Source organism: Psychroflexus salinarum (assembly GCF_042677225.1).
In the GTDB taxonomy this organism is placed as follows: Bacteria; Bacteroidota; Bacteroidia; order Flavobacteriales; family Flavobacteriaceae; genus Psychroflexus; species Psychroflexus salinarum.
This window is the reverse complement of sequence record NZ_JBHTIV010000013.1, coordinates 1-57,671: the sequence shown is the minus strand read 5'-3', so window position 1 is coordinate 57,671 and position 57,671 is coordinate 1. Positions and strand designations below refer to the sequence as shown.

Here is a 57,671-nt window from a genome sequence, read left to right as displayed (position 1 = left end):
CTTTGATAGAAAATGGCCATAGTGTGATTGTGATTGAACATAATATTGACCTCATCAAATGTGCAGATCATGTGATTGATTTAGGACCTGGAGGTGGAATAAATGGCGGAAAAATAGTTGCTGAAGGTACTCCTGAAAAAGTGTCTAAAGTGCAAGCTTCATTTACAGGACAATTTTTAAATTCTAAAGTTTGATGCTGTAATTAATTGGAAATTATAGCGACTAAATCATTTAATGTTTGTTTTAATTATTTGTTGTAACAGTATTTTGATTCAACAATTGGAGAACTTCTTGGCTGTAAAAGCTAAGGAGTTCTCTTATGAATGACTTTTAAATATAAATTCGTAAGGTCTTTAGATAAACTTCCTTTCAAACTTACAATGAAATAGATAGCACTAATAATTACTGATTTAAATACTATATTAAGCAGAGCAAAATCAGTAGAGAAATCCCAGAAATAGAAACTAAAGGTCAAGACTGAAATCATCAAAAAGATAAAGAAACTCTTTTTATTCAATGGATGAATTCCAAAAGTGATTCTTACAAAGACGAGTTTAAAGATGTTGTAAGCCAAAAATGAAATGAATGTGGCGTAAGCTGCTCCATAAATCCCATGCATAGGTATCAACCAAAGGTTCAATAAAAAAGCAAAGCCAACCAAAATAACACCAGCGACAAGAACTGTCTTATAATATTTTGAATTAAAGATTATACTGTTGTTGTTACCCAAAATATTATCACTCAGTTTCACCAAACTGATCAAAAAAACAATACTCACTCCTATTCTATATTCTTCTGGAATAATTTCATATAACTGATTGACATTGGTAACTATAAGTGTAAACACAAATCCACTTATCACAAAAAGTGTATTGGAACTTCTTATATAAAGATCCTTAAGCAAGTTTTTTTCTCCGTGATTAAGGTATTTGGCCGTAATAGGATTTGTTATTTGATGCATTGCTTTGGAAGGCACAGCAATGACTGTAGCAATATAAATAGCTATCCCGTAAATCGATACGTTTTCTATGGGCATAAAGTATTCTATCATGACTTTATCCAGGTCAAACAGAGCAACAGCGACAGTTCCTGCTATAAAGATGAGTAGAGAGTAATTGAGTAAATCCTTCAATCTAGATGGCAGTTGAAAGCTAAATCGCGGAGTATAAAGCTTTATCGCATAACCCAACATCACCAATGTTCTTAAGATAAATACTCCAATAAGAAGATAAATAAACAGGTGAACACTAATAAATTCAGCATAAAGAAAAATAAGCAAAACTGTAATGGCTAATCTGTGAAAAAGCTCACGCATAATTGTGCCAAAAACGCTCTTGTATTGCACTTTTGCCCAAGCGAAAAAAACTTCGAAATAAGCTGTAGTCATAGCTATAACAAAGATCCCCCAAATATAAGGCTGCACCAGATCATTTTCTCCTTCGAAATAATGCAGCAATGCATCGTAGAATATATAGCCTACGATTCCTATGAAGAGTCCTAGCAATAGAGGTAAAACTAAAGCAAAGTTGAGCATCTTATCAGTCTCTAGTTTGGATGTGTAGCTGGTGTAAAATTTAACAATCGTATTATGAACGCCAAGCGCCATAAATGGCCAGAATAAATTTCCTGCAGAAAGCAGAAATGTCACCAGACCGTAATACTCTGGGGTGAGAAATTTTGGATATAAAAACAAAACATTGAGCGCGCCAATTCCAAATCCTAAGTAGGTAGAAATAAGGTTTTTTAAGGATTGCTTGGCAACGATTCCCATGGAAATTACTTAATAAGTTGAATTAATTTTTTGGTCAAATTCTTGCGACTATAAGCTTCTATATTTCTGGTATTGGCTTTTAATTTTCCGCTTAAGAAAGCATTGAAAGACTTATCTATATATGACTTTAAGCGAGTTTTTTCATCGTAGGTAAAGCAGTCTCCAGAACTGGTTTCAGATATAATTTTTCCAACATCCCAACCCTCAGGTCCTATGGCTAAAATGGGGCGTTTGGAAGACAAATACTCAAAAAGCTTACCCGGTATAATTCCACGAGTTTCAGGCTTATCAATTTCAATAAGCAGGAGCATTTGTGAACTTCTCTGGCTTTCTACAGCATCTTTATGATTGAGATAACCAACCACGCTAACAAATTTTTTAAGGCCAGCTTCATAAGCAGATTCCAAAACACTTTCACTGATTTTACCAATAAATTTTAGTTCAAAAAAATCTTTAAAAACTAGATTTTCTTCAATCAATTCTGACAAGACTTCCCATAAGACTTTTGGGTTTCTGTCATTGAGTAAAGAACCAATGTGAGAAATCGTAAAATTTTCACTTAATTCAGCATCCACCGAAATTTCCTCATATCCATTTGTAATGACATCGATAGGCGTTTTAGTTTTTTGTTCAAATTCAGCTTTGGTTTGAAAACTAGTAACGACAAGTTGATCTGCTGAATTTAATACGTCATTCTCTAAAGCAAGATGCTTTTGCTTAGACTTTTCGGTAAGCTTTAAAGCTGAGTGGTAACCTATTGTCGTCCAGGGATCTCTAAAATCTGCAATCCAATGAAGTTCAGGGTGAATTTCCTTCAGGCCCATACCTATAAGATGTAAGCTATGTGGAGGGCCTGTAGTGATGATGGTTTCAATTTCATTGTTTTGTATGTAATCTTTCAAAAATGAAACTGAAGGCTTCACCCATAATACTCTAGCATCAGGTATAAAAACATTTCCTCTTATATAAAGCATCAATCGCTCTTTCCAGGATTGCTTTTTCTTAGATTTGATGATACCGCTGCTGATGGTTTTGGAATCTGATTTTGAAAATAATTCTGCAAATGCATAAGGTTCAAAAATAGACTTTTCAATCACTTTCACCTCAGGGCTTGCATCCAGAGAATTATCGGAAATAGGGTAACTTGGATTTTCTGGCTTATATACAATTGGCTGAAAACCAAATTCAGGCAGATGCTTAGAAAATTGGAGCCAGCGTTGTACTCCGGGACCTCCGGCTGGTGGCCAGTAATAAGTAATTATTAAAACTTTTTTCATCTTCTAAATTTGCTTTCGCTTTATGGTGTACCCTAATCCTCCAAGTATAATAAGTGATAAAAGAATAAAACTTGCCAAGGTTATCTTTCCTCCGAAACTAACCACTTCAGGTTGAAATGAAAAAGTGATTTTATGGCTACCAGCAGGTAATTCCATCGCTCGCAATACGTAATTAGCTCTAAAATGGGTGGCCTCTTCACCGTTTATAGTAACTTTCCAACCTTTTGGATAATAAAGTTCTGAAAATAAAGCAAGGCTTTCATTTTCAGCTTCATATTTATAAACTAGCTCATTTTCTTTATAAGAAGTCAATTCAATTTGATCTGAGAAACTGACATCATAGTTTTTATTAGAATAGTCAAATTGATTGCTTTCTACAATAGCCGTAGTACTAGGGTTGATTGTGTCCAAAGCTAAAATAGCCTCGTTGGCATTCTCGACACTTATCAATTCATTTACTAACCATGCATTACCTAAATGATCTGGATTCTCCTGTGCAACAGGTTGACCATCATTATCAAAAATAAAATATTTGACATTGAGCATATTCAGAATACTTCGCTTGCCTTCGTAAATATAGAAGTCAAACAACTCCTGTACTCTTCCAGGCTTCGCTGCATGATAACCTCCAATCGAATTATGAAAATAAGAAGCTCTCGCAGAATTTAGTGGATTTGAAGTCAAATCATAAACCCTAAAGTGAGATTCATCTTTTTGAATTTCAAGATCAGCTTGATTGGCCTGGAAAGGTCTTTCCATAACTGAAGCCGCTACAAAATCATCTTCGTTGACGTATCTAGTATTAACACCGATCAAATCTATTAATATGAAGATCCCAATAAGACCAAGAAATAGGGGTTTCTTTATCTTTTCTTTTAAATATAGGTAAACAGCTCCTGCTACAAGTAAAACAAAAACCAGCGAACGTATGGTATCCGCCGTGAACATCGATTTTCTATCTTCTTTGAGTGCTCTTACGAATTTAGCTCCGTAATTTTCTAAAAATACAGCATCACTTGAACCACTGAAATTAAAAAGAGCTGATTTAAGAAGAAGAAATAAAACACTAAGCCCACCTAAAATGATTGTCGTTTTTTTGAGGGCTTCCCATTTTTGCTGATTTGAAATTTCACTGTTAACCAGTTTCGAAATTCCTAAAACACCTAATATTGGTAAGCAAAATTCTATTAAAACTTGAATGGAAGAAACAGCTCTAAACTTGTCATAAAATGGAATGTAATCCACAAAAAACTTAGTCAGCAGAGAAAAGTTATCGCCCCAGGAAAGTAAAAGAGCTAAAATTGAACCTGCAACCACCCACCATTTGGTCCTGCCTTTAGTTAAAAATAAACCTAATACGAAAAGAAAAATGACGCATGCTCCTATGTAAGCTGGAGCGCCAATAAAAGTCTGGTCACCCCAGTATGTAGGTAGGTTTTTACTGAAGTCTAAAGCTTGAGCAGGTGAAGCTCCCATCTGAATGAGTTCTCCATAAACTTCAGAATCCTTGCCTAGTGATTCACTACTTGAACCTCCCATAAATCTAGGGATAAAGAGATTAAAAGTTTCTAAAACTCCATAAGAATATTCAGTGATGTAATCATAATCTAAACCTGATTTCACTTTCTCTGTTCCGCCAGGTTCTATAGTAAGTCCGGTGTCTCCTCTTGTACTGAAATCTGCATATTCTTGTGTAGCAAGTAAGTTGGTGATATTCAGTAAAACCGCTAGTATAATCGCTGGAATAAAACTGAAAGACGCTTTCAGGAAAGGCATTAAAGTTTCATTTTTATAAGCATGAACAGCATTCACAATAACTATTACCAAACATAGTATCATCAGATAATAAGTCATTTGAAAATGGTTTGCCATTAATTCAAATGCAAGTCCAACACAAAAAAGGACATTCCCCCAGAAAAGCTTTTGCCTATAAACCAGTACCATTCCAGAGATAACTATAGGAAAATAAGCTATAGCATGTGCTTTTGCATTATGCCCAACGCCTAAAATAATAATGAGATAAGTAGAAAATCCAAAGGCTAAAGCGCCAAGAAAAGCTAATTTATAATTTACTTTCAAGGATAAAAACAGAATGTACATTCCGACAAAATAGAGAAACAAATAATCTGCTGGTCTAGGTAAAAAACGGAATTGTCGGTCTATTTCTTTAATATAATTATAGGGGTAGTTCGCTCCAAGTTGATAAGTTGGCATCCCACCAAAAGCAGAATTTGTCCAATACGGTTCTTCACCCTGGCTATCTCTAAAATCATTTTGAGCTTTTGCCATTCCTGTATATTGAACAATATCACTTTGGAAAATTGTTTTTCCTTTTAGAACTGGATGAAAAAAAGCTAATGAGGCAACTATGAATAGAAGCAATACTAGAATATGCTTCCAGGAATTAATTAATATGGACTTCATCTGTAAATTTTGGTTTGAAAAATGTGAAAGTTACTCAATTTCTTCATAATCTATATACTCCCCCACTTTACTATCCTTGGATTTACTTTTGAAGGTTTTACTAGATTTTTTTGTGTCTCTTTTAGGCTGATTTTGCTCTGGATTGAATTGATTATTCATATTCTTTTGAACCTTTTTGAAGATATATTTCAGTAATAAAGGACCAAAATATTTAGCTAGTAATTTAATAGCAAAGTAAACTAGAAGTATAATTAATAATGTCTTGAGAAATACCATAAAGTTGATTTGGTTTACAAAAATACCAATACTTTATAGCAAAGAAGTATACAGGCTGAAAAAATCGGATTTTAATTTATATTTGAATCTCAAACCTTATTTATGAAACCTAAACTCATTGGCTTATTTTTATTAGCAAGTTTTAGCATACAAGCTCAATATACAGATATGATAAATTCCAATAGACCCGGCGAGTCATTTGGAGCTTACAGTGTAGGGTCAAATGTTTTACAGTTTGAAACTGGACTAGCTTACGGAAAAGATAATCACGTATTTCCACTTATTCCAGATCTTTCTCAAGTAGATTATCAATACCAAGTCAGGTACGGTTTATTCATGGAGCAACTGGAAATAATTCTTAATGGAACATTCGTAAATGCTGAAGAAACTTTACTAAGAGGAGGAACTGAAACTACAAGTAACTACAGTAATTTTCGCTCAAATACATTTGGAGCTAAATATCTTATTTATGACCCCTACCTAAAAAGAGCATTGGAAGGACCAAACCTTTACAGTTGGAAGAAGAATAATCTCCCCCAATGGAGAGATTTGATTCCTGCGGTTTCGATTTATGCAGGTGTAAATCTTTTATTTGGAGAAAATCCTTTCAAATTTCCTGGTGAGCCTAATATATCGCCAAAGGCTGCGCTGATTACTCAAAATAACTTCGGAAGAAATTGGGTTTTGGTTTCCAATTTTATTGTTGACAAGCCGACAACAGATTTTCCAACTTACGCAGGAATTTTTACACTTACACATTCGATATATGCTAGAACTGGAGTTTTTGCTGAATTTCAAACTTATATAAGTGACATCTACAGTGATGAAATTTTACGTGGAGGTGTTGCTTTCCTTGTAAATAAAAACTTGCAAGTAGATGTTTCTGGACTTATCAATTTTAAAGATTCACCAGAACGATGGAGAGTTGGATTTGGGGTTTCCTACAGAGTAGATATGCACGATACTGATGAATATCTTTTTAAAGATAATAAAGAGAAAGCATTGTTTCTGGAAGAAAAAGAAAAACGTGAAAAAGAGAGACAGCGTATGAGAAGAAGAGACCAAATGAGAAATTGATAATAAAAATCCCCAATCGAAAGATTGGGGATTTTTAAATCAGTCTAACTTGTAAGATTTATTTTTCAAAATGCTTTAAAGTTGAAGTTATAATATCCACACATTCCATCAACTGCTCTTCCGTGATAACTAAAGGCGGAGCAAAACGAATGATATTTCCGTGTGTTGGTTTTGCTAGAAGACCATTTTCCTTTAATGCAACACAAATATCCCATGCAGTAGAGCTGTCTTCAGAATCGTTAATGACAATTGCATTAAGCAACCCTCTGCCTCTTACGAGTTTAACGATATTGTGATTTTCAATGAATTTATTCAATTCACTTCTGAAAATATCACCAAGTCTTCTCGCATTTTGTGCTAATTTCTCATCTTTTACAACTTTTAGAGCTTCCATAGCTACCGCAGCGGCAACCGGATTACCTCCAAATGTTGAACCGTGCTGTCCCGGCTGAATCACCTTCATAACTTCATCATCTGCTAGAACCGCAGATACAGGATACGCACCTCCAGAAAGGGCTTTACCCAAAATGAGAACATCTGGGCGAGAATATGTTTCTTGGCGCTCACAGTGTCCTTGACAATCACATTTTCCACAAACAGCAAGCAATGCTCCCGTTCTAGCTATTCCAGTTTGAATTTCATCTGCCATGAAAAGCACATTGTGCTCGTTACATAGAGATTTTACTTTAGGAATAAAATCGTCTGATGGAGTGAATACTCCTGCTTCACCTTGTATTGGTTCAATAAGAGCCCCAGCTATATTTTTGTTTTCTTTTAGTACTTTTTCTAAAGCTTCAGCATCATTATAAGGCACTTTAATAAAACCTGGTGTATAAGGACCAAAATTCTTTCTAGCTCCTTCGTCGTTACTGAAAGATATAATTGTAGTTGTTCTTCCGTGGAAATTATTTTCAAAAACAATTATTTGAGCTTCAGTTTCTGGGATACCTTTTTGTTCGTAAGCCCACTTTCTACAAATTTTAATGGCTGTTTCTACTGCTTCTGCGCCACTATTCATTGGTAAAAGCTTGTCGAACTTGAAGTATTCTGTAGCGTATTTTTCATATACACCTAAAACATTGTTATGAAATGCTCTAGAAGTCAATGATATAGTTTTTGATTGCTCATACATTGCCTCAACTATCCTTGGGTGGCAATGACCCTGATTTACAGCGGAATAAGCGGACAGAAAATCAAAATATTGTTTTCCTTCTACATCCCAGACATAAACGCCTTCCCCTTTTTTGAGAACGGCTGGTAAAGGATGATAATTGTGAGCTCCGTATTTATCTTCTAAATCTATGGCTTGTTGTGATGTTTTTACATCTTGAACTTTCATATGCTTCTGTTTTTAATTATCTACTTATTTGCGAATTTAAACATCTCATTTTCAATTTATCGTAAAGAAAATCCAAAACTAAAGATTAAAGCTTATTTATTTTTGATTTAAATAATAAATAAAAAAACAGTTTTGTCCTCAAATTAATGACTTAAAACTTATAGATTGGTAATCAATTCTCATTATAATGCAACAGGACTCCAGACAATATTCCAAAAAAATAATTGGTGAAATTAACCATAAAATATCTGAGAAGCTCAGGTGGCAAAGTCGTTCTATCCAATTTGTACTTAGCTTTTTAGTAGCGCTTGGCTTGAGTTATTTAATTAAAAATCCAGAATTTTCTGAAGGACAAACTTCAGTATTATTTATTTTAATCTTCGCCATTGGTTTATGGGTAACTGAAGCCATACCTCCTTTTGCTGTAGGTATTTTAATCATTGGCTACCTAGTATTTACAATGAGTAATCTGGAAAATGAAAATGTGACTCAATATTTAAATACCTGGTCAGATTCTGTTATTTGGTTGTTTTTAGGTGGTTTTTTTATAGCTGAAGCGATGAAGAAAACTGCTTTAGATCAAAGCTTACTTAAAATAATAGTTGCTAATATTGGAGAACAGTCAAAATACATTTTACTTAGTTTGATGTTAATCACAGCCTTTTTATCTATGTTGATGAGTAATACTGCAACTACTGCAATGATGATTGCTAGTATTACGCCAATTACATTCAGTCTAGGCAAAGAAGCTCCTCTTACCAAGTCTCTTTTGATTGGGATACCTACCGCAGCTGCTATTGGTGGAATGGGGACAATTATTGGTTCTGCTCCAAATGCAATTGCAGTTGGTGCTTTAGAAGGTATTGGTATTCGCATTAGCTTTTTGGAATGGATGCTTATTGGTGTTCCAGTTGCATTTATTCTGATATTCATTTTTTGGATTGCCCTTCTAAAAAAATACCAAATTAAACGCAAATCTTTGGATTTAAGCTTTTTACAAAAAACAAAACAGCAAGTAGATGTTAGCATTTCAACTACTCAGATACGAGTAACCTTAATTATAATTCTTACAAGTTTATTTTTTTGGTTAACATCCCAATGGACCGGTATTCCTGTATCTGCAGTTTCTGGAATACCCATAGTAGGATTTACTATGTTTGGCATTTTAGATGCGAATGATATGCGAAAACTACCCTGGGATACATTAATGCTTGTTGCTGGTGGACTTGCGCTGGGACTTGCAGTACAACAACAAGGTTTAACTGATTATTTTATTAGTTTTATTGATGTTCAAGACTTAAACTTTTACTTGCTTGCATTCATATTTGCATTACTAAGTGTTATTTTTTCAAATATAATGAGTAATACAGCAACCACTACGATTATGGTGCCTCTAGCAATTTCATTCACATTACTTCTTCCAGAAGAATCACCGAAAATAATTCCGCTCATCATCGCTTTAAGCGCTTCTTGTGCATTATTATTACCTGTTTCCACGCCTCCTAATGCTATTGCTTATAGCACTGGTAAATTAGATCAAGCTGATTTTAGATACGGTGGAATTTTGATTGGGTTGTTAGGACCTGTTTTAGTAAGCCTATGGGTAAGTTTAGTTTACTTTTTTTAAGACTTTTTAGTTATCAAAAGAAATCGATCTATATAAAGCAGTATTTGAAACATTACTTTATTTTTGTCGCATGGCAAGACGGAAAAATACAAATAAAACCTTTGAAAATATAGAAGTCCTCGATGCAGGCAGCAAAGGTAAGGGAATAGGAAAAGCAACTGATGGTAGAGTTTTAATAATTGACCAAGTAGTCCCTGGAGACGTTGTAGATGTTACTACGTACAAAAAAAGAAAATCCTATTATCAAGCAAAACCTCTACACTTTGTCAAGCTTTCTCCAAAACGTACAGATCCAGTTTGTCAACATTTCGGTGTCTGTGGTGGCTGTAAGTGGCAAAACATGGCTTATGAACACCAACTCTTTTACAAAGAGAAAGAGGTTTTAGAAAACCTCAAACGAATTGGTAAAGTTGAGATTTCTGAAACAAAACCTATATTAGGTAGTAAAAAAACCTACTTCTATAGAAATAAAATGGAATTTTCTTTCAGTAATAGCCGTTGGCTTACAGAGTCTGAAATTTCTAGCGGTGAAGATATTCAAGATAAAAATGCTTTAGGTTTTCACATTCCTGGTATGTGGGATAAAATTTTAAATCTTGAAAAATGTCATCTCCAAGAAGATCCTAGTAACGCTATCAGAAATAAAATAAGAGATTTTGCTACTGAAAATAATATTGAATTTTTTAATCCTAGAGAAAAAATTGGAATCCTTAGAACCTTAATGATAAGAACTAGTTCTACTGGTGAGTATATGATTTTAATACAGTTTTTTCAAGAGCATAAAACCAAACGACAATTATTACTAGACTTTATTATTGAAGAGTTTCCTGAAGTCACTTCATTGCAATATGTGATCAATGAAAAAGGGAATGACTCTATTTACGATCAAGAAGTTATTAAGTACTTTGGCCAAGATTTCATTTATGAAGAAATGGAAGGCTTAAAATTCAAGATTAACGCAAAATCTTTTTATCAAACCAATTCTCAACAAGCGTATGAACTTTATAAAATAACAAGAGACTTTGCCAACTTAAGTGGCAATGAGCTTGTTTATGATTTATATACAGGAACAGGAACTATTGCGCAGTTTGTAGCTAAAGAAGCAAAACATGTGGTAGGTATTGAAGCTGTACCAGAAGCTATTGAAGACGCAAAAGCCAATGCAAAGTTGAACGGTATTGAAAACACCTCTTTTTACGCAGGTGACATGAAAAAAATATTCACATCTGAGTTTATTGAAGAACATGGACAACCAGAAGTCATCATTACAGATCCACCTCGAGAAGGAATGCATAAAGAAGTTGTTGAGCAAATTTTAAACGTAAAACCAAAGCGTATTGTGTATGTAAGTTGTAACTCGGCAACCCAAGCAAGAGATTTACAACTAATGGATACATTCTATAAAGTTGAAAAAAGTCAAGCAGTAGATATGTTTCCACAAACACATCACGTAGAAAATGTGGTTTGTTTAAGCTTAAGAGAATGAGAGAAAAACTTGCAAAACTTTCTTTTTTAACAGCGACAATACTTCTCTTTTTTTCTTGCGAGAGAGATGATATCTGCCCTGAAGCTACAATCACAACACCAAAACTGGTTATTGAGTTTTTTGATATTAATAATCCTGAAAATCCGAAAAACGTAAGGAACTTAGCTATTAGGGAAATCGAAAAAGATACAGCTATTCTCTTTAACTCAACGTCTACTATATCTGTTCCTTTAAAAACAGATGCCATTGAGAGCCGCTATGTTTTCAATTTGAATGCTTTAGCCGATTCTGGAGGACTTACTGATACACTTACTTTTTCTTACGCTACTGAAGAACTTTATGTAAGCAGAGCTTGTGGGTTTAAAGCTAACTTTATTGATTTTAGAACAAGATTGGAAAACTCAGAAACGACTACTGATAACTGGATAAGAGATATCCTGGTAAGAGAAAACACTATAGAAAATGAACTTGAAACTCACCTTTATATTTATTACTAGCTCATTGTTTTTTCTTTTTTCTAAAACTGCTTTAGCTCAAGAAAATCCAGATGTAGAATATGAACAAGTGAGCGATTCTATTTTTTATAAAGATAAATATGGTCTTACCGTAAGCTTGGACTTAAGTAGAATTGGCCAAAGTTTTTGGGATGAAGATTACCAGGGATTAGAGATTGGAGCAGACTATAGGTTTTCAGAAAATCTATACATAGCAGGTGAATTGGGAAATGAAAATGCAAGTTTCAACAACGAAAATATTCTTAATGAAACGGATGGTAGTTATATAAAACTTGGAGTAAATTATAATATTTATGACAACTGGATTGGAATGCAAAATCTTATATACGTTGGTATTCGTTACGGTTTTGCAACCTATTCTCAAGATCTAAAAAATTATAGAATCTACACAACGGACGATTATTTCCCTCCTGATATAAGAGATGCGGATAGAAAATTCAGCAACCTCACTGCCAACTGGATAGAATTACAAGCTGGAATAAGAGTAAATATTTTTGATAATTTTTATTTAGGCGCTCATGTTCAACTCAAAAATATGATTACAACCACTGATATTCCGAATTATGACAATTTATATGTTCCAGGATTTCGAAGGACATTTGACAACTCAAGTATCGGAGCTGGCTGGGGCTATTCAATAAGCTACATGATTCCAATATATTCCAAAATAAAAACGCAAGCAGTAGATAATTAAGTTACTTCTTGGCTGCTTTTTTAGACCCTTCATAAATCTGATAGTTCAGTAATCTAGATTCTAACTTAGCGTTATACAATTTAATTTTTCTTGAAGGCCTCAATCCTACATGTTTTATAGCTTCCAGATCTGCAACAATAAACCAAGCTGAAGTGCCAGGATAATTTTGCTTTAGCGTGTCTCCTATTTTAGAATAAAATTTAGGAATATCAACATCCAATCTTACACCATATGGAGGATTAAACACCATATGCAGATGACGTCCTGAAGTTTTAAAGGTTTCGAAAAAATCTTGACGCTCTACCTTAATAAAGTCAGAAAGATTTGCATTTTCGATGTTTTGTGTAGCTTTTTCTACGGCTGAAGGAGCTTTATCATAACCTTTGATTTCGAATTCAAAAGACTTTACTTTTTTCAAAGTTGAATCTTTGATAATCTCAAACAAATCTTCATCAAAATCTTCCCATTTCTGAAAAGCAAAATGCTCACGGTTAATGTTTGGAGGAATATTACAAGCAATCATCGCCGCTTCAATAAGTATAGTTCCACTACCACACATAGGGTCTAAGAAATCACATTGCCCGGACCAACCCGATTTTAAAAGCAAACCTGCTGCCAGAACTTCATTGATAGGCGCTATATTGGTTGCTGTTTTGTAGCCTCTTTTGAAAAGTGGATCACCAGAAGTATTTAAGCTGATTTCGCAGTTCTCTCTGTCAATGTGAACACTCACCTGACAATCTGGTCTATCGGTATCGATATTGGGTCTAGATTCAAATTTATCGCGAAATCTATCTACAATTGCGTCTTTGGTTCTGAAGACAACATATCTGGAATGAGTAAAAATTTCTGAATTTACAGTAGATTCTACCGCAAAGGTTCCATTTTTATCGATCAGATTTTCCCACGCAAAAGCATTTAATTTTTTATAAAAATCATCTTCATTATAAATTTTAAAGCTAAAAATAGGTTTCAAAATGCTTATTGCAGTTCTTAAGCTAAGATTGGCTTTATACATAAAACCAAGATCACCAACAAAGGAAACGTGTCTAACCCCTTTTTGGATGTCCATAGCTCCAAGTTCTCTCAATTCTTTAGCAAGTTCGTCTTCAAACTCATAAAGACATTTTGCAATCATTTTAAAATTATTTTCCATAAAGAAGATATTTTGGAGTGCAAAAATACACTAATTTCGCAGCCTAAATTTTTGAATAGAGATTTTAAAATTATTTAAAGTCTATTTAGCAAGCTAAATGAATATAATTTTACCAATTGTTGCCGTACTTATAGGATTTGGAGTCTCTTATTTTGTCTATCAAAAATCTGTCACCATTAATCTGCTACTTGCGTTTAGTGGCTCGTTTCTGTTGTCGGTTACAGTTTTAGAATTTCTACCAGTCATTTATAATTCTGGAGTAAATTCAATTGGGATCTTTATTTTAGGTGGGATTTTACTTCAAATTATTTTAGAATATTTGTCCGGTGGTGCAGAACACGGTCATTTTCACCTTTCAAAAGAAAAGAAAACTTTTCCATTTGTATTGTTTATCAGTTTGTGCATTCATGCTTTTCTGGAAGGAATCCCAATTCATGGCAATGATCATTTACTTTACGCAGTGATCATCCATAAAGTTCCTATTGCGATTATCATCGCTTCTTTTCTATTCAATACGAGTTTATCGAAATTCAAAATTATTTTTTTCTTACTTGTTTTTGCATTGATGACTCCTCTTGGAAGTTTTGTTCAATCTAACACTACTCTTTTGGATGGTATCACTATCTATCTCGATGCTGTTGTCATTGGTATTTTCTTACATGTGTCCACCACAATTTTATTTGAATCTTCAAAAGATCACAAATTCAACATTTACAAGTTTGGAATCATCGTTCTGGGAATAGTTTTGGCTTTAGTGCTTTAAATAAGACCTATGTTTTAAGTGCGAAATTTGTGGATTATTCTTAATTTAGCGCTTTTTAGAAATCTTAGCAAACAAAATGTTATGAGTAAATACGATGTTATAGTTTTAGGAAGTGGTCCTGGCGGATATGTGGCAGCAATTAGAGCCTCACAGCTTGGTCTTAAAACAGCGGTAATTGAAAAAGAAAGTCTAGGTGGAGTTTGCCTTAACTGGGGATGTATTCCTACAAAAGCTTTATTAAAAAGTGCACAAGTTTTTCAATACTTAAATCATGCTGAAGATTACGGTCTTAAGGTTGATAATCCAGATAAAGATTTTACTAAAGTTGTAAAACGTAGTAGAAACGTTGCCGAAGGAATGAGCAAAGGTGTTCAATTCTTGATGAAAAAAAACAAGATTGATGTTATCATGGGACATGGAACACTCAAAAAGGGCAAAAAAGTTTCTGTAAAAGATGATAAAGATAAAACTAAGGAATATGAAGCAGACCATATCATTATAGCTACTGGAGCTCATTCCAGAGAGCTTCCTAGCTTGCCACAAGATGGTAAAAAAGTGATTGGTTATAGAGAAGCTATGACCTTGGATAAGCAACCAGAATCTATGATTGTTGTAGGATCTGGAGCCATCGGTTCTGAATTTGCAAGTTTTTATAACGACATGGGAACCAAAGTCACTTTGGTAGAATACTTACAAAACATTGTTCCTTTAGAAGATGAAGAAGTTTCTAAGCAATTTGAAAAAATCTACAAAAAGAAAGGCATCAATGTGATGACCAACTCTTCTGTAGAAAGTGTAGATACTTCAGGTAAAAAAGTAAAAGCTAAAGTAAAAACCAAAAAAGGGGAAGAAACCATCGAAGCTGATATTGTTTTATCTGCTGTTGGTATCAAAACCCATATCGAACATATTGGCTTAGAAGATGTCGGTATCAAAACCGATAAAGACAAAATTACAGTCAATGATTTCTATCAAACCAACGTTCCCGGCTATTATGCTATTGGAGATGTGACTCCTGGTCCAGCTCTTGCTCACGTTGCCTCTGCTGAAGGTATTCTTTGTGTAGAAAAAATCGCAGGAGAAAAAGTGACTCCTCTAGACTATGGTAATATTCCAGGATGTACATATTCTGATCCTGAAATTGCTAGTGTTGGCATGACAGAAAAGCAAGCTAAAGAAGCAGGTTATGAGATAAAAGTTGGGAAATTTCCATTTTCAGCTTCTGGTAAAGCAAGCGCTTCTGGAGCAAAAGATGGGTTTGTAAAAGTTATTTTCGATGCTAAATACGGAGAATGGTTAGGTTGCCATATGATTGGAGCTGGAGTGACTGATATGATTGCTGAAGCTGTTTTAGGCAGAAAACTTGAGACTACAGGTCACGAAGTTTTAAAAACTGTCCATCCACACCCTACTATGAGTGAGGCTGTAATGGAAGCTACAGCAGCTGCATATGATGAAGTAATACACTTATAATAATTAAGATTTAATTACATTTGAAGCTTCTGAAAGTTAACTTTCAGAAGCTTTTTTTAGTTCTGAATTATGAGAAAACACATTACAAGTATCAGCAATCCGTTAGTTAAGCATTTGCTTTTACTTCAGAAAAAATCTAAGCTTAGAAAAAGTGAAAATGAGTTTATAATTGAAGGTGTTCAAGAGCTGAATTATGCAATTGAAGCTAAGTATACACTGAAGCAGGTTTTAGTTTGTAATGATGTTTTTGAAAATAATATTCAACTAGATGATTTAGACTGTGAAGTAATAGACATTTCTCAAGATGTTTTTGAAAAAATCGCTTACAGATCCTCTACAGGTGGAGTCATAGCTATAGCAGAGACTAAAAATTTGAGTTTAAAAGATTTGAATTTTAAAACTAAATCTCCACTCATTTTGATTGCCGAAGCGCCAGAAAAACCAGGAAATATAGGCGCACTACTGAGAACATGTGATGCTGCAAATCTGGATGCTGTAATCATTGCCAACCCTAAAACAGATCTCTATAATCCAAATATCATCCGATCTAGTGTTGGGACTGTTTTTACAAATTCAATTGCTACAGGTTCAACTTCTGAAATAATTGACTATCTTACTAAAAATAGCATTTACATTTTCGCTGCCGCGCTTCAAGATTCTAGTTCTTACCTTAAGGAAGATTTTACAAAAGCAACTGCTATTGTTGTAGGTACAGAAGATGAGGGTTTGTCTGAAAGTTGGAGATCACAAGCACATAAAATTATCAAAATTCCTATGGAAGGAAAAGTTGACTCTCTTAATGTATCGGTTTCTGCTTCCATACTTATTTTTGAAGCTAAACGCCAACGTTTAAACCATTAATTTAAATTTTGAAAATATAAAATCTATTATGCCCAAAATATTCTTGATTTCAGTTTTCTTATTATGCATAAATCTTACTTATGCACAGGAAGAAATCCCGAAGGATTACTTTGTGTCTCCACTCGATATTCCTTTATTACTTTCAGGAACATTTGGTGAATTAAGGTCCAATCATTTTCACGCTGGCCTAGATATTAAGACAAAAGGTGTTACTGGGCTTGCTGTGACCGCATCTGCAAAAGGATATGTGGGTAGAATTAAAATTCAGCATGGCGGATATGGTAAAGCACTTTACATATATCACCCTAATGGTTATCAAAGTGTTTACGCTCATTTAGATAATTTTTCAACAGAAATAGAAGCTCTGGTTAAAAAGGCACAGTACAACAAAGAATCTTACGAAATAGAGCTCTTCCCATCAGATAAAGAATTGGTAGTATCACAAGGAGATATTATTGGGTACAGCGGAAATTCTGGTTCCAGTGGTGGCCCACACTTACATTTTGAAATAAGAGATTTCAATTCAAAACCTATGAATCCTTTTCTTTTTGGATTTGAAGAAATAAAAGATTCAAGAGAACCACAAATATTTGCTTTGCATGCTTACCCTCTTGAAGCTAAATCTCATGTAAATGGCCATACGGATCGAGTACAGCTGAAATTGATAAAACGAAAAGATGGAGGTTATAGAACAGAACCTGTAAAGGCATTTGGTAAAATAGGTTTCGGGATCGATGCTTATGATGTTTTAGACTTAACTTATAATAAAAATGGAATTTATTCAGTAAAAACATTGCTGAATGGAAAATCGATTTTTGAAAATGTTTTCGATAAATTTTCCTTTTATGAAACCCGCTACATCAATCGTTTAATTGATTTTGAATATTATACTACAGATAAAAGAAAAATTCATAAACTTTTTGTTGAAGAAAATAATCCCCTTAGTGTTTATAAAGATGTATATCAAAGTGGCGTTATCAATATTCAGAAAGATAATTTGGACCAAAATTTTGAAATTAAAGTTTCAGACTTTAAAGGAAATATGAAATCTATATTAATTCCACTCGAAACAGATTTCAAAGAAAACCTTATCTCAAATGAAGTTAATGAAACTGAGTATTTTGTAAAAGCTAAGGCAGCAACAGTTTTTGAAGAAGGAAAAATTGATATTTACATCCCCAAAAACGCCTTATATGAGGATGCATTTTTAGAAATCAATATAGAAGGACTGAGTGTTGATTTACATACGGAAAACACACCACTCCACAAATCAATAACCATCGGATTTGATGTAAGTCAATATTCAGAAGAAGATCAAGCAAAATTATATATTGCTAAAGTTGCACCTTGGGGTAGTAAATACTATGTAAGTACTTACAAAAAGAAAGATAGGTTGACTACTAAAACAAACCAATTTGGAACATACCAGTTATTTGAGGACAATACTCCGCCTACTATCAAACCGAAAAATTTCAGAGACAATCAATGGTTATCAAACTTTAGATACCTAGAATTAGAAATTGATGATGAAGATACCGATATTGATAGCTATAGAGCTACAGTAAACGGTGAGTTTATATTAATGGAGTATGACTATAAGACTAAAACTCTTACTCACGATTTTAATGATGGTGTAATATCAGATACTAAAAACAAATTAAAAGTCGTTGTTACAGACAAAGTAGGAAATACTGCTATATTTGAGGCAAATTTCTCCAGAAAAAACTAATTCCATAAGCTTGAAATACTTCACCTTTCTTTTATTTCTTTTTAGTCTGGCTACTGTTCAATCACAGACAGCAACGGTTCAAGGAATCATCTTTGATGAAAATAAAAATACTGTTGGCTTTGCCAACGTAAGTACCTTGTCAACAGGAACGGTATCCAACAGTAATGGTTTTTATAAACTTGAGATACCTTCAAATCAAACAGTAGAATTGAAAATCTCATACGTAGGTTTTCAACCAATTACTCTCAAAATTAATCTTAAACCAAACCAAGTTGAAGAGTTAAATTTTGTACTTAAAACAAATATTGAACAAATAGGAGAAGTAGTTTTAAAAAATGAAGGAAGAGCTAGAGTTGAAGGTGTTACAACACTTACTCCAGAAACCGTTCGTAAAATTCCAGGAGCAAATGCGGGAGTTGAAAATCTTCTTAAGACACTTCCAGGCGTGAATTCAAACAATGAACTAAGCACTCAATATTCAGTAAGAGGTGGGAATTTTGATGAGAATTTGGTTTATGTCAATGATATTGAAATTTATAGACCGTTTTTAATCCGAAGTGGACAACAAGAAGGACTGAGTTTTGTAAATACTGATCTAGTCAGAAATGTTGAATTCTCTGCTGGAGGTTTTAAAGCTAGATACGGTGATAAAATGTCTTCAGTTTTGGATATTGAATATAGAAGACCCGTAAGTTTTGGAGGAAGTTTTGAAGCTAGTTTTTTGGGAGGAAGTGCTTCTGTAGAAGGAATTTCAAAAAACAAAAAGCTTTCTGCAATTGTAGGTATAAGATACCGGGACAATTCTTTATTTGTTAACTCTAAAGAAACCGAAGCAAACTTTAAGCCCCGATTTGCAGATGTTCAAACTTTTTTAACCTACCAATTCAACTCAGAATTTGAATTGAGCTTCTTGGGAAACATTGCAATTAATAGTTATAACTACGAGCCCTTCACCAGGCAAACCAACTTCGGAACCATCGATGATCCTCAGGCACTTTTAGTTTTTTATGAAGGTGAGGAAGAAGATAAATATGAAACTTATTTCGGTGCATTGAAAGCGACTTATAAGCCTAATGAAAATTATACTGGGAAATTTATAGCCTCCGCTTATCACACCAAAGAGCAGGAATATTTTGATATCCTGGCCAATTACAGACTTGGAAGTGTCAGTACAGATTTTGGAGATGGAAATCTTGGAGAAGTTGAGTTTACCGAGGGTGCTGGTTCTCAGTTTACACATGCAAGAAATAATCTTGACGCCTTAATTTTTAATGTCCAACATTTGGCAAGCCATAGAATTGATGAACATCTTATAGAATATGGAGCAAGATATACTCATGAAGATATAAGAGACCGACTGCAAGAGTATGAAGTTATTGACTCTGCTGGCTTCAGCATAAGACCACCTCTACCCGACTTTGCAAACGACCAACCTTACAATTCATTTGATGCACCAATTGAAGCTTTTCAAAGTATAAGAGCTTTAAACTCAACTAAAATTGATAGACTCACTGCATTTCTTCAATGGAGCTATAGAACAAGCCTAGGTAATTCCAAACTGTGGATGAATGCAGGATTAAGGACTCAGGCATGGCGAATTTCTGGAGAAGAAATTGAATCAAATACACAGCAAGTCTTAAGTCCACGAGCACAAATATCTCTAAAACCAGACTGGGATAAAGATATGTTATTCAGACTCTCTGGTGGCTTTTATCATCAGCCTCCTTTTTACAGGGAACTCAGAGACTCAACAGGTACAGTTATTCCTATTGTTAAAGCCCAGGAATCCATACACATTGTAGCTGGAAATGACTTTAGTTTTAAACTATGGAATAGACCTTTCAAACTTGTTACTGAAGCTTATTATAAAAAAATGAATGATGTCAACCCTTACACCATAGAAAATGTAAGAATTAGATATAGAGCCAGAAATGACGCAGAAGCTTATGCATACGGTCTGGATATGAGGCTTAACGGTGAGTTTGTCCCTGGGACAGAGAGCTGGTTTAGTTTTGGTTATTTGAAAACTGAAGAACGTCAGGGTGGTCGCGAATATATTTCAAGACCTACAGACCAAAGATTAAAGTTTGCTGCTTTGTTTCAGGATTATGTGCCTAATATTCCAAAACTGAAACTGTATCTGAATTTGGTATACAATACTGGATTACCTGGTGGTTCTCCTCAGTTTGAGGATCCTTATGATTTTCAGGGCAGATTGCCAGATTATCAACGCCTTGATGTTGGTTTTTTCTATGCTTTAAAAGAGCCAACCGATGATTTTGGAAAAAATCATTGGTTAAAAATATTCGAGAAAGTTGATGTAGGGTTTGAAGTATTCAATATGTTTGATAGATTAAATTCAATTACAAATACATTTGTAAGAGATGCGTCCTCAAGAAACCAATTTGCAATTCCTAATTACCTTAGCCCTCGGGTTTTCAATCTAAAGTTTTCAGCTCGCTTTTGAAACAGCTAAGTCCTTTAAAGTAGATGTGACAAAATCTAGTTCTTCTTTGGTGGTAAATTTAGAAAACGAAAACCGAATACCTGGATAATCCAACTTTTCACCGTAAACTTCATTCAAAACAAACGACCCTAATTGAGCTCCGCTTTGGCATGCACTTCCTTTAGAACATGCAATACCCTTTAAATCTAATTGAAATAACATCATATCAGATTCTGAAGACGACAAAGGAATACTTACATTGACTAAGGTGTAGGTGCTTTTATCTAAATCCGCAGAAAGACCATTGAATCTTACTCCAGGGATTTCTCTTTTAATTGAATTAATAAAGTGGTTCTTTAAAGCCTTAATATATTCTGCATCCTCTTTTAAATTAGCATAAGCCAATTCCATGGCCTTTTGTAAACCCACAATATTGTGTACACTTTCAGTCCCTGCTCTCAATTCACGTTCTTGAGAACCACCGTGAATTAATGGTTTGAGAAGATTTCTACTTTTCACATATAAGAATCCAACACCTTTGGGCCCATGAAATTTATGGGCGCTTACAGCGATGAAATCAACGGGTAAATCAGCTAGGTTCATTTCATAATGACCTACAGACTGTACTGTATCACTGTGGAAATAAGTGTTATACTTTTTACATAAATCTCCTACTGCTTTTAAATCAAGAATATTTCCGATTTCATTATTGATATGCATTAAAGAAACGAGTGTTTTAGTAGAATCTTCTGCTAAAAGGCTTTCTAAATGGTCCAAGTCTACAGAACCATCTTTATCTAGATTCACAAACTGTAAATCGATTTTATTTTCAGAATCTAAAAATTCAACACAGTTTAAAACTGCATGATGTTCAATCCTTGAAGAAATAATTCGTTTTACTCCAAGATCTCTTACGGCACAGGATATTGCCATATTATCTGCTTCTGTACCACCAGATGTGAATACAATATTTGCTGACTGAACATTTAATAAAGAAGCTATAGATTTTCTAGCTGTTTCTACTGCAGCTTTAGCCTTACGACCAAAAGCATGTGTTGAAGAAGGATTTCCGAAATTGGTTGCCATACTCTCATGCATTGCTGAAATAACTTTTTCATCAATTTGAGTTGTTGCTGCATTATCTAGATAAACTGTTTCCATAAAAAAAAATCTATCACAAAAATAATTCAAATTTAATTGGTATCCCCTAAGTGTTTTATATTTGAATTCGAATTTAAGATTATGAAAAGACATCTACTATTTCTAGCTATTACTTTATTTTTTCTGAGTTGTGATGATGGAGATATCATCGTTAGCGATTTTAATTTTGACTCAGATTCAGTTTTGAATCTTTGTGAATTTGAAGGTGACAATAAAGTTCTACATATTGTAACTGAGTCTAATGAAGCGATTTCTTTTACTTATGAGCAAAATATTCTTGAGAATATCGAAAATGTTATAAATCCAGGAGTTTTTTCAGTCCCTATTAATGAATCTAACCGCATAAATTATAGACGATTAGATGCCAGCGTAGAGAGTAACGAATATTTTTGTCAACAAATTCCTCCTAGCGGGCCTAATGTTCTTGAAGAGTTTGAAAGCACAAGTGGTGGTAGTGTCGAATTTACAATCACAAGAGTTTCTGGTCCAGAAGTAGATACTGATGGTGATGGTATTCCTGATGTTCAAGAAAGACAAGTTGATGATAATGGTGATTTCTTCGGAACCGTCTTTGACTTAGATACAGATAACGACGGTATCCCAAATTTTCTGGATATAGATGATGATAATGATAATGTTCCTACAAGTATAGAAAGATTGGAAAATCTAGAATTCAATAGAGTTATAAATGAAAATGGTATTATAGATACCGATGAAGATGGTATTCCTAACTACCTGGACCCAGACGATGATGGTGATGGCATAATTACTAGGTACGAAGACCTTAATGCTTTCGAAGAAGGAACTCTAAGTGATCCCGTCCTAAATCCTGAAAATAGTTTTAGTGATATTGGTATTCCAAATTACCTCGATGCTACCTCTTCTGAATCCTTAACAGTTGATTTTTACAGAGATAACGAGATATCAAGGCAATTTAACATAACCGTTGTTTTTAGTAATATCACTTTAGAAAACAATGATTCGGAAAGGACAATACGCCTAAATTCTCAAGGCTTTGGAGTTTTTCCATTTAATACTAATCAAGAGATAATTGAATTTAGAGACTAATTAAGGTTTACAAATTTGAGTCAACATCCCATTAAAGATAAAATAGTGAAAAGGTAACATCGAGTACCAGTATAACCTACCTTTCAAGCCTTTAGGTCTAAATGTAGCATTTTGGTGAACAACTCCATCTTCATCAATATAAAATTCTAACCAAGCCTCCCCTGGCACTCTCATTTCTGCAAATAGCAATAATCTTCGTTCTTCTTTATCTGCCATAAGTACGCGCCAAAAATCTAAAGAGTCTCCAATGTTGATTTTATCTGGATTCGTTCTTCCCCTCCTCAAGCCAACACCTCCAGCAAGTTTGTCTAAATAACCTCTTATTTTCCAAAGGGTATTGGCATAATACCAGCCATTTTTGCCACCTATCGCCCAAATTTTATCTAGAGCTTTTTCAGGATCATTTGCTTTCATGGATTGATTGTCATGCAAACAGCCATATTTAGGAACTTTAATGTATTTATTTAAATCTTTTTGAGAATAACGGCTACTTACCTTAGAATCCTTCCAGCTAGAAATAACTTGATTTTGTTCAATTTTCACAAAAGCCATTTCAATAGCTTCTTCATAAGTATGAGGTTCTATTTTCAAAATATCCTGTAATCTATGGTCCTTTGCAATTACATTTACACGCATACTATCCACTAAGTTTGCAGCTAATTTATATGAGGTTGAAGTCACAAAATATAACCAATAAGAAGACAGTTTTGGGGTCATTATAGGAACATTGATAATGGTGAGGTTTAAGTCTCTTACCTTAGCATAACCTTTCATCATGTCTTTATAAGAAATCACATCTGGTCCTCCAATATCGAATGAATCATTATAGGTTTCAGGTTTTCCCAAAACTCCAGTGAGAAATTTTAAAACATCACGAATACCTATAGGCTGGCATTTGGTATTAACCCATTTTGGAGTAATCATTAAAGGAAGCTTTTCGCATAAATCCCTGATAATTTCGAAAGAAGCACTTCCAGAACCTACTATAATTCCAGCTCTTATCACAGTAAGATTATAATTGCCTTTATATAAAATACTTTCTACGTTTTTCCTCGACTCTAAATGTTCAGAGAGGTTATCTTCATTGACAATACCACTTAAGAAAATGACCTGCTTTACTTTGGTATCTTCAACGTAAGCATTGAAATTCTCAGCAGTAGTTTGCTCTTTTTTAGAGAAATTAGAATTGGAACTCGTCATAGAATGTACGAGATAATAGGCAGCGTCAATATCTTTTGGAAAAAGATTGGGTTTAACCTCATCCAATAAATCGACTTCAATAATTTCAATTTTGCTTTTGGTTTCTTTATCAACAGAAAGCCTGTCTGCACTTCTTACAGCACAAACTACTTGATGCCCTTGATCCAAGAGCAATGGCAAAACTCTCATTCCTATATATCCATTTGCTCCTGTGAGAAGTATTTTCATAAACTAGTAGTTTTCAAAATCATTAGAAAAATTATCAGATTTATATTTCAAAATCTTTTTCAGAAATTCATGGTTTCGCTTTTCTTTAGCCTCAACTTTTATAAAATAATTATCCATATAAATTGAATAAACCTTAGACTGACCTTTATATAATTTTAGCTTGTAATATGGAATTATCAAGGCATAAGTTTCTAATAATGACCTAAAAGTTACAATTATGCCGTTTGGTCTCATTTCTACTCCACAGACATTTAAATTGTTATCTAAAACTAAAAGATTATAAATTTGAATGCTCGACGAATGGATGTTCAATTTTCCAGATCCAATTCCTCCCAATTTTATTCGCTCCATAAGAGTAAAAGGTTTGCCAACTTTATCGACAATTTGTTCTTTTATTTTTGGGCGGTTATATGAAATATTTAAAAGCATGGTTTTATTTGAAATATACTTAATTCCTAAGTCACATCTTGGAATACCCTCTAATTTTTAGATTATCTTTGCAACTGAAACACTATTAGCATGAACCTAGAAGCAAAGCTTTCCAAAAAGATAAGTACTTTTTTACAAGAAACTCATCAAATTGAGGTTGAATCCTTTGAATTTCAGCTCACTAGAAAAGAATTCGAAGGAGATATCACTCTCGTCGTTTTTCCACTTTTGAAACACATTAAAACCAATCCTGTTCAGTTAGGTGAACAAATTGGCGAATACCTTTCTAAATCATCAGACGAGGTTTCAAAATTTAATGTCGTAAAAGGATTTCTGAATTTGTCACTGACTGAACGTTACTTTTCAGGTTTGATTCAAACCATTAGCAAAGACAAAGATTTCGGCTTTAAAAAAGTGACTAATGAAAGCCAAAAAGTGATGGTAGAGTATTCGTCGCCAAATACCAATAAGCCACTACACCTTGGTCATGTCAGAAATAATTTATTAGGATTTTCTGTTGCAGAAATTCAAAAAGCGGCTGGAAAACAAGTTTATAAAACTCAAATAATTAACGACCGAGGCATTCATATTTGCAAAAGCATGGTGGCTTGGCAAAAGTTTGGAGACGGCGAGACACCTAAAACTTCAGGTGTAAAAGGTGATCATTTGGTTGGCAAATATTACGTTGAATTTGATAAAGCTTACAAAGCTGAAATCAAAGAGCTTATCGAAAAAGGCAAAACTGAAGAAGAAGCTAAAAAAACAGCGCCTATTTTTGTTGAAGCCCAAGACATGCTCAAAAAATGGGAAGCTGGAGATCCTGAAGTCGTAGAGCTTTGGAAAACCATGAACCAATGGGTCTACGATGGTTTTGAAATCACCTATGATAATCTGGGAGTGGATTTCGATAAAAATTATTACGAAAGTGAAACTTACCTCCTCGGTAAAGACCATATCAAAGCTGGAATTGAAAGTGGCGTTTTCTTTAAAAAAGAAGATGGTAGCGTCTGGATAGATTTATCCGATGAAGGCTTAGACGAAAAAATAGTGTTAAGATCTGATGGTACAGCTGTTTATATGACTCAAGATATTGGAACTGCTATCCAAAGGGTTGCAGATTATGACATTGACGAGATGGTCTTTACCGTTGGAAATGAACAGGATTATCATTTCAAGGTTTTATTTCTGATTTTGAAAAAGTTAGGTTTTGAGTGGGCAGATCACCTCTACCATTTAAGTTATGGAATGGTCGATTTACCAAGCGGTAAGATGAAAAGTCGTGAAGGCAATGTCGTAGATGCAGATGATTTGATTGAAGAAATGACGTCGACTGCCAAAACCATTTCACAGGAACTCGGTAAACTTGAAGGTTACGACGAAAAAGAAAGAAACGAATTATACACTATGATAGGCTTGGGCGCTTTGAAGTATTATATCTTAAAAGTCGACCCAAAAAAACGGATCTTATTTGACCCAGAAGAATCTGTAGACTTTCAGGGAAACACGGGGCCTTTTATCCAATATACTTACGCTAGAATTCAATCCATATTGAGAAAAGCAAATAAGGATATCAAAACTTTGAATTTGTCTAATTATCAATTTGACATTAAAGAAAAAGCTTTGATCAAGATTTTGAACCAATTTCCAGATATCATTCAGCAAGCTGCAGAACAGTACAGCCCTGCACTAGTGGCCAATTATGTCTATGACTTGGTCAAAGAATTTAACTCATTCTACCAAAATGTCTCCATTTTGGGAGCAGACGAATCTCAGCAAATCGAATTCAGAGTAGAACTCGCCAGACTCGTTGCTGAAGTCATTAAGAAAAGTTTTAAAGTGCTTGGTATTGATGTTCCTCAACGGATGTAGTTTTCTTAAGATAGTGCGAGCGAGACGTTCGCACCAAGCAGGATATTCAAAACAAAAAGCCTCATAAATGAGGCTTTTTTGTTGAATTCTACTTTGTATAGATTATAATGGAATATTTCCGTGCTTTCGTTTTGGACGCTGAACGTCTTTATTTTCAAGCATCGCAAAAGCTTTAATTAATTTTCTACGCGTTTCTCTCGGCATGATCACCTCATCAATAAAACCTCGCTGTGCTGCTTTAAATGGATTTGCAAAGGTTTCTGCATATTCAGCTTCTTTTTCAGACAATTTCAATTCAGAATCTTCTGCTTCCTGAATTTCTTTTCTAAAAATAATTTCAGAAGCTCCCTTAGCTCCCATCACTGCTATTTCAGCCGTAGGCCAAGCAAAATTAAGATCAGCTCCAATGTGTTTGGAATTCATCACATCATAAGCACCACCATAAGCTTTTCGTGTAATGACGGTGACTCTGGGAACAGTCGCTTCGCTTAAGGCATAAAGTAACTTGGCACCGTGCAAAATGATACCATTCCATTCTTGGTCTGTACCGGGTAAAAACCCAGGAACATCGACCAAAACAAGCAATGGAATATTGAAGGCGTCACAAAACCTGACAAATCTAGCTGCTTTTTTAGACGCATCTACGTCGAGAACGCCGGCTAAACTCATAGGTTGATTGGCTACTACTCCAACACTCCTTCCTCCTATTCTGGAAAAGCCTACAAGGATATTATCAGCATAATTTTTATGAACTTCAAAAAAGGAATCTTCATCTATGATGCCTTTAATGACTTCATGCATATCGTAGGGTTTGTTGGGACTATCTGGAATCAAAGAATCCAGATTTTCTCTAACTTCATCTTGTAAGTCAACTGGAAAATGTTCTGGAGTTTCAGTATTATTCTGTGGAATATAACTCAATAAAACTTTAATATGTTCCAAACACTCCACATCGTTAACTGAGGTAAAGTGAGTTACACCAGATTTGGTAGAATGTGTACTTGCCCCACCAAGTTCTTCAGAAGTGACTTCTTCGTTGGTAACTGTTTTCACAACATTAGGACCAGTCACAAACATATAACTGGTATTTTCAACCATAAAAGTAAAATCGGTCATAGCTGGTGAATACACTGCACCGCCAGCACAAGGTCCCATGATAGCAGAAATTTGAGGAATTACTCCTGAGGCTTGAACATTTCTGTAAAAAATATCAGCATAACCGCCAAGTGATCTGACGCCTTCCTGAATTCTAGCTCCTCCAGAATCGTTGAGTCCTATAATTGGTGCTCCTACTTTAAGGGCATGATCCATCAGTTTACAAATTTTTTCGGCATGCGTTTCAGACAATGCACCGCCGAATACAGTGAAGTCCTGTGCATAAACGTAAACCAATTTATTGTTTACCGTACCATAACCCGTGACAACGCCATCACCATAATATATTTGATCCTGCATGCCAAAGTCTGTTGTTCTGTGGGTAACGAGCGCTCCTATTTCTTCAAAAGAACCTTCATCCAACAAATAGTCTACACGCTCTCTGGCGGTAAGTTTCTTTTTTTCGTGTTGTTTATCTATTCTCTTTTGCCCTCCACCAAGTTTGGCTTTATCGAGTTTGTCTTGAAGTATCTTTATGTTTTTACTCATTGGATTTGATTTCTGATGTGACTTCTGGTAAACGTAGTTTTTTTTGATCTGCCTGATACTGCTTCATTGCCATCAATGCAGCTAAATAAGCTTCTTCCTTTACTTCTTCTTCGAGAATTTCTGGGGTGTAATATTTTTTGACAAAATGCGTATCAAAATTTCCAGATCGGAAAGCTTCATGATTAAATACAAATTTCCCGAAGGGTAAAGTCGTCGCTACGCCTTTAACTTCGTAGTGCTTAATTGCTTCCAGCATAAGTTGAATGGCCGCTTCACGATTGGCTCCATAAGTCACCAATTTTGATAACATCGGATCGTAATAAATGGGAATTTCCATGCCTTCTTCAAAACCATCATCCACGCGTATCCCTTCACCGCTTGGTTTTCTGTAGCGCTCCAGGGTTCCGACACTTGGAAGAAAGTCATCTGTTGGATCTTCAGCATAAACTCTAAGTTCTAAAGCATGTCCCTTAATTTTTAAATCCTTTTGCTCTATTTGTAAAACCTCTCCTCTTGCAATTCGGATCTGTTGCTCTACTAAATCTACTCCCGAAATTAATTCAGTTACAGGATGTTCCACTTGCAAACGCGTATTCATTTCCAAAAAGTAGAAATTCTTGTTTTCATCCATTAAGAATTCAACAGTACCAGCGCCAACATAGTCACAGGATTTTGCCACATCGATAGCAGCTTGTCCCATCTTTTCTCTTAGTTCTGGAGTTAAAATTACTGAAGGTGCTTCTTCTACAACTTTTTGATGTCTTCTCTGCACTGAACATTCGCGTTCAAATAGATGCAAAACGTTTCCGTGCGTATCTGCTAACACCTGAATTTCGATATGTCTGGGCGAACCCACATATTTTTCAATAAAAACAGCTCCATTTCCAAAAGCGGATTCAGCTTCACTGATAGCACGTTTCATTTGTTCTTCAAGCTTTTTTTCTTCTTCTACAACACGCATCCCTTTACCTCCACCGCCAGCAGAAGCTTTAATCAGAATTGGATAGCCTATTTCTTTAGCGATTTTTTTGGCTTTTTCGGTATCTGTAATAGCTTCATCTATCCCCGGTACCATAGGTATATTATAGGTTTTCACCGTTTCTTTAGCTGAAAGCTTATCTCCCATAATTCGTATGGCATGGGATTTTGGACCTATAAATGTGAGTCCGTTCTTCTCTACTTTCTCTGCAAAATCTGCATTCTCACTTAAAAAACCATAACCTGGATGAATTCCATCTACTTGGTGAGATTTTGCGATTTCAATAATTTTATCTCCCAGTAAATAAGATTGATTGGAAGGTGCTGGACCTACGCAAATCGCTTCATCTGCAAACCTTACATGAGGAGCATTCCTATCGGCTTCAGAAAAAATAGCAACAGTTTTGATGCCCATTTGCTTAATGGTTTTCATCACTCTCAAAGCTATTTCACCTCTATTTGCAACTAATATTTTTTTCATTTTGATGTAATTTATTCCATTTCGATTAAAACTTCGTTTTTACTTACAGTCTTTCCTTTTTCCACATTGATGGATTTTATAACTGCATCTCTTGGAGCTATTATAGTATTTTCCATTTTCATAGCTTCCAAAACCAATAAACTATCACCTTCTTTCACTTCTTGACCTACTTTGACCGAAACATCCAAAATCATCCCAGGCATGGGTGCTTTTATTTCATTGATGACTTGGTTGGCAGATAAAGAAAGCCCCATATCCTTAATAAGTACATCTAGCTTGTTTGAAATCTGAACTTGATAAAGATTGGAATTAATTTTAACCGTATAGGTTCTGTTCAAAAAGTCGGATGCGACTATTTCTGAAGTCACTGACTTATCGTTTACTAGCAAATGATGTGCTCCAGAAGAGGTTTTCTGAATGTCTAAGTTTTGAATTTGATCTTGTTCAAATTCAAACTCATGCACCTCATTTACTTTAGCTTTTAGCAAATGTTTCATTATTTTCAAGTTTGAGGGTAAATATAAAAGAATTTAAAAGCAACTGCTTTATATAATCAATCAAATCGAAGATGTAATAGTTTCTATTTTGGTAGCTTTGTTCAAAATAAAAAAATCATGCCCCACATATTCAAATTTATATTACCAGTTATTCTATTTAGTATTATAATTTCCTGTAAAAACAATTCAGAAAAAAAGGATATTTCAAAGATTGATGAACAAATTTCACCTGGATTGATTTATACTAAAACAGATGACTTAAAAGAAGCAATAGAGAATTTTAATTCTTATGTAAACACAGATAGAACTTTAGAAATTTCTACAGAAATAGATCACGTTCAAAATGCAAAAAATGTTGACCTTAAATTAGATTTCAATCAAGTCTTTTTTATTGACAATCCAAGATATAGTGTCCCCTTAATTGAGGAAAACCCATTGATGGCCTTGGAATTTCCGATCAGGATAGGCTTTTACAATATCGATGGTGAGAAATTTATTGTAGCAAGAAGTGAAGATTATTTTTTAAAACGCTACAGACTAACTAAAAGTGCTGCTTTAAGGAGTATTGGTGCTCTTTCAGAGACATTTTTAAAACAAAGCTCTAAAGCAGCTTATACTCAAAACTCTCCAATAGATTCTTTAGAAAATTCAGGTATCTTAACTTTAAAAAGTTCAAAAAACTATAAAGAATCAATTAATTCTATTGAGGAAATGATCGAGAAAAATGACGATTTATCTCTTTTTGAATCCAAAAACTTTTCAAAAGATGCTAAAGGAATTGGAGCTGAATTAAAGCCCTTACACTTATTTATATTTGGAAATCCGAAGGTAGGCACTAAACTTATGCAGCAAAATTCTAATTTTTCAATAGACCTCCCTCTGAAAGTACTTGTAGAAGAAAGTGAAGATGGCAAAGTCTTAGTCCATTTTCAAGATTTGTCTTTTACAGCTAAATTACATGGTGAAAAGTTTGAAAATAATCTACCTGATAAAATCACAAAAAACTTATTAGAAATGCTGTCTAAAACTGTTTCTAACGAAATAGAAAGTAACTAAATCTATAAATTAATAATATACGCTATTGCGTATATTTGCTTATTATAAAAAATTTCCATGCAAAAAGAAGATCTTCAAGTAAAACCTTATGCCATTAATTATGGTGTTATTTTTGGCGCCTACTCTATTCTTATGTTGGTTTTGCTTTATGCATTCAATTATGAGACTAACACCTTTATTTCAATTTTCAATTTCATTATTACAGTAGCAATTGTTTGGTATGCAATTCATATTTATAAAATTGATAATGGAGGGAAACTTGACCTTACTACAGCTATTAAAATAGGATTGGCTATAGGGGTAATAGGTGGATTAATATACGGTTTCTACACCTATATCCATTATGAACTTGTTCAGCCAGAATATATTACTGAAATGAAATCGAGCATGGAGGCAGAGATGGAAGCTCAAATCCAGCAACAACAAATGGGTGAAGAGGAAGCAAAAATGACTAGAAACATGTCTGGTGTTTTCGCATCTCCTTTTGTTTTGGGGACAATTGGTTTACTTTCAATTATTTTCAAAACCTTTCTTGTAGGACTCATTGTAGGAATGATAAAACGAAACAATTGATAGATGTATGGATTTATCGATAGTAATTCCCCTTCTTAATGAATCTGAATCCTTAAAAGAACTTCATCGCTGGATTAGAGAAGTGATGCATAAGCATGGTTTTGAGTATGAAATCATCTTCATCAACGATGGCAGTACAGATAAATCCTGGGAGATCATAAAAACTCTTTCTTCTGAATTTGATACCGTTAAGGGAATTAATTTCAAGACAAATTACGGTAAATCTCAGGCACTTCATGCAGGCTTTCTAGAAACTAAAGGAGATGTTGTTATTACTATGGATGCAGATCTACAGGATAACCCAGAAGAAATTCCTGAATTGTATGATCTGATTGTGAGAGAAGACTATGATTTAATCTCTGGATGGAAAAAGAAAAGATACGATTCGGTAATCTTTAAAAACCTCCCTTCCAAACTTTTCAATAAAGCTGCCAGATGGACGTCTGGTTTAAAACTCCATGATTTTAATTGTGGCCTCAAAGCATACAAAAATGTAGTTGTAAAGCATATTGACGTTAACGGAGAAATGCACCGCTATATCCCAGTCTTAGCAAAACAAGCTGGTTTCACCAAAATTGGTGAAAAAGTTGTTCAGCATCAAGCTAGAAAATATGGTAAAACCAAATTTGGCGCAGAACGCTTTATCAATGGATTTCTGGATCTGGTAACTTTATGGTTTTTTTCAAAATTCGGAAAAAGACCAATGCACTTCTTTGGAGCCATTGGTGTTTTGATGTTTTTTATTGGATTTCTATCAGCGATATGGATAGGAGCCTCAAAACTATATAAACTTTGGAATGGATTACCTAATATTCTTGTAGTAGATAATCCCTGGTTTTACATAGCTTTGTCAGCCATGATTATTGGTGTACAAATGTTTTTAGCCGGATTTTTAGGTGAATTATTTCTTAAAACAAAACATCAACAAAAACGATATTTAATTTCAGAAAAAATATAAATCAGAAGATTATGAGTAATATTTTAGATAAAGCAAAAGCTTGGTTAACCAGCACTTTTGATTCGGACACAGTTAAGGACGTGCGTAAACTTATAGATACAGATCAAAAACTTCTGGAAGAAAGTTTTTTTCAAAATCTAGATTTTGGAACTGGCGGAATGCGAGGTATAATGGGTGTTGGTACCAATAGAATCAATAAATATACCTTAGGAAAAAACACCCAAGGGATTTCTAATTACATGAAATCTGTTTTTCCTAACGAAAAATTGAAAGTCGTCATAGCCTATGATTGTAGACGTAATAGTAAAACATTTGCTCATCACGTAGCTGATGTTTTCTCTGCTAATGGTATTCAAGTCTATATTTTTCCAGAATTAAGGCCTACGCCGCTTCTTTCCTACTCCGTAAGACATTTAGGCTGCCAGTGTGGAATAATGCTGACTGCAAGTCACAATCCTCCAGAATATAATGGTTACAAAGTCTATTGGAAAGATGGAGGACAGCTTGTTCCTCCACAGGATAAGGAGATTATTTCTGAAATAAATGCTTTAGAATTTACGGATATCAATTTCAATAGAAATTCAGAATTAATTGAAGAATTGGATGATTCTGTTGAAAATACCTATCTAGAAAAAGCTGCAAATAATGTCGATTTCAATTTATCTGAGGATGCAAAAAAAGCATTGAATGTAACCTTCACTTCCCTGCATGGGACTTCCATCACTACAGTACCAAAGTTACTTGAAAAAGCAGGTTATAAAAACCTGCAGTTGGTAGATGCTCAGGCTGAACCAGATCCTGAATTCTCTACTGTTAAATCTCCAAATCCTGAAGAGCCTGAAGCTTTGGAAATGGCAATCGAGCTTGCAAATAAGCAAAAAAGCGATTTAGCCATTGGAACAGATCCCGATGGAGATAGGCTTGGTATCGCAGTGAGAAACAAAGAAGGTAAACTTGTTTTGCTCAATGGTAATCAGACCATGGTCCTTATGACTTGGTATTTACTGGATAAGATGAAGCAAAATGATAACCTGAAAGATTCGCATTTCATTGCTTCTACTATTGTTTCCACTCCACTTATGAAAGTACTTACGGAAGCTTATGGTGTGAAATACATGGAGAGTCTTACTGGGTTCAAATGGATTGCAAAACTTATAAAAGATAATCCAGAGCTAGATTACATCGGTGGTGGAGAAGAAAGCTTCGGCTATATGGTTGGTGATTTTGTGAGAGACAAAGATGCCAATACGGCAATTCTGCTGGTCTGTGAGATGGCTGCAGATCTGAAATCACAAGGAACATCAGTTTATGAACAGCTCATTAAAATTTACAAAGACCACGGCTTCTTTAAAGAAGATTTAGTTTCTCTTGTTAAACGTGGGCTAGAAGGAGCTGAGGAAATAAAAGCTAAGATGGTAGAATTGAGAAACAATCCTCCCAAAGAAATCGCTGGTGAGCAAGTTGTACTCATAGAAGATTACTCAACTTCTGAGGCTAAGAATATACAGTCTCATGAAACTCACACTTTAGATATTCCACAGTCAAATGTTCTCATTTATTATACTGAAAACGGAACAAAGGTAGCAGCCAGACCCAGTGGGACCGAACCTAAAATTAAATTCTACATCAGTGTCAATTCTACCTTGGAAACAGTTGATGATTTTGAAAGTGTAGATGAGAAATTAAATACAAAAATCGATAAGATCAAGTCCGATCTTGGCCTTACGGAGTAGAAGAATATCAGCTAATGACTTATTTTAAAAAAATACTTCGCTTTGCGAAACCTTACAAAAGATATGCGATACTTAACATTATCGCCAATGCTTTTTATGCCCTTTTTAGTGCCTTATCCTTTATAGCCCTTATCCCTATGCTGGATGTGCTTTTTAAAGGAAAAGACGAATGTGGAGAAATTAAAGAAATAAAAGCACCAGTTTACACAGGTATATCGTCTGCCAAAGACTATTTTAAGGATTATATGTCTTTTCAGGTCAATGAGTTTGCTCAGGATGATGCTTCTATAGCTTTGGTTTTGGTCATCAGTTTAGTCATCATTTTATTTTTCCTTAAAAATATCTCCAACTACATCGCGATGTACTTCATCACCTTTTTAAGAAACGGAGTGTTGAAAGACTTAAGAAATGCATTGTATAAAAAAACAATAGAATTGCCACTTTCTCATTATTCTGAAAAGCGAAAAGGTGATACTATTGCCAGGATAACCAGTGATGTTTTGGAAATACAGCACTCGTTTTTATCCATTTTAGAATTGATTGTAAGAGAGCCACTTACCATCTTATTCACCTTAGGTGCTATGCTTGTCATAAGCTGGGAGCTAACCATTTTTGTTTTCATTTTTATTCCGATTTCAGGATTTATCATATCACTGATCGGAAAATCACTGAAAAGAAAATCGGATAAAGTCCAGGAAGAACAAGGTCAGTTTTTATCCATTTTGGAAGAAACCCTAGGAGGATTGAAAATCATCAAGGGGTTTAATGCGGAATCTATTTTCTATTTAAAGTTCAAGGCTTCTACCCAAAACTTTTATGACTTTTCAAATAAATTATTGAATCGTCAAAACCTGGCCTCGCCTGCCAGTGAATTTCTTGGAATTACCGTTATTGCTGTATTACTATGGTATGGAGGCCGAATGGTCTTGATCGATGGAACTTTGGATGGAAGTACATTCATCGTCTACATGGGTTTAGCTTATAACATCCTGACTCCTGCTAAAGGGATATCCAAAGCATCTTATAATGTCAAAAAAGGAAATGCAGCAGCAGAGCGTGTTTTACAAATTCTTGAAACCGAAAATAAAATTAAGGACGAGAAAGATGCTATAACTAAAGAAGAGTTTACTTCAGAATTGACTTTAGAGAATGTATCCTTCAGATATGAAAAAGAATACGTACTCAAAAATTTCAGCGCAACTGTAAAAAAAGGAAAAACCATTGCATTGGTTGGACAATCTGGAAGTGGTAAATCTACAATTGCAAATTTGGTGACCAGATTTTATGATTTGGATGAAGGTGAAATTAAGATTGATGGAATTAATATCAAAAAAATAAAACAAAAATCTTTAAGAGATTTGATGGGGCTGGTCACTCAAGACTCCATATTATTTAATGACACCATCAAAGAGAACCTAAAAATTGGAAAGCCAGATGCAACAGACAAAGAATTGACTGATGCCCTTAAGATTGCTAATGCCTACGAATTTGTATATGCGTTTCCTAAAGGAATTGATACCAACATAGGAGATAGTGGTGGAAAATTGAGTGGTGGACAAAAGCAAAGAATTTCTATTGCACGTGCTGTACTTAAAAACCCTCCGCTTATGATATTGGATGAAGCTACTTCTGCTCTGGATACAGAAAGTGAGCAACTTGTTCAAAATGCCTTGGAAAATATGATGCAGAACAGAACCTCTATTGTTATTGCACATCGACTTTCAACTATTAAAAATGCAGATACTATTTTAGTTTTACACCAAGGAGAAATTGTAGAACAAGGGAAACATGACGAATTGATGACTAGCGATGGAGTTTACAGAAAGTTAGTTAGCATGCAATCCTTCGAATAAATACTGGCTTGAAAGAACAAGAAATCATTGAGAACTTACAAAAAGGCATCAAAACAGATGAAGCCTTTCAAGCGCTTATAACTGAGCATAAAGTAAGACTCTATTGGCACATAAGAACAATAGTAAAAATGCATGAAGATGCAGATGATGTTTTGCAAAACACTTTCATAAAGGTTTTTAGAAACATCAAATCTTTCAAAGGTGATAGTAAGCTTTTCAGTTGGATGTATAGAATAGCAACCAATGAATCAATTACTTTTTTGAACAAGAAGGCTAAAAAAATGAAACTTTCAGACCAGGAGCTTAACGACTATCTTTTAGATTCATTAGAAAGTGATGTATATTTTGAAGGCGATAAAATTCAAATTCAATTACAAAAAGCTATTGAAGCTTTACCTCAACAACAAAAAATTGTATTTAATATGCGATACTTTGAAGAAATACCCTATGAAGAAATGTCAGAAATATTAAATTCTAGTGTTGGTGCTTTAAAATCTAACTATCACCACGCCAGAAAGAAAGTAGAAAAGTTTTTGAAAGACGATTAAACCTTTAAATAGAAATAGAGTCTAAAAAGTAATGGCACAAAAGCACAACATACATGATAAAAATTCTGGATTTAAAGTTCCTGAAGATTACTTCAGTTCTTTAGAGAATTTATTATTGAATAAAATCAAATCAAAATCTTTCACTGAAAAATCTGGTTTTAAAACACCTGATGACTATTTCACAAATTTTGATATAAAAACGCCTTCAAAAGAAAAATCAGCTAAGGTTATACAACTAAGGGATTGGAGTAAATGGGTGGTTGCTGCATCAATCGTTGCATTTGCAGTCATTGGTGCTTTATACATTGATAAAATAAGCCCAAATCAAAATATACAATTTTCCGATCTCGATAATGATATGATAGAAAGGTATCTTGATAATCACTTAGAAACTCCGGAAGAATTTATCGATTATGATAATACTTCTGTAGAGAATCTAGTAAATGAAAATATTATAAAACTCGATGATCAAGAAATTATTGAGTATTTGAATAACAAATTTGAAGACCAAGACTTTGATAATGAATAAAAAATATTTACTTATAGTTTTTTTCACTTTGATATGCAGTTTTTATGGAAACTCGCAGAACACTGAGAGTGAGAAAATAGAGCAATTAAAAATTGCCTTCTTTACAGAAGAACTTAACCTTTCAACTAATGAAGCTAAACGCTTTTGGCCTGTTTATACTAAGCATAATGCTAAGTATGAAGAACTTAGGTCAACAGAGTGGTCAAATATAAAATCTCGATTAAATAACATAAAAAATTTGAGCCAAGAAGAGTCAGATAAACTTCTAAAGGATTACATGGCTTACAAAAAAACCCGGGTCGAATACAGAGAGGATTTTGTAACTAATTTGAAAGAAGTGATTTCTTCTAAACAAATCATGATGCTGAAAAAAGCTGAATACGACTTTCATAAAAAACTTTTGAAACAATACCAATCTGATAAGTCTTCTAAGAAGTAAATATCTATTTTTGCAGATTAAATCATAATCATGCGCTTACATAGAAATTTAATTTTCGCCGTCATAGACACACTACACCTTATTTTTAACGAAGGCAAATACGCCGACAAGGAAATATCAAATACTTTAAAACGCGATAAACGCTGGGGCTCCAGAGACAGAGGCTTTATTGCAGAAACAACTTATGACATCGTGAGGTGGAAAAGACTGTATTCTGAAATTGCCAATGTAAACGCTCCTTATTCTAGACCCAATTTATTTCGCTTATTTACAGTTTGGGCAACCCTGAAAGGAATAGAAATTCCTGACTGGAAGCAATTTGAAGATACTCCAACCAGACGAATTAAAGGGAGATTTGATGAATTGTCTAAAATCACAAAATATGCTGAATCTATTCCAGATTGGCTGGATGAACTAGGCAGAAAAGAATTAGGCAAGCTTTGGGAGGATGAAATTAAAGCTTTGAATGAACAAGCTAAAGTCATTCTAAGAACTAATACTTTAAAGACTACACCTAAAAAACTACAACTTATTTTGGATGAGGAATTTATTCCTACCAAGATGATAAAAGGTTATCCTGAAGCTTTAGAACTATATGAACGTGCAGATGTGTTCAAAACAGACGCATTCAAAAAAGGACTTTTCGAAGTTCAGGATGGATCTTCACAAAAGGTGGCTCACGCGCTTAAACTTGAACCAGGAATGCGAGTTGTAGATGCTTGTGCTGGTGCTGGCGGAAAATCTCTTCACATAGCTGCATTGATGGAAAACAAAGGGCAAATTATAGCCATGGACATTTATGCCAACAAATTGAAAGAATTAAAGCGTAGAGCTAAAAGAGCTGGTGCACACAACCTGGAAACACGTGTTATAGATTCTACCAAGGTCATCAAAAAGCTACACGACTCTGCAGATCGCGTTCTTATAGATGCACCGTGTACAGGGCTTGGTGTTTTACGCCGAAATCCAGATGCAAAATGGAAATTGACTCCAGAATTTCTTGTCGAAATAAGGAAGAAACAACAGGATTTACTTCAAGATTACAGTAAGATGGTAAAGCCAGGGGGTATTTTGGTTTATGCAACATGTTCGATTTTACCTTCTGAAAACCAGATGCAAGTTCAAGAATTTTTAAATTCTGAAGCAGGAAATCTATTTCAACTTAATAAAGATGAAAAGATTCTCGCACATAAATCTGGTTTTGACGGATTCTATTACGCTGTATTGCAAAAGACCAATTAAATAAATCTAGCTTTAAAAATTCTTTTTTGTAATGAAAAGATACTTACTTCTTCTTTTTGTTTTTAATTTATGCTATGCACAGTCTCCAGAAGGCTACTACAGCACAACAGAAGGTCTTAGTGGTTACCAATTAAAAACTGCTTTAAAAATTATTATCGATGATATAAATGATGGTAATGGCCAACCATTTCATCAGGATCAAGGATATGGGAGTTTATACATTGCTTATGCTTCAGAAAATAGTGGTGATACCGATGACTATTTTGAAAACGATGGAAGCCTTTTAGATATGTACTCTGAAGTTACCGATGGTAGTGAAGCTTATAATTATGAGCATTTTCAGAATCAGTGTGGAAACTACAGTAATGAAGGGGATTGCTATAATCGCGAACATTTGGTACCACAGTCCACATTCAATAGCGCATCACCTATGAAAAATGATTATTTTCACGTGGTGCCTTCAGATGGTTATGTGAATGGCGCTAGAGGAAGCTATCCTTTCGGAGAAGTTAATAATCCTACTTATATTTCAAGTAATGGCTCCAAACGTGGACCAAATGTATTTCCTGGCTATTCGGGAACTGTGTTTGAACCTATAGATGAATTCAAAGGAGATATTGCTAGAGCTGTTCTTTATTTCGCCATCCGCTATGAAGATGAATTTAATAGCAGTTGGAAAACAAATGAAGTTCTCGCAAATAATCCACAAGACTTTTTTGTAAGCTGGTATATTGATCTCTTGTTATCGTGGCATAATAACGATCCAGTGAGTCAGAGAGAAATCGACAGAAATAATAATGGTTTTCAATTTCAAGGCAATAGAAATCCGTTAATAGATAACCCTGACTTTGCTACTAGAATTTGGGAAGATTTTACGGATAATGAACCCCCAAGCCAACCATCAAATTTACAAGCGGATGTAATAACTAACTCTAGCGCTAACCTTAGCTGGGGTCCTTCTCAAGACAATATAGGTGTAGATAAGTATATTATTGAACAAGACAACGTTATCATTGGACAGGTCTCGTCTTCAAACACTAGTTATAATGTAACTGGTCTTTCACCAGAAAGACTCTATAATTTTAGGGTTTATGCCATTGATAGAAGCGGTAATCTTTCTGAACCTAGTGAGAATTTAGAAGTTGTTACTTTAGCTAATTCTAATATCCTACTTTGGGAAGATTTTGAAAATTGCAATACTGTATCAAACAATTTGACGCCTATAAGCGAGCTAAGTAACCTCAATTGGGAATGTCAAACGAGTTATGGAAAAAACAATACTCAATCTTATCGGATGAATGCCTATGAAAATGGTCAACAAGTCCCTAGCAAAGATTGGTTAATTACTTCCGATAAAATAAACTTTGAAAACCATCAAGTAGAAAAAATCAGTTTTTGGGCGTCTGCAAGTTTTGGAAATACCAAACTCCAACTTTTGTACTCTTCATCTTATGACGGAAATGGAAATCCGTCAAATTTTAATTGGCAAGAAGTTCCAAATATTAACATCCCTCTTCATCCACAAGGCAATGATGATCTTTTTGTATACGAAGTAAATACAATTGATATTTCAGAAATTAGTGGAGAAGTTTACATTGCTTTCAAATATGATACAACAAACGGGGAAGATGCAACAAGATGGACAATTGATAATTTATTGATAGAAGGTGAACAACTTTTGTCAAATTATACTTTCAAAAACAGACTCGAAGTTCTTTTGTATCCTAACCCTTCAAAAAACTATAAGATTCAATTAGATTTTAATAAGAGTGGACTTAAAACTATAGAAATATATGATCTGTCTGGAAAAATTCTGTTAATGAGGAGAACACATCTAAAAAATTATGTCGAGAATTTAAGTCAGTTTCAAAGTGGAACTTATTTAGTAAGAATTAAACATGAAGGAAACTCTCTTGTAAGGCGATTAGTTTTAAAATAAAAAAGGCCAGTATAAAATACTGACCTTTTTGGATAATTTAATAAAAAGAAAAATTAGTTTTTCTTCATTGGATTATTTCCTGTTTGCTGCTTCATCATCATTGCCTGAAGTTTTTGTTGTAATTCTGGATTTTGTTGAACCAGAGCACCAATGGCTTGAAATTGCTCCATTGTTAATCCTTTCTCCTTAATCTTATTCTCCATTTCTTTCTGAGAAGCCTTTTGGATTTCCTGGATAACTACCATGGCAGCTCCTTGCTTTTCTATTTCCTCTTCAGTTGCTTCCACTTCCTTTTTAGGATCCATTTCTGCTTCATAAATTTCATTGAAGCGCTCTGGAGTTAAACCTTCTTTTTCTATAGCAACAATCATTTCTTGTTGTATTGCTTGATTGGACATTTGAACACTTTGGTAAGCTTCTGCAAACTTCTGTAATTGAGCGTCAGTTACTTCTCCTTCGGTTTGAGCTGTAGCGGCAAACAAAGTAAATAGGAATAAGCCGAATGTTGAAATTACTTTTTTCATGATTTTAATTTTAATTTCGTTTTTATGAACAACAATTATATGGAATTTAAATAGCTGTCAAAAAAATATGACAGGAATAATGACAGGTTTAACTTTCAAACTTCAAATTTTATTAAATTTTTATGGTTTTGGCTTCTTCCCAAAATTTATCCATTTCAGATAAAGTCATTTCAGATAAATCCAGGTTGAGCTCCTTAGCTTTCTTTTCTAAATACTGAAATCTGAAAATAAATTTTTTATTGGTTCGCTCTAAAGCAGTCTCAGGATCAATTTTCAAAAAACGAGCATAATTTATCATAGAAAACAAAACATCACCAAATTCACTTTCAATCTCATCATTCTTGTTCTGGTTGACTTCATCTTGAAGTTCAGCAAGTTCTTCCTTTACCTTTTCAAAAACTTGCTGTGGTTCTTCCCAATCGAAACCAACACCAGCCACTTTATCCTGAATTCTACTCGCTTTTATAAGCGCAGGAAGAGATTTTGGAACACCTTGCAATACACTTTTATTACCTTCTTTCAATTTTAGTTTTTCCCAATTTTCTTTGACTTGCTTTTCATCATTTGCTTCTACATTTCCATAAATATGTGGATGCCTGTCTACAAGCTTTTTGCATAGTGAATTAATCACATCAGCAATATCAAAATCATTGGTTTCACTTCCTATTTTAGAATAGAAGACAATATGCAGTAATACATCTCCTAGCTCTTTTTTTATCTCTTCTGAATCTTTTTCTAAGATCGCATCACCCAATTCGTAAACTTCTTCAACTGTAAGGTTTCTCAAAGAATCCATAGTTTGTTTGCGATCCCAAGGACATTTCTCTCTCAAGTCGTCCATTATATCCAGAAGTCTCTCAAAAGCATCGAGTTGTTTTTGCCTTGTGTACATTTTTTTTATTTAAAAGTAGGTATTTAAACCAAAAAACCCTCTAAAAAATCATTTAGAGGGTTTTGGAAACATTATTTGTTTAGTTTTCTTTTTCTTCTTTTTTCGTTTCTTCGTCCTCCTTTGGGTCTGAAAAATCGGTTATATTTTTAGAAATCAACAGATTATACCACTGTATAACTTTCTTAATATCAGAAGGATAAACTCTATCATCATCATATTCAGGTAGAATTTCACTAAAATAGTCTGTCAATTCATTTTTTGAAGATTTATGATCTATTGAGGGCTTACCCTCCTCTTTTTCATAGATTTTTTGGAAGACTTCTCTTAAAGGGATTTCTTCAGTGTATGTATAAATAGCAATTTCACTAAGTATACTTACGTTATTTCTCATGCTCACTGGTATTTTTTTGCCGTCAACTAATGACTCGGCTAAAAAACCACCCCTGGTTTGAGCTTTCAGTTCGTAAAGTCCTGGTTTCCCAGATATAGATAATACTTTGTCTAGTTTCATTTTTTATTTTTTTGCTGGCAAATATGCAATTTGTTTAAATTATAGATTGGCTTTAGCGATTTTTTTTAGCTAGAGGATATTTCATTTTATAACCTACATCAACTTTACCCTTAGTAATATTATTTAATTTACTCTTTATTAATCTCTTCTTTAGGTTTGAAATTCTATCAGTAAATAGGATACCCTCGATATGGTCATATTCATGCTGAACAACTCTAGCTGGGAGACCAAATAAAGTTTCAGTCTGCTGGTTAAAATTTTCGTCTAAATATTCTATTTTGATTTCAGGCTTTCTAAAAATGTCTTCATGAACATCTGGAATACTAAGACAACCTTCGTTGAAGTCCCATTCTACACCATCTTCCTCAATTATTCTAGGATTGATGAAAACACGCTTGAAGGATTCCAATTCTTTTACCTCTTCTTCACTTAGAGATTCATCTTGAGAAAATGGTTTTGCATCTATGACAAATAGCCGGATCGATAATCCAATTTGAGGAGCTGCTAGTCCTACTCCACTCGCATTGTACATAGTTTCAAACATATCCTCTATAAGCCCCTCTAACTTAGGGTAATCTTTAGAAATCTCTGAAGCTTTCTTTTTTAAAACTGGAGAACCATAAGCTACAATTGGTAATATCATAATCTCAAATTTAAGTGAGAGGGCATGAACCCTTTTAATTTAAAAGTGCAAAAATACAGGTTTTATTTCTTTTGATATTAACAATTAGGAACTTTAAAGTTCTAATACTTACTGTAAGTAATTCTGAAGCAGAATTGTCGCACTTATTTCATCGACTAAACCTTTATTTTGTCTCTGCTTTTTCTTCAATCCAGAATCTATCATGGTCTGAAAAGCCATTTTTGAAGTAAAACGTTCATCCATTCTCACAATCTTAAGATCTGGAAATAGTTTTTGTACATCTTCAATAAAAAATAATATGTTTTTCTCCAATTGCATTGGCTTCCCATCAGTAAATTTTGGTTCCCCCACTACAAGTGTATCGATAAATTCATTTGGTATAAGAGCTTTCAATTCTTCCATTAAGTTTCTAGAATCAACCGTTTTTAAACCAGAAGCTATCATTTTCATTTCATCAGAAATAGCTAATCCAGTTCGCTTAATTCCAAAATCTAAGGCTAAAACTTTAGTTTTCATAAACTTATTTATACAGCAAATATAAGGCACAAGTCCTTATTTTGTATTTAAGCATAAACCTTATCTTCGCAAAAAAATTAATAATGGAAGATCTAAAGAAAAAAATATTAGAAGCCTGGGATAACAGAGATTTACTACATGAAAAGGAAACTACAGATGCCATTAGAACTGTAATTGATAAACTTGATAGTGGAGAATTGCGTTGTGCAGAACCTACAAAAGACGGTTGGCAAGTCAATGAATGGGTTAAAAAAGGAGTTGTTCTTTATTTCCCTATCCAAAAAATGGAAACTCTAGAGGCTGGAATATTTGAATACCACGATAAAATGCCCTTGAAAAAAGGCTATAAAGAAAAAGGAATCCGTGTGGTTCCAAACGCAGTAGCTAGACACGGCGCATACATTTCAAGCGGTGTTATCATGATGCCAAGTTACGTAAACATTGGAGCCTACGTAGATGAAGGAACAATGGTAGACACCTGGGCTACCGTAGGTAGCTGTGCTCAAATAGGCAAAAACGTTCATTTATCTGGAGGTGTTGGCATTGGCGGTGTTTTAGAACCACTTCAGGCAGCTCCAGTAATAATAGAAGATAATGCCTTTTTAGGCTCGAGAAGTATCGTTGTCGAAGGTGTAAGAGTGGAAAAAGAGGCAGTGCTTGGTGCAAACGTAGTTTTAACGGCTTCAACCAAAATTATTGACGTAACAGGACCTGAACCAGTGGAAATGAAAGGTGTTGTTCCTGCCAGATCTGTGGTGATTCCTGGCAGTTATACCAAAAAGTTTCCAGCTGGAGAATTTAATGTCCCATGTGCTTTAATTATTGGAAAAAGAAAAGAGAGCACCAACAAGAAAACCTCTTTGAATGATGCGTTAAGGACTTATGATGTAGCAGTATAATTAATAGATCAAAATAATTTTATCTAAATGAAGATATTGGTAATTCAGCAAAAAATGATTGGAGACGTTCTCGTCTCCAGTCTTATTTGTGAAAATTTGAAATTGAATTACCCAAATGCTGAAATTCATTATTTGGTCAACAGATTTACAATACCTGTTATTGAAAACAATCCTTATATAAATAAAGTTGTTGTTTTTGAGGATGAATATAGATCCAGTAAGTTTGCTTTTTACAAATTCCTAAAGAACATCAGAAGAGCTAAATATAATATAGTTATAGATGCTTACGGTAAGTTAGAAAGCAACTTGATAAGTCTTTTCTCTGGTGCAAAAACCAAAGTAAGCTGGAAAAAGAAATACACAAAATTTATTTATTCTCATACTATCGATATCTCCAAAACACCTCAGACTAGATCTGGATTAGCTATCGATAATAGATTAAAATTATTATCCCCACTAAATCTAAAGTCTGTATTAAGGAGTAAGCCGAAGATTTATCTTTCAGAGAGTGAAATTGAAAGAGCAAAATCTAAACTAGAAAAATTCAACTTAGATTTATCCAGGCCACTTTATATGATAAGTGTTTTAGGAAGCGACATTCTTAAAACTTACCCGTCTGAATTTATGGTTCAAATTTTAGATCATATTGTTGATTATAGCAATGCACAACTTATTTTCAATTATATCCCTTACCAAAAACAAGAGGTTTTAAAAATATATAATCTCTGTCAGGATAAAACAAAAGAAAACATCTACTTAGGAATATCAGGAGATAGTATAAGAGAATTTATTAGTATTACATCGCATTGTGATGCTTTAATCGGAAATGAGGGAGGCGCCGTTAATATGGCTAAAGCTATAGATATACCCACATTTACGATTTTCTCTCCATGGATTGACAAGGAAACTTGGAGTTCTTTTGAAGATGGAAAAAAGAACGTTTCCATACATTTGGATGAAATAATACCGAGTTATTTTGAAGTAAAAAGATACAAAGACCTGAAACCAAAAAGTTTAGAATTATATAAGAAACTAGAACCGAAATTTGTGATCCATAAGCTTAATAGCTTCATAGATCACATTAATGATTAGAAAATTTACATGTTGGAAAATTTGAACGTAAAGCAGTCTTATATATTTGATTTAATAATTTCATAACAACTATTTCTATTATGCCCAAAATATCGGCACTTTTAATAACTTTAAATGAGGAAGATAACATCGCATCTGTAATTGAAAATTTACATTTTGCGGACGAAATTGTAATAGTTGATTCATTTTCAAAAGATAGAACAATTGAGATAGCTAAAAACTACCCTAATGTCAAAATATATCAGCACCAGTTTGAAGATTTTACTAAACAAAGGAATTATGCTCTAAGTAAAGCAAAATTTGAGTGGGTTCTTTTCCTAGACGCAGATGAAAGAGTAACCAAAAAGTTAAAAAAAGAGATTCTTGAAACAGTAAATTCAAAAAATCCTGCGGATGCCTATTTTTTCTACAGAAAATTCATGTTTAAGGACAAACCACTTCATTTTAGTGGTTGGCAAACCGACAAAAACATTCGATTATTCAAAAAGAGCAAAGCGAAATATACAGAAGAGAGATTAGTTCACGAAGTTTTGTGTGTCAATGGTTCTCAAGGAAAACTCAAAAATAAGTTGATTCATTATTCATATCAAAATTATCATTCTTACAAAAGAAAGATGCTGAGTTATGCTAAACTTAAGGCTAAAGAGTTGTATAATAAAAAAGTCGAACCAAATCCATATCATTATTATGTGAAACCACTTTATAAATTTATTCATGGTTATATAATAAGATTGGGGTTTTTAGACGGCAGAAAAGGATTAACTATATGTTACCTAAACGCTTTAAGTGTTTATAAACGTTATCCATTTCTGGATGAAATGATAAAAAATTCAAAAAAAGGATTTTAGTAGTTTCTTCCGTTTTTGTTTTTTGTGAAATTTTCTCTGGAATTCTTGTGTAAATTCCCACATTAATTCGAATACCTCTTTTTTTGGTTTCTGAATGAGTTGGGAATATTCATCACTCATCACTTCTACCATCCTTTTTTGCGGGGTTAACCTTCTGAAATTAAACATTCGTTCTCTAAAATCTAACTGCTTAAATCTCATTCTATTCAGATCGACTAATGCAAAATTATAAGTTTTATCGTTCAGATAGATTAAAGTATTTCCAGGAGAATGATCTAGAAATTCGACCCCTTTTTCATGGAGCTCATATGTAAATCTTGTAAAAGCTCTTAAAATTTGCTCATGATTGGGATAGTTAAGATTATGTACTAATTCTCTATACGTTAAGTCTGGCAAATCATGCTTACTGATATAAAAGGATTTACCAAAGCCTATACCTTTCTTAAATTCAAAATAAGCAACTGGATCTGGTGTACCTATACCTTTGTCTTTTAAAATAGTAGCGTATTCAAAAGAACGTTTAGCTTTAGATTTTCTAAAGTATTGATAAGCGATTTGATTGATAAAGTTAGGCTCTTTAAAAGATTTTATATTTAAAGTAATACCTTCAAATTCAATAGTTTTGATCACATTTCTATCTCCACTTCCAAAGATTTGACCATTACTATCAAAATTTTTAATAATATCTGATAATTCCTTTTTATAATTTAAAAAATCTGAACTGAATTTTGAAGTCATAATAATATTTAAATTACAAATCTAAACTTCTTTTCAAATTAAATATTTTCTAATGCCATTGAATATTATTTTAATTTTGTTGATATTTCAATTTATGAATAGGACTGAAATTTACATTTTACATAAAAATGGAGCTGATAGCCATTATATTGGTTTACAATCTTTATTGGATTCGAAAAGCATACAATTAAAATATCGAGAGTTTTCAATAGCAAGTCAAGCTTTTAAATCAATATTGAAATTGGATTTTAACACCTTTAAGAAACAATTGATTAATCTTTTTTTTCTCTCTAGTTTGTTATTTACAAAAAATAAAAAAATTGTATTTGGAATAGCGCCTTTCGATCATAAATTAAGTTTTCTCCTGAAATTTTTGAAAAATCATAAAATCTACTATCATACTTCCTGGTCTTGTTGGGACAAAAGTTTTCATCCTAAAACTAAAAAACTTAATCAGGATGTTTTTGATGATTGGAAATATTTGTTAGAAACTTTGGCAATAGAAATTTATACTGTTACGAAAGTTTCAAAAGAAAGTTTACTTAAAAATTATGATCTAAATAAAAATAAAGTACATATAGTAAATCATTCTGTAGATCATGAATTTAGACCTACAATAGACATTAAAAAAATAAATAAAAGCTTTATTTATGTCGGTAGATTATTAGAGGAAAAAGGAATTTATGAGTTACTAAAAGTATTTTCTCAAAATAAAAAATTCAAGCTATCTATTGTAGGTAAAGGTAAATTAAAGAACCTTGTTGAAAAATTTGCCGATTCCTGTCCAAACATTACTTATCATAATTATATTTCAAAAAGGAATGACCTCTCTAAACTTTTAAGCTCACACGAATTCATAATATTAAACTCAAAAAGAAATAACAAGTGGGAAGAGCTCTTTGGCATGAGTCTAATTGAAGGCATGGCCCATGGATTAATCCCAGTTGCCCCAATGCATCCAGGCCCTAAAGAAATTATCGATACTAAAACCGGATATCTTTTTAAAGAAGGAAATTTAGAAAATTGTTTACATAAAATTGATTTGGAATATCCCGAATGCAAAGTAAAATCTAAATTTTCTAGATTAAAAGTCAATTCATACAAGCCAGAAATAATTGCTTCTTTGTGGGAACCAATTTTAAAATAAATTTCTTTGATCTTTTAAAAATCAAAGAAATTCAAGCTACTATATTAATTCGTAGTGACAAACACTTTTGTTGACTACCTTTGCATATCATTAAATATGAATAAAAAGTAATTGGCTGCAAAATCAAAAAAGATCTCAATCGTTATCCCTATCTACAAGGATACATTAAATCATAATGAAGTTATGGTTATCAAAAATCTTTTAGAGTTATATGGAGCTAAAAAATTATGCATTGCGTGTCCTAAATCAATTAAGTTATCTTCTGAAGTAACCATAGATATTAAAAAAGAAGAGTTTAATGATTCTTACTTTAAGAGTATCGAAAGTTACAATAAACTCATGCTCAGTGAAGAATTTTATGAAAGGTTCTCTGGTTTTAAATTTATACTTATCCACCAGTTGGACGCATATTTATTTAAGGACGAATTAGATTTCTGGTGTGATCAGGATTACGATTACATTGGAGCTCCTTGGTTGAGGGATGAACGTTTTTTAGTGAAAATTTTTAGATCCAAAAAAGTTAAAAAGAGAGGCCCCATATTTAATAAAGTTGGGAACGGTGGTTTATCTTTAAGAAAAATCGATACATTTTTAAAATTCACAAGAAAACATAGACAACTTATAGAAAATTATAAAAGTCATTCATTGTACGGTATTGAAGATGTATTTTGGTCTATAATTGCTCCTAAGTTTGAAAAATTTTCTATCCCCAATTATGAAATTGCTGCAAAATTCTCATTAGACAGAAAACCTGCTCTGGGCATGAAACTCAATAATAATAAATTGCCTTTCGGATGCCATGGCTTTGAGAAAGATAAAACTAAAAAGTTCTGGAAAAAATTTATTAAAGAAATAAAATAATTCTTTTCGATAATTATCTGTATCAGAACAAAAACTATTTCAGAAATTTCAATTAAAAACACACTATGGATTATCAAGATAAAAAAGATATATACTATAAAAAAGAGAGACCTGAAATGTTAGAGTTTTTTCCTAAAAATGCAAAAACAGTTTTAGAAGTAGGTTGTGGACAGGGTACTTTTGTTAAACAAATCAAGGACTTGTATCAAACGGAAACTTGGGGAATTGAATACATGGAGTCTCATGCCAAAGAAGCTCAAAAAGTACTGGACAAGGTGTTTATAGGTCAATGTGAAAAATTTATTGATGATTTACCAGACAATTACTTTGATGTAATTTACTTCAATGATGTCTTAGAACATCTTTTTGACCCATATATGGTTCTCGAAAAAATGAAACAAAAACTTACCGAAAAGGGTAAAATAATAAGCTCTTTGCCTAATATAAGATATCACAGTGCTTTAAAAATGCTTATCTTAAAAAAAGACTGGAAATATGAAGATAGTGGTGTATTGGACCATACTCACATTAGGTTTTTTACCAAAAAAAGTATTGAAAGAATGTACAAAAACTTAGGGTTTAAAATTATAACACATAAGGGAATCAATAAAACGAGGTCCCTGAAACCCTATATTTATAATTTATTATTATTTTTTACAGCTTCAGATATCTTTTATGTCCAATTTGCCACAGTTGTTGAAAAATAATTTAAGAAAATATATGAAAGATCAAAAAGAGACCATACAGGAGTGCATACAAACCCTTAAAAGAGGAGGACTTATCCTCTATCCTACCGACACCGTTTGGGGAATTGGATGCGATGCAACCAATGCAGAAGCAATCGATAAAATTTACGAGTTAAAACAAAGGTCCAACGACAAGTCTTTAATTTGCCTGGTATCTGACTTCAAAATGCTGAATCAATATGTGGAAGAAATTCCAGAAGTAGCCTACGATATTCTTAAGTATGCAGACAAACCCACCACTATTATTTATCAAAACCCCATACGAGTAGCTACCAATCTCATAGCTGATGATGACACCCTAGCTATTAGGGTTGTCAACGATATTTTTGCTAAAGAACTCGTCAGGAAATACAAAAAACCAATTGTTTCTACTTCAGCCAACATTAGCGGACAAAAAACACCTGCCAACTTCTTCGAAATTTCAGAGGAGATTTTAAAAGGCGTAGACTATGTTGTAAATTTGCACCAATCTAATAAAAATAAAAACCCTTCCACAATTATCAAGCTAGACCTTGATGGAAAGGTTGAAGTGATTCGCAAATAAAATGTCAGAAACTTATTACCAAGAAGCTTTACAACATAAAATATTTGATTTTCTTTCTGAGGCTGCCGATGAACTCAATATAGATGCTTACGTCATCGGTGGTTTCGTAAGGGATTTCTTTTTAAAGCGCGGCAAAGCTAAAGATATTGACATTGTTGCAGTTGGCGACGGAATTGAACTGGCTAAAAAAGTTTCAGAAAAATTACCTGGAAAACCTGCAGTAAAAGTTTTTAAAACCTATGGCACAGCCATGCTGAAAGTTTTTGATCTTGAAGTTGAATTTGTTGGTGCCAGAAAAGAATCTTATTCTGAAGACAGTCGAAATCCAGAAGTAGAACATGGAACTCTAGAAGACGACCAGAACCGGAGAGATTTCACTATCAATGCGCTTGCGCTTCAGTTGAACAAAGCCCATTTTGGAAAACTTTTAGATCCATTTGAGGGCTTACAAGATTTAAAAACTCAGCTCATCAAAACCCCTTTAGATCCAGAAATTACTTTTTCAGATGATCCTTTAAGAATGCTAAGAGCTATAAGGTTTTCTTCTCAACTCAATTTTGTGATTGAACCTAAATCACTTAAGGCTATTCAAGACAATGCTTCAAGGATTGATATTGTAAGCAAAGAGCGCATCGTCACCGAACTGCATAAAATCTTAGAATCCGAAAAACCTTCTGTAGGATTAAGATCGCTTCATGATACTGAATTACTCAAACGCTTACTTCCAGAGCTTACCAACCTTGAAGGCATAGATGAAATCGAAGGGCAAAAACACAAAGATAATTTCTGGCATACATTGGAAGTGGTAGACAATATTTCCAAAGAAACAGACGATGTTTGGTTGCGCTGGGCGGCTTTATTGCATGATATTGGCAAAGCCCCGACCAAGCGTTTTCATAAAAAAATAGGCTGGACTTTTCATGGTCATGAATTCAAAGGGTCTAAAATGGTGTACCAAATTTTTAAAAGGTTGAAAATGCCATTGAATGATAAAATGAAATTTGTTCAAAAACTTGTTTTACTGAGCTCTAGACCTATTGCTATCGTGGATGAAGACGTCACAGATTCTGCAGTGAGAAGACTTGTGCATGATGCTGGCGAACACCTGGAAGACTTAATGACACTTTGTGAAGCGGATATTACCACTAAGAATCCTAAACGCTACAAGAAATATCACAACAATTTCAAACTCGTGAGAGATAGAATTCAAGAAGTTGAGGAGCGCGATAAAGTGAGAAATTTTCAGCCGCCTGTTTCTGGTACTGAAATTATGAAAACATTCAATATCGAACCTTGTCAAGCTGTAGGTGAAATCAAGGCAAAAATCAAAGAAGCCATTTTAGATGGAGTTATTCCAAATGAATATGATGCCGCTTTTGAGTTTATGCTAAAAGAGGGTGAGGTCTATGGATTTAAACAACAAGCTTAATTTTCCTCAAAAACCTCCCAAAATAGACTTGTAAAATTGGTAATTAATGGGTCAACTGCCGCATAAAAATTATCTTTGAAAAAAACTATAAAACGTGTTTAGAAAATCGATAAAGGCTTCTATCATAATTATCTATCTGGTCATAATAGCTGGAGCTGTGGTAAGAATGACAGGAAGCGGAATGGGCTGTCCAGACTGGCCAAAATGTTTTGGGTATTATATACCCCCGACTGAAGAACGCCAATTGGAATGGGAACCAAATCATGACTATTTTAAAGGCCAGGTCATCATTGTAGATAAGTCACTAAAAGTAGCTAAAGAAGCTTTTACTTCATCTGAAGATTTTGAACAAACACATTGGGATAACTATGAGAAACATGACTATGCTGAATTCAATGCATCTCATACCTGGATAGAGTATATCAACAGACTTTTAGGGGCCTTGTCAGGAATAGCCATACTTATTATGACCATAAGTTCCTTTGCACAATGGAAAAAAGATAAGAGGCTAACTCTCTTTTCAATATTAGCACTTATTTTACTCCTTTTCCAAGCTTGGCTGGGAGCAACCGTAGTCTATTCCCTTTTATCGCCTGTAAGAATTACTATTCATATGCTTGTTGCACTTTTACTTGTAGCACTTCTCATTTATATTTTAAAGTTATCATCAAATGAAGACTCATCTTTAAAAAGTACGTTTACTTTTAGAAATCTTCTCGTATTTGCCGTTATACTTAGTCTAATCCAAGTAGCTATGGGAACTCAAGTTAGGCAGTTTGTAGATGAACAAGTCGATTTGGTTGGTTATTCAAATAAAAGTGAATGGCTGGAAAATCCAACATTGGTATTTTATGCACACAGATCATTTTCAATTTTAGTACTACTGATCAATCTTGGAATCTGGTGGTTAAATAAAACGAGAAATCTCGGTTTCAAACTCACCAATTGGATGATGATCATTTTAATTATTGAAATCTTAACTGGAATTGCTATGTTTTACTTAGATTTTCCTTTCCTTACACAACCTTTACATTTAGTTTTTGCAGCTTTGTTATTCGGAATACAATTTTATATTTTGATGCAAAGTTTTGAAGCTAAACTAATTACAAAAACACTTAAGTGATGATTTACAAATATAGAATCGTTTTAGATGTACTGGACGATGTCATAAGAGATATTGAAATAAGAGACACTTCCACTCTGGAAGATCTTCACAATTCTATTGCTCAGGCCTTTGGTTTCGATGGTACCGAAATGGCCTCATTTTACAAGAGTGATGAAGAGTGGAACCAAGGTGAAGAGTATTTACTCTTTGATATGAGTGACGGAAAAGGCAATGTGAATATGATGAATGAAACCTCACTGGATTCGGTATTTTCTAGAAAAGACACCAAAATGATCTACGTATATGATTTTTTCAATATGTGGACATTTTACGTCGAACTGGCGGATATTACCGAACCCGAAGATGGTCAGGATTATCCAAACCTCATGTTTGCTCAGGGCCAGTTACCAGAATCTCCTCCCGAAAAGCAATTCGAAGCTGAAAAATTAGATGATTTTGATGATGATACTGACGACGATATAGAATTCGAAAATTTAGATGACTTCGATTTTGATGAAAATTGGAATTAAAACCAACTTATCCATAGATTAATTAATAGTGTTATATGATCAACTTATTTAGTGCTCAGATTGAGAGCATGTCCATACATCGTGTAGGTAATAAAAGCCGAAATGAGTCTCTATTTATTTCAGAAGAACCACACGAACTTTCAGATGAATTAAAACCTCTCATCAAAGAATATTTCTTAAAGTCATTTAGAGATAAAGAGGAAAACTACTATCACTTTGTTCACGATACAGATTTAGAATTTCATGAGCTTTATAATTTAACAACTGATATTTTCAATAATCCCTTGGAAAGTCATTCGATTTCCAAGAAAATAACTCGACTTCTGTTTGAAGAATCTAAGCATCAGCATATTAAAGGTGGTGAAGTTTATGTGGTGTATTTTGAAAATATGCTCATCGACAATGAAAAAGTATCAGCCGTTGGAATTTTTAAATCTGAGCTGAAACACGATTTCCTTCAGTTTGAAGAAAAGCAAAATAATTTGGATGTCATACTCCAACAAGGCGTTTATTTGAATAAATTAGATAAAGGCGCTTTAATTTTCAATACTGAAAAAGAAAACGGTTACAAGATTCTTTCAGTAGATTCCAATAAATACGATACCAAATATTGGCTTGAGCAGTTTCTTCAGGTGGACTTTTTTGAAGATGAAAATTTTTATACCAAGAAGTACCTAAAATTCTGTGAGAATTTCGCTAAAGATGTTGTTTTGCCTGCTGAAGACAAACAACAAGAAGTGCTTTTTATGAATAAAGCCATGAACCACTTTGCCTCTAATGATAATTTTAATGAACAGAATTTTCTAAAAGATGTGATTGATAATCCGGCTTTAGAACCTGAATTTCAAAATTATAAAACAGAGAAAGCTCCTAAATATAAAGTTGAAGACCTTTCGGATTTTCCCATATCCAATACGGCAGTCACTGCCGCTAGAAAGAAAATAAAAAGTGTGATCAATCTAGATACCAATGTACAGATCAAGTTGGATTTTGTAAGTGGTGACAGCGCTGAAAAATTTATAGAAAAAGGCTGGGATGAAGATCGCCAGATGTTCTATTACCTCGTTTACTTCAACAAAGAAGAAAAAAGCTAAAATCAAAAATAATTTATGTCAGAAATAAACCCATTATTACAAAAGTTTGATCACCCACCATTTTCAAAGATAAAAACTGAGCATTTTAAACCTGCTTTTGAAAAAAGTCTGAAAGAAGCAAGAAATGAAATTGATGCCATTATCAACAATTCTGAAGAACCTTCTTTTAAAAATACAATTGAGACCTTAGAATTTTCAGGGGATCAGTTGGGAAGAGTTGCGAGCATCTTTTTTAATCTGAATTCAGCTGAAACGAATCCAGAAATTCAAAAATTAGCTCAGGAAATTTCACCTTTGTTAAGTGAATTTAATAATGATTTACTTCTGAATAAAGGTTTATTTGATAAGATTAAACAGGTTTATGAAGATAAGTCAAATCATGATTTTACTGAAGAACAGATCATGTTACTTGATAAGATTTATAAAAATTTCACCAGGAACGGAGCTAATTTAGACGAGAAAAAACAAGAGCGATTAAGAGAAATCGATAAGTTATTATCCCTTACCTCCTTAAAGTTTGGAGAAAATGTATTGGCTGAAACCAATAACTTTCAATTACATATTTCTGATGAAATTGAATTAGATGGAATTCCAGATTCTGTGAAAGAATCTGCCAGGGACACCGCTAAAGATAAAGGCAAAGATGGATATATTTTGACTTTAGATTATCCCACTTACATTCCTGTAATGAAATTTGCTAAGAACAGAAAATTGAGAAACCAGATGTTTTTAGGTTTTGGTTCAAAAGCTTTTAAAGATAACGAATTCAATAACGAAGAAAACGTCTTAGAAATCGTAAGGTTAAGGTTAGAAAGAGCAAATCTTCTTGGATTTAACTCTCATGCTGATTTTGTTCTTCAGGAACGAATGGCTAAACGTATAGATAATGTAGAATCTTTTCTTGATGATATTCTAGAAAAAGCTCTGCCTGCTGCTGAAAAAGAGATGGAAGAGCTAAAAGCCTTTGCTCAGGAAAGTGATGGCATTAAAGACCTTCAGAAATGGGATAAAGCCTTTTATACTGAAAAGCTAAAGCAAAAAAAGTTTGATTTGGACGAAGAGGATCTAAAACCTTATTTCGAGTTGAATCAGGTCATCAAAGGTATGTTTGAAATCACTTCAAAATTGTTCAATCTTAGATTTGAAAAAGTGGAAACTCTAGAGGTGTACCATAAAGATGTAGTGACTTATAAAGTGTATGAAAGTGATAAATATCTTGCCACTTTATATGCAGATTTTCACCCTAGACCGGGCAAAAGAGATGGCGCCTGGATGACAACCTATAAAGATCAGTCTAATTATGAAGGTGTGGAAGAAAGGCCACAGGTTTCGATAGTCTGCAATTTCACTAAACCTACGAAAGAAAAACCATCACTTTTGACGTTTAATGAGGTTACGACTCTGTTCCATGAATTTGGTCATGCACTGCATGCCATGAATGCGAATACAACCTATCCATCCCTTTCAGGAGCTTCTGTTTACTGGGATTTTGTAGAATTACCTAGTCAATTAATGGAAAATTGGTGTTATGAAAAAGAAGCTTTAGAACTTTTTGCAAAACACTATGAAACGAATGAGGTCTTACCAATTGAGTATATTGAAAAAATAAAAGCATCGTCTAACTTTATGGAGGGCTTACAAACCACCAGACAAGTTAGCTTTGGGAAATTGGACATGGCATGGCATGCGCTGACGGGTACTGAAGGAATTGACAATGTAAAAGCACATGAAGATAAAGCCTTTAAATCGACTGAACTTTTACCAGAAGTGTATAATAATTGCATGAGTACTGCTTTTGGTCACATCTTTCAAGGCGGATACAGTTCTGGATATTATTCTTACAAATGGGCGGAAGTATTGGATGCTGACGCCTTTGAGTTTTTTAAAGAAGAAGGGATTTTTAATGAAGCTGTAGCTAAAAAGTACAAAGAGAATATTCTTCAAAAGGGAGGAACAGTAGAACCCACAAAACTTTATAAAGAGTTTAGAGGTAAAGAACCTGGCCCTAAAGCACTGCTAAAACGAGCTGGCTTAGTATCTTCTTAATTAACGAGAAAATTGCTATATGAATCTGCATAATTAAATTTGTGCAGATTTTTTTATGCTTTGGTTTAAAACTAAAATTCTTGTAAATAAAAAAACCCTTAATTACGTTATGTAATTAAGGGTTTTAATATAAGGAAGGCGGCGACCTACTCTTCCACGGTATGTAG

Annotated in this window: 53 protein-coding genes (1 of these 53 running past the window's edge); 35 read left to right on the top strand and 18 right to left on the bottom strand. The window is 33.8% G+C overall.

The genetic code is table 11. The annotated features are described in order from the left end of the window. Window positions 1-194 carry the final stretch of an excinuclease ABC subunit UvrA gene (uvrA, locus tag ACFQ0R_RS10970; RefSeq protein ID WP_379658423.1) on the top strand. It extends 2,599 nt beyond the left edge of the window, so the window shows 194 of its 2,793 coding nt (coding positions 2,600-2,793); its start codon lies beyond the left edge, outside the window; the stop codon is at window positions 192-194. Window positions 195-304: 110 nt separating this feature from the next. Here uvrA and ACFQ0R_RS10965 read toward each other — a convergent pair whose 3' ends face one another. The 4 genes from ACFQ0R_RS10965 to ACFQ0R_RS10950 are packed head-to-tail and all read right to left on the bottom strand — an operon-like array spanning window position 305 to window position 5,631. Continuing rightward, on the bottom strand, window positions 305-1,771 hold the full coding sequence (locus ACFQ0R_RS10965) for an oligosaccharide flippase family protein (RefSeq protein WP_379658422.1): 1,467 nt from the start codon (window positions 1,769-1,771) through the stop codon (window positions 305-307). Window positions 1,772-1,776: 5 nt separating this feature from the next. Beyond that, the gene (locus tag ACFQ0R_RS10960; protein ID WP_379658421.1) at window positions 1,777-3,048 is read right to left on the bottom strand and encodes a glycosyl transferase family 1; all 1,272 of its coding nucleotides are present in this window, start codon (window positions 3,046-3,048) and stop codon (window positions 1,777-1,779) included. 3 nt (window positions 3,049-3,051) lie between these two features. After that, window positions 3,052-5,472: a YfhO family protein gene (locus ACFQ0R_RS10955; protein ID WP_379658420.1), complete on the bottom strand. Its 2,421-nt coding sequence runs from the start codon at window positions 5,470-5,472 to the stop codon at window positions 3,052-3,054. A gap of 30 nt (window positions 5,473-5,502) precedes the next feature. Then, window positions 5,503-5,631: a hypothetical protein gene (locus ACFQ0R_RS10950; protein WP_379658419.1), complete on the bottom strand. Its 129-nt coding sequence runs from the start codon at window positions 5,629-5,631 to the stop codon at window positions 5,503-5,505. A gap of 219 nt (window positions 5,632-5,850) precedes the next feature. Here ACFQ0R_RS10950 and ACFQ0R_RS10945 point away from each other — a divergent pair, with 219 nt between their 5' ends. After that, entirely contained in the window at window positions 5,851-6,825 is a 975-nt protein-coding gene (locus ACFQ0R_RS10945) for a transporter (protein ID WP_379658418.1), read from the top strand. Between the two features lie 58 nt (window positions 6,826-6,883). Here the strand turns inward: ACFQ0R_RS10945 and rocD are convergent, their stop codons facing one another. Beyond that, on the bottom strand, window positions 6,884-8,164 hold the full coding sequence (gene rocD / locus ACFQ0R_RS10940) for an ornithine--oxo-acid transaminase (RefSeq protein WP_379658417.1): 1,281 nt from the start codon (window positions 8,162-8,164) through the stop codon (window positions 6,884-6,886). A 187-nt stretch (window positions 8,165-8,351) separates the two neighbouring features. Here rocD and ACFQ0R_RS10935 point away from each other — a divergent pair, with 187 nt between their 5' ends. The 4 genes from ACFQ0R_RS10935 (at window position 8,352) to ACFQ0R_RS10920 (ending at window position 12,486) form a co-directional block, all read left to right on the top strand. After that, window positions 8,352-9,791, top strand: a complete 1,440-nt coding sequence (locus tag ACFQ0R_RS10935) for an SLC13 family permease (RefSeq protein WP_379658416.1) — start codon at window positions 8,352-8,354, stop codon at window positions 9,789-9,791. Between the two features lie 70 nt (window positions 9,792-9,861). Beyond that, entirely contained in the window at window positions 9,862-11,277 is a 1,416-nt protein-coding gene (rlmD, locus tag ACFQ0R_RS10930) for a 23S rRNA (uracil(1939)-C(5))-methyltransferase RlmD (RefSeq protein ID WP_379658415.1), read from the top strand. Continuing rightward, window positions 11,274-11,774: a DUF6452 family protein gene (locus tag ACFQ0R_RS10925; protein ID WP_379658414.1), complete on the top strand. Its 501-nt coding sequence runs from the start codon at window positions 11,274-11,276 to the stop codon at window positions 11,772-11,774. The genes rlmD and ACFQ0R_RS10925 overlap by 4 nt, the downstream gene beginning before the upstream one ends. Further along, a complete protein-coding gene (locus ACFQ0R_RS10920) occupies window positions 11,740-12,486 on the top strand; it encodes a DUF6048 family protein (protein ID WP_379658413.1) in 747 nt (248 codons plus the stop codon). The genes ACFQ0R_RS10925 and ACFQ0R_RS10920 overlap by 35 nt, the downstream gene beginning before the upstream one ends. 1 nt (window position 12,487) lies before the next feature. On the opposite strand, the gene ACFQ0R_RS10915 is transcribed toward ACFQ0R_RS10920, so the two are convergent. Next, window positions 12,488-13,642, bottom strand: coding sequence for a THUMP domain-containing class I SAM-dependent RNA methyltransferase (locus tag ACFQ0R_RS10915; RefSeq protein ID WP_379658412.1), 1,155 nt, complete (start codon window positions 13,640-13,642; stop codon window positions 12,488-12,490). A 97-nt stretch (window positions 13,643-13,739) separates the two neighbouring features. Between ACFQ0R_RS10915 and ACFQ0R_RS10910 the strand changes: the two genes are divergently transcribed. From ACFQ0R_RS10910 to ACFQ0R_RS10890, 5 genes are all read left to right on the top strand, one after another. Further along, entirely contained in the window at window positions 13,740-14,405 is a 666-nt protein-coding gene (locus ACFQ0R_RS10910) for a ZIP family metal transporter (protein WP_379658411.1), read from the top strand. An 81-nt stretch (window positions 14,406-14,486) separates the two neighbouring features. Then, window positions 14,487-15,878: a dihydrolipoyl dehydrogenase gene (gene lpdA / locus ACFQ0R_RS10905; RefSeq protein WP_379658410.1), complete on the top strand. Its 1,392-nt coding sequence runs from the start codon at window positions 14,487-14,489 to the stop codon at window positions 15,876-15,878. Between the two features lie 69 nt (window positions 15,879-15,947). Continuing rightward, window positions 15,948-16,739 carry a TrmH family RNA methyltransferase gene (locus ACFQ0R_RS10900; protein WP_379658409.1) on the top strand — a complete coding sequence of 264 codons (792 nt, stop codon included), beginning with the start codon at window positions 15,948-15,950 and terminating at the stop codon, window positions 16,737-16,739. Between the two features lie 28 nt (window positions 16,740-16,767). Further along, window positions 16,768-18,468, top strand: a complete 1,701-nt coding sequence (locus ACFQ0R_RS10895; protein ID WP_379658408.1) for a M23 family metallopeptidase — start codon at window positions 16,768-16,770, stop codon at window positions 18,466-18,468. 4 nt (window positions 18,469-18,472) lie between these two features. Further along, the gene (locus tag ACFQ0R_RS10890) at window positions 18,473-20,935 is read left to right on the top strand and encodes a TonB-dependent receptor (RefSeq protein ID WP_379658587.1); all 2,463 of its coding nucleotides are present in this window, start codon (window positions 18,473-18,475) and stop codon (window positions 20,933-20,935) included. Here ACFQ0R_RS10890 and ACFQ0R_RS10885 read toward each other — a convergent pair. Next, on the bottom strand, window positions 20,921-22,075 hold the full coding sequence (locus tag ACFQ0R_RS10885) for a cysteine desulfurase family protein (RefSeq protein ID WP_379658407.1): 1,155 nt from the start codon (window positions 22,073-22,075) through the stop codon (window positions 20,921-20,923). The two genes, ACFQ0R_RS10890 and ACFQ0R_RS10885, sit on opposite strands and share 15 nt — an antisense overlap. A gap of 81 nt (window positions 22,076-22,156) precedes the next feature. Here ACFQ0R_RS10885 and ACFQ0R_RS10880 point away from each other — a divergent pair, with 81 nt between their 5' ends. Then, window positions 22,157-23,143: a hypothetical protein gene (locus ACFQ0R_RS10880; RefSeq protein WP_379658406.1), complete on the top strand. Its 987-nt coding sequence runs from the start codon at window positions 22,157-22,159 to the stop codon at window positions 23,141-23,143. Here the strand turns inward: ACFQ0R_RS10880 and ACFQ0R_RS10875 are convergent, their stop codons facing one another. Beyond that, on the bottom strand, window positions 23,144-24,571 hold the full coding sequence (locus tag ACFQ0R_RS10875) for an SDR family oxidoreductase (RefSeq protein WP_379658405.1): 1,428 nt from the start codon (window positions 24,569-24,571) through the stop codon (window positions 23,144-23,146). It abuts the gene before it with no gap. Between the two features lie 3 nt (window positions 24,572-24,574). Beyond that, a complete protein-coding gene (locus tag ACFQ0R_RS10870; RefSeq protein WP_379658404.1) occupies window positions 24,575-25,000 on the bottom strand; it encodes a hypothetical protein in 426 nt (141 codons plus the stop codon). A gap of 90 nt (window positions 25,001-25,090) precedes the next feature. Between ACFQ0R_RS10870 and argS the strand changes: the two genes are divergently transcribed. Then, a complete protein-coding gene (gene argS / locus ACFQ0R_RS10865) occupies window positions 25,091-26,869 on the top strand; it encodes an arginine--tRNA ligase (protein ID WP_379658403.1) in 1,779 nt (592 codons plus the stop codon). A gap of 102 nt (window positions 26,870-26,971) precedes the next feature. Here argS and ACFQ0R_RS10860 read toward each other — a convergent pair whose 3' ends face one another. The 3 genes from ACFQ0R_RS10860 to ACFQ0R_RS10850 are packed head-to-tail and all read right to left on the bottom strand — an operon-like array spanning window position 26,972 to window position 30,469. Further along, on the bottom strand, window positions 26,972-28,513 hold the full coding sequence (locus tag ACFQ0R_RS10860; protein ID WP_379658402.1) for an acyl-CoA carboxylase subunit beta: 1,542 nt from the start codon (window positions 28,511-28,513) through the stop codon (window positions 26,972-26,974). Further along, complete coding sequence (gene accC, locus ACFQ0R_RS10855; protein ID WP_379658401.1) at window positions 28,506-29,972, bottom strand: acetyl-CoA carboxylase biotin carboxylase subunit; 1,467 nt, start codon at window positions 29,970-29,972, stop codon at window positions 28,506-28,508. Before accC ends, ACFQ0R_RS10860 begins: the two co-directional genes overlap by 8 nt. Window positions 29,973-29,983: 11 nt before the next feature. After that, window positions 29,984-30,469 (bottom strand): acetyl-CoA carboxylase biotin carboxyl carrier protein subunit, encoded by a 486-nt coding sequence (locus tag ACFQ0R_RS10850; RefSeq protein WP_379658400.1) that lies wholly within the window; start codon window positions 30,467-30,469, stop codon window positions 29,984-29,986. 117 nt (window positions 30,470-30,586) lie between these two features. On the opposite strand from ACFQ0R_RS10850, the gene ACFQ0R_RS10845 reads away from it, so the two are divergent. Genes ACFQ0R_RS10845 through ACFQ0R_RS10800 form a run of 10 tightly spaced genes read left to right on the top strand, consistent with a single transcriptional unit; the run spans window position 30,587 to window position 41,339 of the window. Further along, window positions 30,587-31,525 carry a DUF302 domain-containing protein gene (locus ACFQ0R_RS10845; RefSeq protein WP_379658399.1) on the top strand — a complete coding sequence of 313 codons (939 nt, stop codon included), beginning with the start codon at window positions 30,587-30,589 and terminating at the stop codon, window positions 31,523-31,525. Window positions 31,526-31,582: 57 nt separating this feature from the next. Next, window positions 31,583-32,098, top strand: a complete 516-nt coding sequence (locus tag ACFQ0R_RS10840) for a DUF4199 domain-containing protein (protein WP_379658398.1) — start codon at window positions 31,583-31,585, stop codon at window positions 32,096-32,098. 7 nt (window positions 32,099-32,105) lie between these two features. Then, window positions 32,106-33,056, top strand: a complete 951-nt coding sequence (locus ACFQ0R_RS10835) for a glycosyltransferase family 2 protein (RefSeq protein ID WP_379658397.1) — start codon at window positions 32,106-32,108, stop codon at window positions 33,054-33,056. 11 nt (window positions 33,057-33,067) lie between these two features. Then, window positions 33,068-34,789 (top strand): phospho-sugar mutase, encoded by a 1,722-nt coding sequence (locus tag ACFQ0R_RS10830; protein ID WP_379658396.1) that lies wholly within the window; start codon window positions 33,068-33,070, stop codon window positions 34,787-34,789. Between the two features lie 14 nt (window positions 34,790-34,803). After that, entirely contained in the window at window positions 34,804-36,642 is a 1,839-nt protein-coding gene (locus tag ACFQ0R_RS10825; RefSeq protein ID WP_379658395.1) for an ABC transporter ATP-binding protein, read from the top strand. Between the two features lie 8 nt (window positions 36,643-36,650). After that, on the top strand, window positions 36,651-37,190 hold the full coding sequence (locus tag ACFQ0R_RS10820; protein ID WP_379658394.1) for an RNA polymerase sigma factor: 540 nt from the start codon (window positions 36,651-36,653) through the stop codon (window positions 37,188-37,190). 31 nt (window positions 37,191-37,221) lie between these two features. After that, window positions 37,222-37,719 carry a hypothetical protein gene (locus tag ACFQ0R_RS10815; protein WP_379658393.1) on the top strand — a complete coding sequence of 166 codons (498 nt, stop codon included), beginning with the start codon at window positions 37,222-37,224 and terminating at the stop codon, window positions 37,717-37,719. Next, window positions 37,712-38,158 (top strand): hypothetical protein, encoded by a 447-nt coding sequence (locus ACFQ0R_RS10810; protein WP_379658392.1) that lies wholly within the window; start codon window positions 37,712-37,714, stop codon window positions 38,156-38,158. Before ACFQ0R_RS10815 ends, ACFQ0R_RS10810 begins: the two co-directional genes overlap by 8 nt. Before the next feature lie 30 nt (window positions 38,159-38,188). Next, complete coding sequence (locus ACFQ0R_RS10805; protein WP_379658391.1) at window positions 38,189-39,400, top strand: RsmB/NOP family class I SAM-dependent RNA methyltransferase; 1,212 nt, start codon at window positions 38,189-38,191, stop codon at window positions 39,398-39,400. Window positions 39,401-39,431: 31 nt separating this feature from the next. Continuing rightward, on the top strand, window positions 39,432-41,339 hold the full coding sequence (locus tag ACFQ0R_RS10800; protein ID WP_379658390.1) for an endonuclease: 1,908 nt from the start codon (window positions 39,432-39,434) through the stop codon (window positions 41,337-41,339). Between the two features lie 53 nt (window positions 41,340-41,392). On the opposite strand, the gene ACFQ0R_RS10795 is transcribed toward ACFQ0R_RS10800, so the two are convergent. From ACFQ0R_RS10795 to ruvX, 5 genes are all read right to left on the bottom strand, one after another. Next, entirely contained in the window at window positions 41,393-41,863 is a 471-nt protein-coding gene (locus tag ACFQ0R_RS10795) for a DUF4168 domain-containing protein (RefSeq protein ID WP_379658389.1), read from the bottom strand. Between the two features lie 112 nt (window positions 41,864-41,975). Then, the gene (mazG, locus tag ACFQ0R_RS10790) at window positions 41,976-42,755 is read right to left on the bottom strand and encodes a nucleoside triphosphate pyrophosphohydrolase (protein ID WP_379658388.1); all 780 of its coding nucleotides are present in this window, start codon (window positions 42,753-42,755) and stop codon (window positions 41,976-41,978) included. A 79-nt stretch (window positions 42,756-42,834) separates the two neighbouring features. Then, window positions 42,835-43,266 (bottom strand): DUF5606 family protein, encoded by a 432-nt coding sequence (locus ACFQ0R_RS10785; protein WP_379658387.1) that lies wholly within the window; start codon window positions 43,264-43,266, stop codon window positions 42,835-42,837. Window positions 43,267-43,318: 52 nt separating this feature from the next. Beyond that, a complete protein-coding gene (def, locus tag ACFQ0R_RS10780) occupies window positions 43,319-43,909 on the bottom strand; it encodes a peptide deformylase (RefSeq protein ID WP_379658386.1) in 591 nt (196 codons plus the stop codon). 108 nt (window positions 43,910-44,017) lie between these two features. Beyond that, the gene (gene ruvX, locus ACFQ0R_RS10775) at window positions 44,018-44,425 is read right to left on the bottom strand and encodes a Holliday junction resolvase RuvX (protein ID WP_379658385.1); all 408 of its coding nucleotides are present in this window, start codon (window positions 44,423-44,425) and stop codon (window positions 44,018-44,020) included. A gap of 83 nt (window positions 44,426-44,508) precedes the next feature. Between ruvX and ACFQ0R_RS10770 the strand changes: the two genes are divergently transcribed. From ACFQ0R_RS10770 to ACFQ0R_RS10760, 3 genes are all read left to right on the top strand, one after another. After that, window positions 44,509-45,324, top strand: a complete 816-nt coding sequence (locus tag ACFQ0R_RS10770; RefSeq protein WP_379658384.1) for a 2,3,4,5-tetrahydropyridine-2,6-dicarboxylate N-succinyltransferase — start codon at window positions 44,509-44,511, stop codon at window positions 45,322-45,324. Between the two features lie 27 nt (window positions 45,325-45,351). Further along, complete coding sequence (locus ACFQ0R_RS10765) at window positions 45,352-46,416, top strand: glycosyltransferase family 9 protein (protein ID WP_379658383.1); 1,065 nt, start codon at window positions 45,352-45,354, stop codon at window positions 46,414-46,416. An 80-nt stretch (window positions 46,417-46,496) separates the two neighbouring features. Beyond that, window positions 46,497-47,264 (top strand): glycosyltransferase family 2 protein, encoded by a 768-nt coding sequence (locus tag ACFQ0R_RS10760; RefSeq protein ID WP_379658382.1) that lies wholly within the window; start codon window positions 46,497-46,499, stop codon window positions 47,262-47,264. Here ACFQ0R_RS10760 and ACFQ0R_RS10755 read toward each other — a convergent pair. Then, the gene (locus tag ACFQ0R_RS10755) at window positions 47,247-48,002 is read right to left on the bottom strand and encodes a lipopolysaccharide kinase InaA family protein (protein WP_379658381.1); all 756 of its coding nucleotides are present in this window, start codon (window positions 48,000-48,002) and stop codon (window positions 47,247-47,249) included. The two genes, ACFQ0R_RS10760 and ACFQ0R_RS10755, sit on opposite strands and share 18 nt — an antisense overlap. 94 nt (window positions 48,003-48,096) lie before the next feature. On the opposite strand from ACFQ0R_RS10755, the gene ACFQ0R_RS10750 reads away from it, so the two are divergent. The 9 genes from ACFQ0R_RS10750 to ACFQ0R_RS10710 all read left to right on the top strand — a co-directional run bounded on the left by ACFQ0R_RS10750 (window position 48,097) and on the right by ACFQ0R_RS10710 (window position 57,504). Further along, complete coding sequence (locus ACFQ0R_RS10750) at window positions 48,097-49,149, top strand: glycosyltransferase family 4 protein (RefSeq protein ID WP_379658380.1); 1,053 nt, start codon at window positions 48,097-48,099, stop codon at window positions 49,147-49,149. A gap of 111 nt (window positions 49,150-49,260) precedes the next feature. Then, window positions 49,261-50,010 carry a DUF5672 family protein gene (locus ACFQ0R_RS10745; protein ID WP_379658379.1) on the top strand — a complete coding sequence of 250 codons (750 nt, stop codon included), beginning with the start codon at window positions 49,261-49,263 and terminating at the stop codon, window positions 50,008-50,010. Between the two features lie 65 nt (window positions 50,011-50,075). Beyond that, window positions 50,076-50,717, top strand: a complete 642-nt coding sequence (locus ACFQ0R_RS10740; RefSeq protein WP_379658378.1) for a class I SAM-dependent methyltransferase — start codon at window positions 50,076-50,078, stop codon at window positions 50,715-50,717. A gap of 13 nt (window positions 50,718-50,730) precedes the next feature. Then, entirely contained in the window at window positions 50,731-51,300 is a 570-nt protein-coding gene (locus ACFQ0R_RS10735; protein ID WP_379658377.1) for an L-threonylcarbamoyladenylate synthase, read from the top strand. Between the two features lies 1 nt (window position 51,301). After that, window positions 51,302-52,729, top strand: coding sequence for a CCA tRNA nucleotidyltransferase (locus ACFQ0R_RS10730; RefSeq protein WP_379658376.1), 1,428 nt, complete (start codon window positions 51,302-51,304; stop codon window positions 52,727-52,729). Window positions 52,730-52,823: 94 nt separating this feature from the next. Next, window positions 52,824-53,852, top strand: coding sequence for a COX15/CtaA family protein (locus ACFQ0R_RS10725; RefSeq protein WP_379658375.1), 1,029 nt, complete (start codon window positions 52,824-52,826; stop codon window positions 53,850-53,852). Further along, window positions 53,852-54,364: an IS1096 element passenger TnpR family protein gene (locus tag ACFQ0R_RS10720; protein WP_379658374.1), complete on the top strand. Its 513-nt coding sequence runs from the start codon at window positions 53,852-53,854 to the stop codon at window positions 54,362-54,364. The genes ACFQ0R_RS10725 and ACFQ0R_RS10720 overlap by 1 nt, the downstream gene beginning before the upstream one ends. Window positions 54,365-54,399: 35 nt before the next feature. Next, window positions 54,400-55,458 carry a nucleoid-associated protein gene (locus tag ACFQ0R_RS10715; protein ID WP_379658373.1) on the top strand — a complete coding sequence of 353 codons (1,059 nt, stop codon included), beginning with the start codon at window positions 54,400-54,402 and terminating at the stop codon, window positions 55,456-55,458. Window positions 55,459-55,473: 15 nt separating this feature from the next. Then, window positions 55,474-57,504 (top strand): M3 family metallopeptidase, encoded by a 2,031-nt coding sequence (locus ACFQ0R_RS10710; protein ID WP_379658372.1) that lies wholly within the window; start codon window positions 55,474-55,476, stop codon window positions 57,502-57,504. The last annotated feature ends 167 nt before the right edge of the window (window positions 57,505-57,671 follow it).

Bases quoted from the DNA above. Each gene is read 5' to 3' on its own strand.
- ACFQ0R_RS10965 (WP_379658422.1), bottom strand. From the start codon at position 1,771: ATGGGAATCGTTGCCAAGCAATCCTTAAAAAACCTTATTTCTACCTAC.
- ACFQ0R_RS10960 (WP_379658421.1), bottom strand. From the start codon at position 3,048: ATGAAAAAAGTTTTAATAATTACTTATTACTGGCCACCAGCCGGAGGT.
- ACFQ0R_RS10955 (WP_379658420.1), bottom strand. From the start codon at position 5,472: ATGAAGTCCATATTAATTAATTCCTGGAAGCATATTCTAGTATTGCTT.
- ACFQ0R_RS10950 (WP_379658419.1), bottom strand. From the start codon at position 5,631: ATGAATAATCAATTCAATCCAGAGCAAAATCAGCCTAAAAGAGACACA.
- ACFQ0R_RS10945 (WP_379658418.1), top strand. From the start codon at position 5,851: ATGAAACCTAAACTCATTGGCTTATTTTTATTAGCAAGTTTTAGCATA.
- rocD (WP_379658417.1), bottom strand. From the start codon at position 8,164: ATGAAAGTTCAAGATGTAAAAACATCACAACAAGCCATAGATTTAGAA.
- ACFQ0R_RS10935 (WP_379658416.1), top strand. From the start codon at position 8,352: ATGCAACAGGACTCCAGACAATATTCCAAAAAAATAATTGGTGAAATT.
- rlmD (WP_379658415.1), top strand. From the start codon at position 9,862: ATGGCAAGACGGAAAAATACAAATAAAACCTTTGAAAATATAGAAGTC.
- ACFQ0R_RS10925 (WP_379658414.1), top strand. From the start codon at position 11,274: ATGAGAGAAAAACTTGCAAAACTTTCTTTTTTAACAGCGACAATACTT.
- ACFQ0R_RS10920 (WP_379658413.1), top strand. From the start codon at position 11,740: ATGAACTTGAAACTCACCTTTATATTTATTACTAGCTCATTGTTTTTT.
- ACFQ0R_RS10915 (WP_379658412.1), bottom strand. From the start codon at position 13,642: ATGGAAAATAATTTTAAAATGATTGCAAAATGTCTTTATGAGTTTGAA.
- ACFQ0R_RS10910 (WP_379658411.1), top strand. From the start codon at position 13,740: ATGAATATAATTTTACCAATTGTTGCCGTACTTATAGGATTTGGAGTC.
- lpdA (WP_379658410.1), top strand. From the start codon at position 14,487: ATGAGTAAATACGATGTTATAGTTTTAGGAAGTGGTCCTGGCGGATAT.
- ACFQ0R_RS10900 (WP_379658409.1), top strand. From the start codon at position 15,948: ATGAGAAAACACATTACAAGTATCAGCAATCCGTTAGTTAAGCATTTG.
- ACFQ0R_RS10895 (WP_379658408.1), top strand. From the start codon at position 16,768: ATGCCCAAAATATTCTTGATTTCAGTTTTCTTATTATGCATAAATCTT.
- ACFQ0R_RS10885 (WP_379658407.1), bottom strand. From the start codon at position 22,075: ATGGAAACAGTTTATCTAGATAATGCAGCAACAACTCAAATTGATGAA.
- ACFQ0R_RS10880 (WP_379658406.1), top strand. From the start codon at position 22,157: ATGAAAAGACATCTACTATTTCTAGCTATTACTTTATTTTTTCTGAGT.
- ACFQ0R_RS10875 (WP_379658405.1), bottom strand. From the start codon at position 24,571: ATGAAAATACTTCTCACAGGAGCAAATGGATATATAGGAATGAGAGTT.
- ACFQ0R_RS10870 (WP_379658404.1), bottom strand. From the start codon at position 25,000: ATGCTTTTAAATATTTCATATAACCGCCCAAAAATAAAAGAACAAATT.
- argS (WP_379658403.1), top strand. From the start codon at position 25,091: ATGAACCTAGAAGCAAAGCTTTCCAAAAAGATAAGTACTTTTTTACAA.
- ACFQ0R_RS10860 (WP_379658402.1), bottom strand. From the start codon at position 28,513: ATGAGTAAAAACATAAAGATACTTCAAGACAAACTCGATAAAGCCAAA.
- accC (WP_379658401.1), bottom strand. From the start codon at position 29,972: ATGAAAAAAATATTAGTTGCAAATAGAGGTGAAATAGCTTTGAGAGTG.
- ACFQ0R_RS10850 (WP_379658400.1), bottom strand. From the start codon at position 30,469: ATGAAACATTTGCTAAAAGCTAAAGTAAATGAGGTGCATGAGTTTGAA.
- ACFQ0R_RS10845 (WP_379658399.1), top strand. From the start codon at position 30,587: ATGCCCCACATATTCAAATTTATATTACCAGTTATTCTATTTAGTATT.
- ACFQ0R_RS10840 (WP_379658398.1), top strand. From the start codon at position 31,583: ATGCAAAAAGAAGATCTTCAAGTAAAACCTTATGCCATTAATTATGGT.
- ACFQ0R_RS10835 (WP_379658397.1), top strand. From the start codon at position 32,106: ATGGATTTATCGATAGTAATTCCCCTTCTTAATGAATCTGAATCCTTA.
- ACFQ0R_RS10830 (WP_379658396.1), top strand. From the start codon at position 33,068: ATGAGTAATATTTTAGATAAAGCAAAAGCTTGGTTAACCAGCACTTTT.
- ACFQ0R_RS10825 (WP_379658395.1), top strand. From the start codon at position 34,804: ATGACTTATTTTAAAAAAATACTTCGCTTTGCGAAACCTTACAAAAGA.
- ACFQ0R_RS10815 (WP_379658393.1), top strand. From the start codon at position 37,222: ATGGCACAAAAGCACAACATACATGATAAAAATTCTGGATTTAAAGTT.
- ACFQ0R_RS10810 (WP_379658392.1), top strand. From the start codon at position 37,712: ATGAATAAAAAATATTTACTTATAGTTTTTTTCACTTTGATATGCAGT.
- ACFQ0R_RS10805 (WP_379658391.1), top strand. From the start codon at position 38,189: ATGCGCTTACATAGAAATTTAATTTTCGCCGTCATAGACACACTACAC.
- ACFQ0R_RS10800 (WP_379658390.1), top strand. From the start codon at position 39,432: ATGAAAAGATACTTACTTCTTCTTTTTGTTTTTAATTTATGCTATGCA.
- ACFQ0R_RS10795 (WP_379658389.1), bottom strand. From the start codon at position 41,863: ATGAAAAAAGTAATTTCAACATTCGGCTTATTCCTATTTACTTTGTTT.
- mazG (WP_379658388.1), bottom strand. From the start codon at position 42,755: ATGTACACAAGGCAAAAACAACTCGATGCTTTTGAGAGACTTCTGGAT.
- ACFQ0R_RS10785 (WP_379658387.1), bottom strand. From the start codon at position 43,266: ATGAAACTAGACAAAGTATTATCTATATCTGGGAAACCAGGACTTTAC.
- def (WP_379658386.1), bottom strand. From the start codon at position 43,909: ATGATATTACCAATTGTAGCTTATGGTTCTCCAGTTTTAAAAAAGAAA.
- ruvX (WP_379658385.1), bottom strand. From the start codon at position 44,425: ATGAAAACTAAAGTTTTAGCCTTAGATTTTGGAATTAAGCGAACTGGA.
- ACFQ0R_RS10770 (WP_379658384.1), top strand. From the start codon at position 44,509: ATGGAAGATCTAAAGAAAAAAATATTAGAAGCCTGGGATAACAGAGAT.
- ACFQ0R_RS10765 (WP_379658383.1), top strand. From the start codon at position 45,352: ATGAAGATATTGGTAATTCAGCAAAAAATGATTGGAGACGTTCTCGTC.
- ACFQ0R_RS10760 (WP_379658382.1), top strand. From the start codon at position 46,497: ATGCCCAAAATATCGGCACTTTTAATAACTTTAAATGAGGAAGATAAC.
- ACFQ0R_RS10755 (WP_379658381.1), bottom strand. From the start codon at position 48,002: ATGACTTCAAAATTCAGTTCAGATTTTTTAAATTATAAAAAGGAATTA.
- ACFQ0R_RS10750 (WP_379658380.1), top strand. From the start codon at position 48,097: ATGAATAGGACTGAAATTTACATTTTACATAAAAATGGAGCTGATAGC.
- ACFQ0R_RS10740 (WP_379658378.1), top strand. From the start codon at position 50,076: ATGGATTATCAAGATAAAAAAGATATATACTATAAAAAAGAGAGACCT.
- ACFQ0R_RS10735 (WP_379658377.1), top strand. From the start codon at position 50,731: ATGAAAGATCAAAAAGAGACCATACAGGAGTGCATACAAACCCTTAAA.
- ACFQ0R_RS10730 (WP_379658376.1), top strand. From the start codon at position 51,302: ATGTCAGAAACTTATTACCAAGAAGCTTTACAACATAAAATATTTGAT.
- ACFQ0R_RS10720 (WP_379658374.1), top strand. From the start codon at position 53,852: ATGATTTACAAATATAGAATCGTTTTAGATGTACTGGACGATGTCATA.
- ACFQ0R_RS10715 (WP_379658373.1), top strand. From the start codon at position 54,400: ATGATCAACTTATTTAGTGCTCAGATTGAGAGCATGTCCATACATCGT.
- ACFQ0R_RS10710 (WP_379658372.1), top strand. From the start codon at position 55,474: ATGTCAGAAATAAACCCATTATTACAAAAGTTTGATCACCCACCATTT.